The 55400-nt window shown below is 61.4% G+C and carries 55 protein-coding genes, 1 tRNA gene and 3 pseudogenes; 21 read left to right on the top strand and 38 right to left on the bottom strand.

Going from position 1 to position 55400, the window contains the following annotated elements:
• Nucleotides 1-121: 121 nt before the first annotated feature.
• Nucleotides 122-1042 (top strand): LysR substrate-binding domain-containing protein, encoded by a 921-nt coding sequence (locus RAD10_RS07045; RefSeq protein ID WP_461616852.1) that lies wholly within the window; start codon nt 122-124, stop codon nt 1040-1042.
• A 232-nt stretch (nt 1043-1274) separates the two neighbouring features.
• Here RAD10_RS07045 and RAD10_RS07040 read toward each other — a convergent pair whose 3' ends face one another.
• The 9 genes from RAD10_RS07040 to RAD10_RS07000 all read right to left on the bottom strand — a co-directional run bounded on the left by RAD10_RS07040 (nt 1275) and on the right by RAD10_RS07000 (nt 10257).
• On the bottom strand, nt 1275-2648 hold the full coding sequence (locus RAD10_RS07040; RefSeq protein WP_461616851.1) for an amidohydrolase family protein: 1374 nt from the start codon (nt 2646-2648) through the stop codon (nt 1275-1277).
• Nucleotides 2645-4228: an ABC transporter substrate-binding protein gene (locus RAD10_RS07035; protein WP_461616850.1), complete on the bottom strand. Its 1584-nt coding sequence runs from the start codon at nt 4226-4228 to the stop codon at nt 2645-2647. Before RAD10_RS07035 ends, RAD10_RS07040 begins: the two co-directional genes overlap by 4 nt.
• Before the next feature lie 229 nt (nt 4229-4457).
• A complete protein-coding gene (locus RAD10_RS07030) occupies nt 4458-5108 on the bottom strand; it encodes an aspartate/glutamate racemase family protein (protein ID WP_461616849.1) in 651 nt (216 codons plus the stop codon).
• Nucleotides 5109-5116: 8 nt separating this feature from the next.
• Nucleotides 5117-6001: a polysaccharide deacetylase family protein gene (locus tag RAD10_RS07025; protein ID WP_461616848.1), complete on the bottom strand. Its 885-nt coding sequence runs from the start codon at nt 5999-6001 to the stop codon at nt 5117-5119.
• Nucleotides 5988-6803 (bottom strand): ABC transporter substrate-binding protein, encoded by an 816-nt coding sequence (locus RAD10_RS07020; protein WP_461616847.1) that lies wholly within the window; start codon nt 6801-6803, stop codon nt 5988-5990. Before RAD10_RS07020 ends, RAD10_RS07025 begins: the two co-directional genes overlap by 14 nt.
• A 14-nt stretch (nt 6804-6817) precedes the next feature.
• Nucleotides 6818-7582, bottom strand: a complete 765-nt coding sequence (locus tag RAD10_RS07015; RefSeq protein ID WP_461616846.1) for an amino acid ABC transporter ATP-binding protein — start codon at nt 7580-7582, stop codon at nt 6818-6820.
• Entirely contained in the window at nt 7579-8436 is an 858-nt protein-coding gene (locus RAD10_RS07010; RefSeq protein ID WP_461616845.1) for an amino acid ABC transporter permease, read from the bottom strand. The genes RAD10_RS07015 and RAD10_RS07010 overlap by 4 nt, the downstream gene beginning before the upstream one ends.
• Nucleotides 8433-9260 (bottom strand): ABC transporter substrate-binding protein, encoded by an 828-nt coding sequence (locus tag RAD10_RS07005; RefSeq protein ID WP_461616844.1) that lies wholly within the window; start codon nt 9258-9260, stop codon nt 8433-8435. Before RAD10_RS07005 ends, RAD10_RS07010 begins: the two co-directional genes overlap by 4 nt.
• 40 nt (nt 9261-9300) lie before the next feature.
• A complete protein-coding gene (locus tag RAD10_RS07000; protein ID WP_080670082.1) occupies nt 9301-10257 on the bottom strand; it encodes an N-carbamoyl-D-amino-acid hydrolase in 957 nt (318 codons plus the stop codon).
• Between the two features lie 151 nt (nt 10258-10408).
• On the opposite strand from RAD10_RS07000, the gene RAD10_RS06995 reads away from it, so the two are divergent.
• Nucleotides 10409-11335, top strand: coding sequence for a LysR family transcriptional regulator (locus RAD10_RS06995; protein WP_461616843.1), 927 nt, complete (start codon nt 10409-10411; stop codon nt 11333-11335).
• A 24-nt stretch (nt 11336-11359) separates the two neighbouring features.
• Nucleotides 11360-12067 (top strand): type 1 glutamine amidotransferase, encoded by a 708-nt coding sequence (locus RAD10_RS06990; RefSeq protein ID WP_461616842.1) that lies wholly within the window; start codon nt 11360-11362, stop codon nt 12065-12067.
• A gap of 339 nt (nt 12068-12406) precedes the next feature.
• Here the strand turns inward: RAD10_RS06990 and RAD10_RS06985 are convergent, their stop codons facing one another.
• The 3 genes from RAD10_RS06985 to RAD10_RS06975 form a co-directional block, all read right to left on the bottom strand.
• Nucleotides 12407-12874, bottom strand: a complete 468-nt coding sequence (locus RAD10_RS06985) for a nuclear transport factor 2 family protein (RefSeq protein WP_461616841.1) — start codon at nt 12872-12874, stop codon at nt 12407-12409.
• A gap of 93 nt (nt 12875-12967) precedes the next feature.
• Nucleotides 12968-13384 carry a YbgC/FadM family acyl-CoA thioesterase gene (locus RAD10_RS06980; RefSeq protein WP_461617065.1) on the bottom strand — a complete coding sequence of 139 codons (417 nt, stop codon included), beginning with the start codon at nt 13382-13384 and terminating at the stop codon, nt 12968-12970.
• Nucleotides 13385-13615: 231 nt separating this feature from the next.
• A complete protein-coding gene (locus RAD10_RS06975) occupies nt 13616-13777 on the bottom strand; it encodes a hypothetical protein (RefSeq protein ID WP_270162870.1) in 162 nt (53 codons plus the stop codon).
• Between the two features lie 105 nt (nt 13778-13882).
• Here RAD10_RS06975 and RAD10_RS06970 point away from each other — a divergent pair, with 105 nt between their 5' ends.
• The 3 genes and pseudogenes from RAD10_RS06970 to RAD10_RS06960 all read left to right on the top strand — a co-directional run bounded on the left by RAD10_RS06970 (nt 13883) and on the right by RAD10_RS06960 (nt 15542).
• A complete protein-coding gene (locus RAD10_RS06970; RefSeq protein ID WP_270162872.1) occupies nt 13883-14104 on the top strand; it encodes a hypothetical protein in 222 nt (73 codons plus the stop codon).
• A gap of 19 nt (nt 14105-14123) precedes the next feature.
• Nucleotides 14124-14549: pseudogene (locus RAD10_RS06965) on the top strand (hypothetical protein).
• Nucleotides 14550-15293: 744 nt separating this feature from the next.
• Nucleotides 15294-15542 (top strand): hypothetical protein, encoded by a 249-nt coding sequence (locus tag RAD10_RS06960; protein ID WP_270162873.1) that lies wholly within the window; start codon nt 15294-15296, stop codon nt 15540-15542.
• A gap of 18 nt (nt 15543-15560) precedes the next feature.
• Here the strand turns inward: RAD10_RS06960 and RAD10_RS06955 are convergent, their stop codons facing one another.
• On the bottom strand, nt 15561-15785 hold the full coding sequence (locus RAD10_RS06955; protein WP_270162874.1) for a hypothetical protein: 225 nt from the start codon (nt 15783-15785) through the stop codon (nt 15561-15563).
• A 1114-nt stretch (nt 15786-16899) separates the two neighbouring features.
• The gene (locus RAD10_RS06950; protein WP_270162876.1) at nt 16900-17262 is read right to left on the bottom strand and encodes a hypothetical protein; all 363 of its coding nucleotides are present in this window, start codon (nt 17260-17262) and stop codon (nt 16900-16902) included.
• A gap of 115 nt (nt 17263-17377) precedes the next feature.
• Here RAD10_RS06950 and RAD10_RS06945 point away from each other — a divergent pair, with 115 nt between their 5' ends.
• Complete coding sequence (locus RAD10_RS06945) at nt 17378-17551, top strand: hypothetical protein (protein WP_270162878.1); 174 nt, start codon at nt 17378-17380, stop codon at nt 17549-17551.
• A 116-nt stretch (nt 17552-17667) separates the two neighbouring features.
• On the opposite strand, the gene RAD10_RS06940 is transcribed toward RAD10_RS06945, so the two are convergent.
• Together RAD10_RS06940 and RAD10_RS06935 are read right to left on the bottom strand one after the other, a co-directional pair.
• Complete coding sequence (locus RAD10_RS06940; protein WP_270162879.1) at nt 17668-17913, bottom strand: PilZ domain-containing protein; 246 nt, start codon at nt 17911-17913, stop codon at nt 17668-17670.
• A gap of 160 nt (nt 17914-18073) precedes the next feature.
• A complete protein-coding gene (locus tag RAD10_RS06935; RefSeq protein WP_270162880.1) occupies nt 18074-18349 on the bottom strand; it encodes a PilZ domain-containing protein in 276 nt (91 codons plus the stop codon).
• Nucleotides 18350-19373: 1024 nt separating this feature from the next.
• Here RAD10_RS06935 and RAD10_RS06930 point away from each other — a divergent pair.
• On the top strand, nt 19374-19544 hold the full coding sequence (locus RAD10_RS06930; protein WP_270162882.1) for a hypothetical protein: 171 nt from the start codon (nt 19374-19376) through the stop codon (nt 19542-19544).
• Between the two features lie 281 nt (nt 19545-19825).
• On the opposite strand, the gene RAD10_RS06925 is transcribed toward RAD10_RS06930, so the two are convergent.
• On the bottom strand, nt 19826-20266 hold the full coding sequence (locus RAD10_RS06925; RefSeq protein ID WP_270172928.1) for a YbgC/FadM family acyl-CoA thioesterase: 441 nt from the start codon (nt 20264-20266) through the stop codon (nt 19826-19828).
• A 574-nt stretch (nt 20267-20840) separates the two neighbouring features.
• On the opposite strand from RAD10_RS06925, the gene RAD10_RS06920 reads away from it, so the two are divergent.
• Nucleotides 20841-22097 (top strand): glycosyltransferase, encoded by a 1257-nt coding sequence (locus tag RAD10_RS06920; protein ID WP_270162884.1) that lies wholly within the window; start codon nt 20841-20843, stop codon nt 22095-22097.
• A gap of 200 nt (nt 22098-22297) precedes the next feature.
• On the opposite strand, the gene RAD10_RS06915 is transcribed toward RAD10_RS06920, so the two are convergent.
• Complete coding sequence (locus RAD10_RS06915; RefSeq protein WP_270162885.1) at nt 22298-22618, bottom strand: hypothetical protein; 321 nt, start codon at nt 22616-22618, stop codon at nt 22298-22300.
• A 61-nt stretch (nt 22619-22679) separates the two neighbouring features.
• On the opposite strand from RAD10_RS06915, the gene RAD10_RS06910 reads away from it, so the two are divergent.
• Entirely contained in the window at nt 22680-23540 is an 861-nt protein-coding gene (locus tag RAD10_RS06910; protein ID WP_461616840.1) for an alpha/beta fold hydrolase, read from the top strand.
• Between the two features lie 641 nt (nt 23541-24181).
• On the top strand, nt 24182-25717 hold the full coding sequence (locus RAD10_RS06905; RefSeq protein ID WP_270162889.1) for a Fic family protein: 1536 nt from the start codon (nt 24182-24184) through the stop codon (nt 25715-25717).
• Between the two features lie 317 nt (nt 25718-26034).
• On the opposite strand, the gene RAD10_RS06900 is transcribed toward RAD10_RS06905, so the two are convergent.
• From RAD10_RS06900 to RAD10_RS06890, 3 genes are all read right to left on the bottom strand, one after another.
• Nucleotides 26035-26292: a hypothetical protein gene (locus RAD10_RS06900; protein WP_270162891.1), complete on the bottom strand. Its 258-nt coding sequence runs from the start codon at nt 26290-26292 to the stop codon at nt 26035-26037.
• Nucleotides 26293-26756: 464 nt separating this feature from the next.
• On the bottom strand, nt 26757-27200 hold the full coding sequence (ybgC, locus tag RAD10_RS06895; RefSeq protein ID WP_270162892.1) for a tol-pal system-associated acyl-CoA thioesterase: 444 nt from the start codon (nt 27198-27200) through the stop codon (nt 26757-26759).
• A 156-nt stretch (nt 27201-27356) separates the two neighbouring features.
• Nucleotides 27357-27497: a hypothetical protein gene (locus RAD10_RS06890; RefSeq protein WP_270162893.1), complete on the bottom strand. Its 141-nt coding sequence runs from the start codon at nt 27495-27497 to the stop codon at nt 27357-27359.
• A gap of 153 nt (nt 27498-27650) precedes the next feature.
• Between RAD10_RS06890 and RAD10_RS06885 the strand changes: the two genes are divergently transcribed.
• Nucleotides 27651-27726, top strand: a tRNA-Ile gene (locus tag RAD10_RS06885).
• A 165-nt stretch (nt 27727-27891) separates the two neighbouring features.
• Here the strand turns inward: RAD10_RS06885 and RAD10_RS06880 are convergent.
• The 7 genes from RAD10_RS06880 to RAD10_RS06850 form a co-directional block, all read right to left on the bottom strand.
• Entirely contained in the window at nt 27892-28044 is a 153-nt protein-coding gene (locus RAD10_RS06880; protein ID WP_270162894.1) for a hypothetical protein, read from the bottom strand.
• 60 nt (nt 28045-28104) lie between these two features.
• Nucleotides 28105-28653 (bottom strand): hypothetical protein, encoded by a 549-nt coding sequence (locus RAD10_RS06875; protein WP_270162895.1) that lies wholly within the window; start codon nt 28651-28653, stop codon nt 28105-28107.
• A 243-nt stretch (nt 28654-28896) separates the two neighbouring features.
• The gene (locus RAD10_RS06870; protein WP_270162896.1) at nt 28897-30942 is read right to left on the bottom strand and encodes a GAP1-N1 domain-containing protein; all 2046 of its coding nucleotides are present in this window, start codon (nt 30940-30942) and stop codon (nt 28897-28899) included.
• A complete protein-coding gene (locus tag RAD10_RS06865; protein WP_270162897.1) occupies nt 30927-31817 on the bottom strand; it encodes a TRAFAC clade GTPase domain-containing protein in 891 nt (296 codons plus the stop codon). Before RAD10_RS06865 ends, RAD10_RS06870 begins: the two co-directional genes overlap by 16 nt.
• A complete protein-coding gene (locus tag RAD10_RS06860; RefSeq protein ID WP_461616839.1) occupies nt 31814-32770 on the bottom strand; it encodes a TRAFAC clade GTPase domain-containing protein in 957 nt (318 codons plus the stop codon). Before RAD10_RS06860 ends, RAD10_RS06865 begins: the two co-directional genes overlap by 4 nt.
• A 48-nt stretch (nt 32771-32818) precedes the next feature.
• Complete coding sequence (locus RAD10_RS06855) at nt 32819-33922, bottom strand: GTPase-associated system all-helical protein GASH (RefSeq protein WP_270162899.1); 1104 nt, start codon at nt 33920-33922, stop codon at nt 32819-32821.
• Nucleotides 33922-35208, bottom strand: a complete 1287-nt coding sequence (locus RAD10_RS06850; RefSeq protein ID WP_461616838.1) for a metallophosphoesterase — start codon at nt 35206-35208, stop codon at nt 33922-33924. Before RAD10_RS06850 ends, RAD10_RS06855 begins: the two co-directional genes overlap by 1 nt.
• A gap of 235 nt (nt 35209-35443) precedes the next feature.
• Between RAD10_RS06850 and RAD10_RS06845 the strand changes: the two genes are divergently transcribed.
• The 3 genes and pseudogenes from RAD10_RS06845 (at nt 35444) to RAD10_RS06835 (ending at nt 36510) form a co-directional block, all read left to right on the top strand.
• On the top strand, nt 35444-35821 hold the full coding sequence (locus RAD10_RS06845; protein WP_270162901.1) for a hypothetical protein: 378 nt from the start codon (nt 35444-35446) through the stop codon (nt 35819-35821).
• Between the two features lie 10 nt (nt 35822-35831).
• Nucleotides 35832-36079 (top strand): annotated as a pseudogene (locus tag RAD10_RS06840) (hypothetical protein); the annotation flags it as partial.
• Nucleotides 36080-36180: 101 nt separating this feature from the next.
• Nucleotides 36181-36510, top strand: coding sequence for a hypothetical protein (locus RAD10_RS06835; RefSeq protein WP_270162902.1), 330 nt, complete (start codon nt 36181-36183; stop codon nt 36508-36510).
• Between the two features lie 596 nt (nt 36511-37106).
• On the opposite strand, the gene RAD10_RS06830 is transcribed toward RAD10_RS06835, so the two are convergent.
• The 3 genes from RAD10_RS06830 to RAD10_RS06820 are packed head-to-tail and all read right to left on the bottom strand — an operon-like array spanning nt 37107 to nt 40456.
• A complete protein-coding gene (locus RAD10_RS06830) occupies nt 37107-37832 on the bottom strand; it encodes an E2 domain-containing protein (RefSeq protein ID WP_461616837.1) in 726 nt (241 codons plus the stop codon).
• Nucleotides 37833-37849: 17 nt separating this feature from the next.
• Nucleotides 37850-39331 (bottom strand): adenylate/guanylate cyclase domain-containing protein, encoded by a 1482-nt coding sequence (locus RAD10_RS06825; protein WP_270162904.1) that lies wholly within the window; start codon nt 39329-39331, stop codon nt 37850-37852.
• 12 nt (nt 39332-39343) lie between these two features.
• The gene (locus RAD10_RS06820; RefSeq protein ID WP_270162905.1) at nt 39344-40456 is read right to left on the bottom strand and encodes a cyclic nucleotide-binding domain-containing protein; all 1113 of its coding nucleotides are present in this window, start codon (nt 40454-40456) and stop codon (nt 39344-39346) included.
• 150 nt (nt 40457-40606) lie between these two features.
• On the opposite strand from RAD10_RS06820, the gene RAD10_RS06815 reads away from it, so the two are divergent.
• From RAD10_RS06815 to RAD10_RS06805, 3 genes and pseudogenes are all read left to right on the top strand, one after another.
• Nucleotides 40607-40915: a helix-turn-helix domain-containing protein gene (locus RAD10_RS06815; RefSeq protein WP_259235314.1), complete on the top strand. Its 309-nt coding sequence runs from the start codon at nt 40607-40609 to the stop codon at nt 40913-40915.
• A 7-nt stretch (nt 40916-40922) separates the two neighbouring features.
• Nucleotides 40923-41771, top strand: a complete 849-nt coding sequence (locus RAD10_RS06810) for an ImmA/IrrE family metallo-endopeptidase (RefSeq protein ID WP_270162906.1) — start codon at nt 40923-40925, stop codon at nt 41769-41771.
• A 33-nt stretch (nt 41772-41804) separates the two neighbouring features.
• Nucleotides 41805-41897, top strand: a pseudogene (locus RAD10_RS06805) (TIR domain-containing protein); the annotation flags it as partial.
• A gap of 121 nt (nt 41898-42018) precedes the next feature.
• Here RAD10_RS06805 and RAD10_RS06800 read toward each other — a convergent pair.
• Genes RAD10_RS06800 through RAD10_RS06790 form a run of 3 tightly spaced genes read right to left on the bottom strand, consistent with a single transcriptional unit; the run spans nt 42019 to nt 45834 of the window.
• Nucleotides 42019-42525: a Mov34/MPN/PAD-1 family protein gene (locus RAD10_RS06800; protein WP_270162907.1), complete on the bottom strand. Its 507-nt coding sequence runs from the start codon at nt 42523-42525 to the stop codon at nt 42019-42021.
• On the bottom strand, nt 42494-44227 hold the full coding sequence (locus RAD10_RS06795; protein WP_270162908.1) for a ThiF family adenylyltransferase: 1734 nt from the start codon (nt 44225-44227) through the stop codon (nt 42494-42496). The genes RAD10_RS06800 and RAD10_RS06795 overlap by 32 nt, the downstream gene beginning before the upstream one ends.
• Nucleotides 44224-45834 (bottom strand): nucleotidyl cyclase domain-containing protein, encoded by a 1611-nt coding sequence (locus RAD10_RS06790; protein WP_461616836.1) that lies wholly within the window; start codon nt 45832-45834, stop codon nt 44224-44226. Before RAD10_RS06790 ends, RAD10_RS06795 begins: the two co-directional genes overlap by 4 nt.
• A gap of 252 nt (nt 45835-46086) precedes the next feature.
• Here RAD10_RS06790 and RAD10_RS06785 point away from each other — a divergent pair, with 252 nt between their 5' ends.
• The gene (locus RAD10_RS06785) at nt 46087-46404 is read left to right on the top strand and encodes a hypothetical protein (protein ID WP_270162910.1); all 318 of its coding nucleotides are present in this window, start codon (nt 46087-46089) and stop codon (nt 46402-46404) included.
• Here RAD10_RS06785 and RAD10_RS06780 read toward each other — a convergent pair.
• Nucleotides 46401-47732 carry a tyrosine-type recombinase/integrase gene (locus tag RAD10_RS06780; protein WP_461616835.1) on the bottom strand — a complete coding sequence of 444 codons (1332 nt, stop codon included), beginning with the start codon at nt 47730-47732 and terminating at the stop codon, nt 46401-46403. The two genes, RAD10_RS06785 and RAD10_RS06780, sit on opposite strands and share 4 nt — an antisense overlap.
• Nucleotides 47733-48390: 658 nt before the next feature.
• On the opposite strand from RAD10_RS06780, the gene RAD10_RS06775 reads away from it, so the two are divergent.
• Nucleotides 48391-48699, top strand: a complete 309-nt coding sequence (locus RAD10_RS06775) for a hypothetical protein (protein WP_461616834.1) — start codon at nt 48391-48393, stop codon at nt 48697-48699.
• Nucleotides 48700-49717: 1018 nt separating this feature from the next.
• Here the strand turns inward: RAD10_RS06775 and RAD10_RS06770 are convergent.
• The 3 genes from RAD10_RS06770 to RAD10_RS06760 all read right to left on the bottom strand — a co-directional run bounded on the left by RAD10_RS06770 (nt 49718) and on the right by RAD10_RS06760 (nt 51303).
• Nucleotides 49718-49903, bottom strand: a complete 186-nt coding sequence (locus RAD10_RS06770; protein WP_461616833.1) for a hypothetical protein — start codon at nt 49901-49903, stop codon at nt 49718-49720.
• A 694-nt stretch (nt 49904-50597) separates the two neighbouring features.
• A complete protein-coding gene (locus RAD10_RS06765; protein WP_461616832.1) occupies nt 50598-51026 on the bottom strand; it encodes a hypothetical protein in 429 nt (142 codons plus the stop codon).
• Between the two features lie 145 nt (nt 51027-51171).
• A complete protein-coding gene (locus RAD10_RS06760; RefSeq protein ID WP_461616831.1) occupies nt 51172-51303 on the bottom strand; it encodes a hypothetical protein in 132 nt (43 codons plus the stop codon).
• 211 nt (nt 51304-51514) lie between these two features.
• On the opposite strand from RAD10_RS06760, the gene RAD10_RS06755 reads away from it, so the two are divergent.
• Complete coding sequence (locus tag RAD10_RS06755; protein ID WP_461616830.1) at nt 51515-55027, top strand: chemotaxis protein CheB; 3513 nt, start codon at nt 51515-51517, stop codon at nt 55025-55027.
• Nucleotides 55028-55400 lie beyond the last annotated feature (373 nt).

Here is a 55400-nt window from a genome sequence, read left to right as displayed (position 1 = left end):
TCCAATCTGCCGAAAAAGCGGGCTGTCTCCAGTCCTGATGAAAAAGATCGCAACCTATACTTCCATCGTCCAATGAATAATGGCAACCTCTGTATGCCTAAATGTTATGGATTGGTTTGGAATGGCGCGGATCAATTCGCGGCAGGTGGAGGCCTTCCGCGCGATGATGTTGACCGGCAGCGTCACCGAGGCCGCGAAGCTGATGGTGGTGACGCAGCCTGCTGTGAGCCGGTTGCTGCGCGACTTCCAGGCGCTGTTGAAGATGGAGCTGTTCGAGCGGCGCGGCACCGGCCTCGTGCCGACCGCCGCGGCAATGGCGCTCTACACCGAGGTCGAACGGTCCTTCGTCGGTCTCGAACGCATCACGGCTGCGGCCGAAGAAATCCGTGGCCGCCGCACCGGCTCGCTGCGCATCGCCGCGCTGCCGGCGCTGGCGAACGGCTATCTGCCACGACTTGCCGGGCATTTCCTGAAAGAGCGGCCCAACCTCAACCTGGCCTTCTTCGGCGTGATCTCGCCGATCGTGGTCGACTGGGTCTTGAACAATCAATGCGACATCGGCTTTGCCGAGGTGCCGATTGCCCATTCCGGCCTGCCGAGCCTGCGGCTGCCGGCGCTGGCACGCGTCGCAGTCGTGCCGACCGGACATCGCCTCGCGGAGAAGGAAGTGCTGGAGCCGCGCGATTTCGAGGGCGAGACGTTCATCTCGCTGTCGGCGGGATCGTCGAGCCGGCACCTCGTCGACCAGGTCTTTCACCGCAGCGACGTCCGCCGCGTGCTCAGGGTCGAGACCACGCTGTCGGAGATCATGTGCGGGATGGTGTCATCAGGGCTCGGGGTCTCGATCTGCGACCCCTTCACTGCACAGGAGTTTGCGACGCGCGGCGTCGTCGTGCGGCGCTTCCTGCCGCGCATCGACTTCGAATTCTCCGCCGTCTTCCCGGCGCAGCGCAGTCCGTCGCCGGTGGCGCTGGATCTGGTGGAGACCATGCGCAAGGCGCTGATGGAGTTCGAGGCATCGAGCCGAATGCCTTTGGGTTAGGACGATCTGGCCACGGGCTCGCTGCAGCCTCCCCCGCTTGCGGGGGAGGCGTAGGCCGCCTATGGCGGCCGTCTCTTTGGAGACGCCGAGGCGAAGCCTCGGCTTTGGCGAAGCGCCGGGTGGGGGCTCTCTCCGCATCGGGAGTGTCCCCGTATGGAGAGAGCCCCCACCCCGGCCCTCCCCCGCAAGCGGGAGAGGGAGCGCACCTCTTTCGTGGCTCTGGAAGCGGCCGTCAGCCGTTGAACGCCGCCTGCGCTTCCGGCAGGTCCCAGATCTTGCCGATCGCGACCGAGCCCGCGGCCGTGATCGCTGCTTCGTCGGCGCCGAGATAGCGGCCGGCATCGATCAGCACGCGGCCATCGACGATCACCTGATCGATATTGGCGCGGTTGGCGAGCGCGATCAGCGCGCGGCGGGGATCGAACAGCGGCTGGAGATGCGGATGGGTGAGATCGACCACGGTCAGATCGGCGGTTGCACCCGGCTCGATCCGGCCGAGATCGGGCCGCTTGATGACGTCGGCGGCGACAGTCGTGTTCGCTTCGATCAACTCGGGCGAATTGGCGACATCCGCGCGCTGCGAAGTGGTCTTGGAGATCAGTGACGCCGCATTGAGTTCACCGAGCAGATCCATGTTGTAGCCGTCGGTGCCGACCACGGTGCGCACGCCATGCTCGGCGAACCGGCTGAAGGCCGCGGTGACGCCGGCGCGCGCGAACACGCGCGGGCAGTTCAGCACGGTCATGCCGCGCGCGGCCATCAGCTTGAGATCGTCGTCGGTGCTGAACATGCAATGCGCGGCCATCAAATCGGGCGCGAGCAGGCCGAGCCAGTCCAGATACTCCGCCGGCGTGCGCCCGCCATAACGCTTGCCGATGGTCTCGACCTCGGCGCGGCTCTGCGCCATATGCGTCGTGATGGGCACGCCGAGCTCGCGCGCCCGCACGGCGCAGGCTTTCAGGAGATCGGGGCCGCAGGTGTCGGTGGCGTGCGGGCTCATGGCGAGGCCGATGCGACCGTCGCCGCGATTGTTCCAGCGCTGGTAGAGCGCATCCCACGTCGCCATGTCGGCGGCACCGTCATCGCCGGAATAACGCACCACGCCGTCGGGGCCGGCCTTGGCGTCGGACGTCGAGAACAGATAGGGCGCGCCATAAAAGCGAATGCCCATCTCCTCGGCGGCGTCGAACATTTCAGGGATCGAATTGCGGAACGGCTCCATCACCGTGGTAGCACCGCCCTTGAGGAGCTGGAGGATGCCGAGCCGTGCCACCGCCATGCGTTCTTCCGCCGACAGCAGATCGGCGCCGCGCTTGGTCAGCGGCAGCAGCACCGTGTAGACGATGCTCTGGTTGTTGCGGCGGCCGTTGCCGTCCTCGGTGTGGCTGCGTGCCACCGCCTCGCTGAAGCAGTGATTGTGCAGGTTGAGAAGGCCCGGCAGCACGAAGCGGCCGGGGCGGTCGTAGACCTCGTCCGCGCGCGGCCTGTCGCGCGTGACCGCGGCGATCCTCTTGCCTTCGACCAGTACCCAGTGGTCGCGCAGTACATCCTGCGCGCCGTCCTTCCGTGACAGCACATAGCTGCCGAAGATTGCGATCGTGCTCATGCGGGGCGTACGTTCCAGAAGACGGCGGTGCCGTCGAGAATGCCGGTGATGGCCTTGCGATAGGCGGTCGGCTGCTTGTACAGGCCGATCGGAATATAGGGAATTTCCTCGAACGCCACCGCCTGGACCTGGCGGCAGATGCGCTGCTGCTCGGCGAGCTCGGACGCGGCCAGCCATTGGCTGCGCAAGGCCCCCATCTTCTCGCTCGCGTACCAGCCGGCGACCTTGCCTTCGCCGCGGATGTTGGTGTTGCCGGCCGGGTTGAGCCAGTCGATGCCCTGCCAGTTGCCGACCGCCGCGCTCCAGCCGCCCTGCCCGATCGGATCCTTCTTGAGCTGGCGCTGCAACACGACGGCGAAGTCGAGCCCGGCATATTCGACGTTCATGCCGGCCTTGCGCAAGCTATCGACCGCGATCTCGCCGAGCGGCTTCTGCGCCAGCGAGTTGGTGGGCACGAGCACCACGATCTTCTCGCCATTGTAGCCGGCCGCCTTCAGGTCGGCCTTGACCTTGGCGTAGTCGCGGGGCCCGCGGAACACGTCGAGCCCGACCTCGCTCGCCATCGGCGTGCCGGGCGCGAAGTAACCGATCGGCGAGACCTGGAAGGCGGGATCGACGCCAGCCACAGCCGTCATGAACGCGGACTGGTCGATCGCGCCGAGCAGTGCGCGGCGGATGGCGGGATTGTCGAACGGCGGCTGCAGGTGATTGAGGCGCAGCATGCAGGCGTAACCACGGGGATCGAGGATGCGCGTCTCGATGTCACCGGCGGCCTTGATGATCGGCAACAGATCGTGCGGCGTGGTCTCCTGCCAGTCCTGCTCGCCGGTCTGCAGCGCAGCGACGCCGGTGCCCGCGTCGGGCGTGGTGGTCCAGACCACGCGGTCGTAATGCACGATCTTCGGGCCCGCGGTCCAATCCGGCTTGCCGTCGGTGCGCGGCTGGTAGCGCTCGAATTTGGCATAGGCATTGCGCGCCCCCTGCACGCGCTCGTCGGCGAGGTAGCGGAACGGGCCGCTGCCGATCACCTCGGTCAGCGGCTTGAACGGATCCTGGCTCGCCAGCCGCTCCGGCATTATGAAGCAGGCATTGATCGCGGCCTTGCCGAGCGCCTGCGGCAGCAGCGGGAACGGACGCTTGAGACGAAAGCGGATGGTGCGGTCGTCGGCGGCTGACAGCTCGTCGGTCGCCTCCATCAGCTCGCCGCCAAAGCCGTCGCGCGCGGCCCAGCGGCGGATGCTCGCCACGCAGTCGCGCGCGAGCACGCGCTCGCCATCGTGCCAGAACAGGCCGTCGCGCAAGCTGAGATCCCATTGCAGCCCATCACCGGAGATGACGTGGCCCGACAGCATCTGCGGCGAGACCTGGAGCGAGGCACTCATGCCATAGAGCGTGTCGTAGACCATGAAGCCGTGGTTTCGCGACACTTGCGCGGTCGAGTAGATCGGATCGACGAAAGCGAGATCGATGACGGGGATGAAGCGCAGCGTGCTTTGGGATTCGGCGCGCACGATGCCCGGCAGCGACAGCGACGGGACTGCTGCGGCAGCCTTGAGGAGCGAACGGCGGGAGAGAGACATTACGAGAGGCTCCTAAGTGTAGTCATAGGCTGCCGCAACGGCAGTTTGCTCCCTCTCCCGCTTGCGGGGGAGGGCTGGGGTGGGGGTGTCTCCGCAAGCGAGGACCCCCGAGAGGAAAGAGCCCCCACCGCAGCGCTTCGCGCGTCGACCTCCCCCCGCAAGCGGGAGAGGTCGCAGCGAGCGCGCGGCCAGAGCTGTGTCAGAAAAACGGGGCTTCATCATTTGTGCTTCACGTGTTCAACAAGACCGCACCGATCGCGGCTGCGACTGCCTGCTGCGCCGGCTCGACCACCGGCACGCCTATCGCCTCCGCAATCGCCGCACGATGCGAGGCCATGCCGGCGCAGCCCATCACCACGACGTCGGCGCGGCATTGCGTGACCAGCGCGCGGCCGGCGTCGATCAGTCGGCCGCGGATGTCCGCGCCTGCGGTCTCGGCCGCGCTGGCGCCGACAGACCAGCTTCCGGCATAGCGGCCGTCGACGCCCATCACCCGCACCATCCGTTGCTGGCGCCGGATGCTCGACGGCGACAGCGCGATGATACCGAAACGTTCGCCGAGCATCAGCGCGCGAAAAATGCCGCACTCGGCGATGCCCATCGCAGGACGGCCACCGGCCGCCTCGCGCACCGCATGCAGGCCGGGATCGCTGAAGCAAGCGAGCACGAAGGCATCGGCCTTGTCGCGCGACACACGGTTCACCAGCGGCATCACGACGCTATCGGCATCGCGCTGCGAGCTGATGCCCGGCGGCCCCTCGGCAAGACCGACCACTTCGATGTCAGGCCCGCCGGCAATGCGTAGCGGCGCGACCGCGTCGTCAATCGCCGCCGTTACCGACGCCGAGGAGTTCGGGTTGATGACGAGGATACGGGTCATGGCGCTCCCTAGCGGTTACCGGCCTCGTGGCGCAAAAAGTTCTCCGCGATCTTCTCGCCGGTCGTGATCCAGACATCCGGACAGGACTTTGCGTAGGTCAGGAACTCGCGCAGCAGGCGCAGCCGCATCGGGCGGCCGCTGCACTGCGGATGCAGCACCGTCGTCACCATCGCGCCCCAGTCGCGGACCTCGTCGAGCTCGTCCTTCCAGATCGAGAGCACGTGCTCCTTGGGGAAGATCGAGCGCGGGCTGAAGCGGGCGGAGAGGCCGTGCATCCAGTCGTCATAGCTCGCGGTCACCGGCAGCTCGATCGTGCCGGGCTTGCCGTCGGCCAGACGATGGCGATAAGGCCTGACGTCATCGCGGAATGAGGACGTGTAGACGATGCCGTGACGCACCAGCGCGACGCGCAGCTCCTCGGTAAACTCGCCATAGGGCGCTCGGTAGCCGATCGGCCGGACGCCGAGCCGGCGCTTCAGCGCCTCGAAACCGCGCTCCAGCTCTTCCTCGATCCAGGGATCGCCGGGATCGGGCAGGAGATGATGATAGCCGTGATGTCCGATCTCGTGGCCGGCCTTGAGGATGGACTCGGCCATCGCGGGATGCGCATCGACCGACCATCCCGTGACGAAGAAAGTCGCCTTGAGATCGAGCTGGTCGAGCAGCTCCAGCAGTTTTGGCGTGCCAACGCGCGCTTCATAACCGCCATAGCTCATGGTGATGAGCCGCTGGGCGTGCACTGCGTCCTTGCTGGTCCACGCGCTCTCGGCGTCCACGTCGAACGACAGGAACATCGCCGACTTGTACGGCTTCGGCCAGGGATATTCCGGCGCGGGATCTGCGGTGTTGGCCGGGACGAGCGGGATGCTCTGGAGTGCTTTACTGTCCAGCATTGATGGTCGCCTTCTCGAGTGCGTTGTCAGTCAGTTTCCACTTGGCAAGCAGCGTGCGATAGGTGCCGTCAGCAATCAGCGCGTCGACTGCCTCCAGCATCGCCTGCTGCAGTGCCTTTTCCTTGACCGGCAGCGCAATGCCGGTGAATTGCTGTGCGATCGGCTCGCCCACAGTTGCATAGGTGCCAGGCTCGAGGTCCATGATGTAAGGCAGCGTCTCGTTGCCCTGGGCGGCGGCATCGATGCGGCCTTGCCGGAGCTGGGTGCGGGCGTCGGCTGAGCCGTCGGTGCCGACGAACTGAATCGGACTGCTGCCGCAATTCTTCTCGCTCCAAGCCGCGATCTGCGCCGGGAACATTGTGCGGCGGCTGGCGCCGACCTTCTTGCCGCAGAGTGATGCGGCGTCCTTGAACTCGGCCTTGCGCGACTGCTGCACGAAGAATTGCGGACCGCTGCGCAGATAATCGACGAAGGACGCGATCTCGTGCCGGCTGGCATAGTCGGTGAAGCCGGACAGGATGGCGTCCACGCGCCCGGTCGAGATCGACGGCATGAACTCGGCAAAGCTGGTTTCGGTCCATTCGATCTTGACGCCGAGCTTGCGGCCGATGGCTTCGCCGAGATCGATGTCGAAGCCGGACAGCGCGTTGGTCGCGGGATCGCGGAACTCCATCGGCGGATAGTTCGGCACCAATGCCACCTTGATGCTGCCCCGCTTGGCGATCTCCGCGGGCAGATCGATCGCCATCGCGGGCACACTCATGGCGCCGAGGAACGCTGCCGCAACCAAAAATCTCTTCATCAACACGCTCCCGTTCAGATCACAGCCGAAAGAAATGCCCTGGTGCGCTCTTCGCGCGGGGCGCCCAACACGTCCGATGCGCGCCCCTGCTCGACGATCGCGCCCTGGTCCATGTAGACGACGCGATCGGCGACCTCGCGCGCGAAGCCGAGCTCGTGCGTCACCACCATCATGGTCATGCCGCTCCGCGCCAGCTCCTTCATGACGGCGAGCACCTCGCCGACGAGCTCGGGATCGAGCGCGCTGGTCGGTTCATCAAAGAGCATCAGCATCGGCTTCATCGCCAGCGCCCGGGCAATGGCGACGCGCTGCTGCTGGCCGCCCGAGAGCTGTGCGGGATACGAGTCCGCCTTCGCGGACAATCCGACACGGCGCAGCAGCTCGAGCGCTTCCGTGCGCACCTCGTCGGCCTTGCGTCCCTGCACCTGGACCGGGCCTTCGGTGATGTTCTCCAGCGCCGTCTTGTGCGGAAACAAATTGAAGCGCTGGAACACCATGCCGGTCTTCAGCCGCTGCCGCCCAATCTCGCGTTCGCTGAGCCGATGCAGCCGCCCGCCCTGCTCGCGCACCCCTAACAGCTCACCGTCGAGCCAGATGCCGCCGGCATCGATCGTGGCCAGCTGGTTGATGCAGCGGAGCAGCGTGGTCTTGCCGGAGCCAGAGGCGCCGATCAGGCACATCACCTCGCCGGGCCAGACGTCGAGCGAGACGCTTTTGAGAGCCTGGAACTCGCCAAAGTTCTTGGCGACGGAGCGGATCGCGACGAGGGGCTTTGTCATCGCGCGAGCCGCAATGTGCCGCGCGCAAAACGGCGTTCGAGCAGCATCTGGAGCGGCGTCAGGATCGAGACCACGAGCAGGTACCAGAGCCCGGCGACGATCAAGAGCTCGATGACGCGGGAATTGGCGTAGTAGATGTTTTCGGCATTATGCAGCAATTCCGGGTACTGGATCACGCTCGCCAGCGACGTCGCCTTCACCATGCCAATGAACTCGTTGCCGAGCGGCGGGATCACCACCCGCATCGCCTGCGGCAGCACGATGCGGCGCAGCGCGCGCAGCCGTCCCATGCCGATCGCCTGCGCCGCCTCATACTGCCCGATGTCGACCGACAGCATGCCGGCGCGCATCACCTCGGAGGTGTAGGCGCTCTGGTTGATACCGAGCCCGAGCAGCGCGGCAAGGAACGGCGTCATGACGTCGACGGCGCGCGCGCTCCACAAGCCGGGAATGCCGATGGTCGGGAATACAAGCGCGAGGTTAAACCAGAGCAGCAGCTGCAGGATCAGCGGCGTGCCGCGGAACAGCCAGGTGTAGCCGGCGGCCACCGTCTTCAGCACCGGATTGGGCGACAGCCGCATGATAGCGACGACGATGCCCAGGACAATGCCGAGCGCCATCGCCAGCACCGCCATCACCATGGTATTGACGATGCCTTCGAGAATGACTTTTGCGGTCAGGAAGCGGCTGACATAGGACCATTCGATCTGGCCGTTCGCAAACGCGCGCGCAATGGCCGCGAGTACGAGAATGATCAGCGCGGCACTGAGCCAGCGAAACCAGTGCGGCTCGCGCGCGATGCTCATCCCCGACAGATCAGGGAAACCTTCCGCGAGTGCCGGCGCCGGCTTCATTGCGGCGCCGCGTTGAGCATGGGCTGGGCGACCGCGTTCGCACCTAAGCCCCATTTGTCGAGAACCGCCTTGTAGGAGCCGTCGGCGATCATGGCGGTGAGCTTCTCGGTCACGACCTCGCGCAGGGCGGCATCGTCCTTGCGGAACATGATGCCTTGGTAGCCTTTGGCGAAGGGCTCGCCGACGACGCGGTATTTGCCGGGCTCCTGCGTTTGCGCGTAAGGCAGCGTCTCGCTGCCCTGCACGGCGGCATCGATGCGGCCCTGCTTGAGCTGGTTGCGGACGTCGATCGAGTTCTCGCCCGGAACGTACTGGATGGCAGGCTTGCCGGCCGGCTCGCAATTCTGCTTGCTCCACTTCTCGATCTCGACCGGGAAGCTGGTGCTGCGTGTGGTGCCGACCTTCTTGCCGCAGAGATCGGTCGCATCCTTGGCTCCATTGTCCGCCATGACGAAGAATTGCGGGCCGGTCTGGAGGTAATCGACGAAATCGGCGGTCTCGCGCCGCGAGGCGCGGTCCGAGATGCCGGAAATGATGAAATCTGCGCGCTTGGTCTGAAGCGAGGGGATCAGCTCGGCAAACGGCGTCTCGCTCCAAACGATCTTGAGGCCGCCAAGCCGCTTGGCGAGCTCGTTCGCCAGATCGATATCGAGCCCGACGAGCTCATTGGTCGCGGGATCGCGATATTCCATCGGCGCGTAGGTGGAGTTGACCGTGAGCTTCAGCGTGCCCGCCTGCTTGATCTCCGCCGGAAGCTCAGCCGCCTGGGCCGACGTCGCGGCAGCCAAGGTTGCAAGGGCGAGGAAATGCGAAAGGCGTGTCATGTCAGCTCCTTTGGCTGGCGCCGCGACCGGCCGTTTGAAATCAATCCGCATCGAGAACGGCCGGCTCGATGACGCCGGCACGTTCGGTGATCACCCTGTATTGCTCCGGCCGCCGGTGGGCGGCGAAGTTGAACATCTTGTCCTTGCCCTGGCGGCAGAGATCGAGATCGATGTCGGCGACGATCACTTCATCGGCGAGCGTCTGCGCCTGCGCGACGATGCGTCCATTGGGATCGACGATGCAGGAGCCACCGATCAGCCCGGAGCCGTCCTCCTCGCCCGCCTTCGCCACCGAGATTGCCCAGGTCGCGTTCATGTAGGCGTTGGCCTGCGTTACCAATGTCGAGTGGAAGGTGCGCAGGGCGCCGTCTTCGGTGGTGCCGCCATTGGGATCGTAGGCCGCCGAATTGTAGCCGATGCAGACGAGCTCGACGCCCTGCAGGCCGAGCACGCGCCAGGATTCCGGCCAGCGCCGATCGTTGCAGATCATCATGCCCATGATGGCGTGGGCCCAAGCCGAGCCGGCGCGGAAGGCGGGGAAGCCGAGATCGCCATATTCGAAATAGCGTTTCTCGAGTTGCTGGTAGCGTGCGCCCGGCCGCGGCTCCACCGAACCCGGCAGGTGAACCTTGCGATAGCGGCCCAAAATCTCGCCGTCGCGATCGACCAGGATGGCGCAATTGTAGCGGCGGCCGTCCGCGGTCTGCTCGGCATAACCGACGTAGAAGCCGACGCGCAGTGCCCGCGCACGATCGAACAGTTTTGCCACCGCGGGGTTCGGCATTCCGCGCTCGAAATAACGGTCGAGCGCCTCACCCTCGAGCAGCCAGCGCGGGAAGAATGTGGTGAAGGCAAGCTCGGGGAACACCACGAGGCTCGCGCCGCGGCCGGCCGCCTCCTCCAGCAATGCAAGCATCCGCGACAGCGTATGCTCGCGCGTATCGGCTTTTTGCGTCGGCCCCATTTGAGCTGCGGCGGCGCGAAGGACACGAACCAAGATTGCCTCCAATCTGTGCGCAGTGCTGCCTCAATGGGCGAATGAACCCTTTGATGCGACGTGCAAATCCGCTGCCATTACGGGCGAGCGGGGCTGCAAAATCAATTCGTTCTGCTATGATGTTTTGGCCCTGAGTATAATCGGCAGTGATATGAACCTGCGTCAGCTCGAAATCCTGCGCGCCGTCATCCGCCATCGCACCACGGTCGCGGCGGCGGACGAACTGGCCCTCTCGCAACCCGCGGTCAGCAATGCGCTAAAGACGATGGAGGCGCAGGCGGGCTTCGCGTTGTTCGAGCGTGTCAACAACCGGCTGTTTCCGACCGCGGAAGCGATGGCGCTGTACAAGGAGAGCGAGGCGATCTTCGCGCTGCACGCAAAACTCGAGAACCGCGTGCGCGATCTGCGCGAGAACCGCTCCGGGCATCTTGCCATCGTGGCGACGCCACCGCTGGCCTACAGCATCATTCCCTCCGCGCTGTCAGGCTTCCTGCGACGCCGCCCGGAGACGCGCGTGTTCTTCGACGTGCGCCGCTACGAGGGCATCATCGAGGGCGTGCTCAGCCGCGTCGCCGAGCTCGGCTTCGCGCTCGGGCTGACGCATCATCCCGGCATCGCGCACGAGGTGGTGCATACCGGCGAGATGGTGTGCGTGCTGCCGCCGCGGCACCCGCTCGCCGACAGACCCGTGATCTCGGCTTCGGATCTGTCCGGCCTGCCTTTCATCGGGCTCGAACGCGGCACGCGGCTGGGTGAAGCCGTGCGCGACAGTTTTGCCCGCGCCGGCGCACCGTTCCAGCCGACCGTCGAGGTGCGCTACTGCAACACGGCCTGCGTACTCGCGGCCGCCGGCGTCGGCGCCGCCGTGGTCGATCCCTACTCGCCGCGACAGAACGGCGGCAGCGGCCTCGTCGTCCGCCCGTTCACGCCGACGACGCACGCGGTCGCCTATATGCTATGGTCGGAGGCCGAGCCGCTGTCGCGCCTGGCCAAGGCCTTTCTCAACGAGGTCCGCAAGGAAAGTGCACTGCTGGAGCGCACAGCGTCACACCAGCAATATCGGGCAGAAAGCGACTGAGCTTCGCAACCTTCTTGGGGGCACATGGCACGCATCACCATCATCGAGACCGGACAGGTCCCGCAAAAATATCGGGAGCAGCACGGCTCGTTCCCGGACATGTTCGAACGCATGGTTCGCACCGAGGACCCGATGGCTACGGTGGACGTCGTCAGCATCCCGAATGGCGACGCGCTGCCCGATCCGGGCAAGCTCGAGGCCGTGCTGATCACCGGCGCGGCGGCCGGCGTCTACGACGGGCTCGACTGGATCGCGCCGCTGGAAGATTTTGTCCGCACCGCTTACGCCAACAAGACGCCGATGGTCGGCATCTGCTTCGGCCATCAGCTGATCGCGCAGGCGCTCGGCGGCACCGTGCGTAAGTCCGAAAAGGGCTGGGGCATCGGCCGGCACGTCTATCAGGTGCTGCCGGAGAACGGCGTCATTGCCGGCGAGGAGGTCGCCATCGCCGCCTCACATCAGGATCAGGTGATCGAGCCCCCCAACGACGCGCTGACGATCCTGTCGTCGGAGTTCACCCCGCATGCCGGCCTGCTCTACGCCAATGGCACGACGCTGACCGTGCAGCCGCACCCGGAGTTCGACGTGGCGTTTGCGCAAGTGTGCTGCGATCTGCGCGACGGCAAGGCGCCGGATAACGTGGTGGCGACGGCAAGAGCATCGCTGGCCGAGCCGATGGACAATGCGAAGCTCGGTGGGGCAATTACGAGATTTTTGGCAAGGCGCACCTAGCCACGGCCGCGCTCACCTTCCTTCTCCCCTTGTGGAGAAGGTGGCATAGGCGGCCTTCGGCCGCCGTTCTAAATGGACGCCGAAGCAAAGCTTCGGCTATGGCGCCGGATGAGGGGTACTATCCACAAGTCCAGTATCGGAGGGTGGGCAAAGCGAAGCGTGCCCACGTCCTGCCTATTTGGTGAGACGACGTGGGCACGGCGCAAGTGCGCCTTTGCCCACCCTACGATTCCGGACTCGCGGCGAGAGACCCCTCGCCCGTCTCGCCGCTGCGCAGCGAGCCACCCTCTCCCACGAGGGGAGAGGGTGCAACGCGCTCGCCGCGCTATCTCGCGATCATCAGAACGGATCCGTCCCCAATCCCGCAACGTCCGCCGGCCGCGGCCCGGGCGCGGCCCAGTGAAACCGGCGATCCTTCTCCGCAATCGCGATATCGTTGATCGAGGCCTCGCGCCGTTTCATCAGCCCGTGCTCGTCGAACTCCCACTGCTCGTTGCCGTAGGAGCGATACCACTGTCCGCCCGCGTCGTGCCATTCGTACTGGAAGCGCACGGCAATGCGGTTCTCGTCGAAGGCCCAGAGGTCCTTGATCAGGCGATAGTCCTGCTCCTTCTCCCATTTGCGGGTGAGGAACGCGACGATGGCCTCGCGGCCCTGCAAGACCTCGGAGCGATTGCGCCAGCGGCTGTCCTCGGTATAGGCGAGCGAGACACGCACCGGGTCGCGTGAATTCCAGGCGTCCTCGGCCATGCGGGCCTTTTGCGCGGCGGTCTCGCGGTTGAAGGGCGGAAGCGGCGGGCGCGACATGATAGCCTCATCGGTTGGTCAGGGCCGCAATCTATCGCCGCAAATTGTGGAGTCGATAGGCCATCACAAATCGGGCGATCACCTATCGGGCGATCACGAAATCAGATCGGCCTTCATCAATGCGCGGATCGATTTCGGGATCGGCTGCGCGCGGCCGCCGCTGATGAAGGCGACGCGGACCTCGGCCTTCACCAGAACTTCCCCGCCGCGACGCACCTCCTGCGCCAGCATGATCGAGGCACCCTTCACCGCAACCGGCCAGGTAACAACGTCGAGCACGTCGTCCATCCGCGCGGGTTTCAGGAAATCCAGATGCATCGAGCGCACGACGAAGGCGAAGCCCGCGCCTTCCGTCTCCACCTGATCGAACAGCGCCTGCTGCTCGGCGCCCATCAGCCTGAGGTGATTGGTGCGGCCGCGCTCCATGTAGCGCAGATAATTGGCGTGATAGACGATGCCGGAGAACTCTGATTTGACGATATCGCAACAGCAGGAGGCTAACCGCTTGATTTCATTGGGGCGTTGGAAGGCTACAGCGTGACGAGAGCTATATTTGCCTATGCTCTTCCATAGCGATCCGAAATATTTGATCACCGTGCCGGAGGATCTCAGTGCCCCTACCTGAACGCTATCGGCATCAGGTTGCGCTGTGATCGAGACCTTGCCATTCGTTGCGGTCTTGGCGGCGGTGTCGGCGGTGAATGAACCAACCGCCAACTTGGCGGATGCTCCCGCCCGGCCTCACCCGGCCCGGCCTTGCCTAGCGGCAGACGCCCGATCTCCAACCGCCTGCGCGGGGCCGTGGACCGCCTCATAAGCGGCCTTGCGCTTCGCGATCAGCTTCGCGCGCTGGGCCGGCGTCAGATCGCGGCGGATCAGGTTTTCGTCGATTTCGAGCGTCACCAGACCGACGGCTGATCGCTGGGAAGGCACACCGAATTTTAGGAACACTATCCGGCGGCGCGAGGTTTCTACCTCATCAGAGACTAGGAAGCGGAGTTCTCTTCCATGGTTACCCAGATCGTGATGGACCACACAGGCGACAGCAGACATTTTTTTGAGCAAGACGACCCCAAGCAGCTGGCCGAGGCTGAGCAGCGCTTCAAGAAGCTATCCGGCCAAGGATTTACCGCTGCTACTCGGACAGCGGCCGGCGATCTCAAGGTGATACGGTCATTTGATCCAACAGTGGAGGAAACGCTGTTCTATCCGCGCTTGGTCGGTGGCTAGAACCGTCGCAGCACGGAAGATGTTTTTATTCAGACGCAGCGGCGTCGCCAGTGGTGCACGTTTGCGTGCCCTCCGCGCGCTTTATCGGAGCTTCAACGAGCAAAATGGCCCGGAAGCGCGTGCGCGTCATCTTTTGCGAGAATGGCTGTCTCCAGATTAGCGCGCTCAATTTGATGCCGAAGGTCATTTCGAAGTCACTGGTTCTCACACTGGCCGACGGTATCGAATTCACCAAGGCACTATGAGCAATGTTTTGGAGCTCGATGAAGAAGGGCAGCCTAAGGTCGGGTGGTGTTTCGTTCCAAAACGTCCCTCGGCGGCTGGTGACGTTATGCTTGCCCAGAAGATCGCGCTCGAAACTGAGGAAATGTCGGTGCTCGCGATTGCCAACAGGATATCGCCGAAACAGCCTCGGTTACATCACGTGGTGCGCCGGGCCTACTAGGCTTGCTGATGGGCTTCTGGGCACCGCGGCTCCTACGCTCGAAGACGCTGGCTACATGATACATCGGCGCGCTCGCCAACTGTATCAAGCATCGAGCTGGTTGCACGAAGCAGCAACGCAATCTTATTGTTAAAGTTGTCTCGGGAGGTTGCGTCAACGCGCGTGGAAGTGCGGCTCAACCAGGTTTAGTCCGTGCACTGATCTCTTCGACCTTCATCAGGGTTCTTTCTAATTCCGATCGGAGATATTGCTCGTGCGCAAAGTCTGTTGGCTCCGTCAGAAATGCCACCTTCACAAGAAAGCGGTTCAAGAGCGACGCAATTACAAGATTGTCCGAGTGTTGCGAACGTAGGGCCGTGAGTTGGCGACGCATCTCAATGAGGTCGAGAGTTTCGCGGTCTGAATATAATGGCGTGACGGCTTCGCCACTGGGGACCCGGACTAAGGGCAATGTCCGGTCATGAGAAGCTAGCGCTCCGCAGTTTTGCTGCAATCAACGTCTGGAATTAAGCTTGATGTCGCGGTGGCGGGTTAATTCTGGAACAAGCGCTAGCGGCCTCGGCAGCACGGCCATCAAGTTCGGCGCCCTTGTCCATGCGGTCTAGATCGGCGCCGAGCGCCTTGGCGAGTGTCTAGCGAGGGAGGTTTATGGTGGCCTGATAAACGCTGCCTTGGCACGTCCGTTGCTCTGATCGAAGGCAAGGGCGGACTTTGGCGAAGGCCTGTTTCAGGATGAGGCAAACGATGCAGGAAGTGTCCCACGCCGGTATCACCGGAGAACTACGGCTTAGCGCGCTCATCGCCGACCTTTTGTGGCGCGTTGAGCTTATGAATTCCGATATCCTCGAAGAAGAGGCGAAGGCCGGTGTGTTCGACACGCGGCAGCCGACATACCCCTTGCTCGCAAAAAACCTGCGAGCGCGACGCGACAACCTCCTTTCGACGATCGCCGCTTTGGAGAGGCGCGCGAGTTCGACAAAAATTGCGGCGTAAAGCCCGGCGGCGATCCGCCTATTCCTGCTCAGGACCGCCGATGTCAAATATCCCGAGGCGATAATCTTCGCCGATTGATTGCTCCGTCGTGGGGATCGCGATCAGAGTGAATGTGGCCTCGGGGTAGCGTTCCCACACTTCGATGTCGTCTGACGTAACGGTCAGATAGCCGAAAAAGCACCTGTAGCGGCCCGGCTCGGTCACCCGGCCGATCTTATCCCACGTGATCTTGTTAACGCGCATCTCTGTCGATCAAAAGAGGAAGCCCGCTCACCAACGGGGAGCGGGCTCCTCATGCCATGCGTATCGCGCTTCGAAGCGCTATGACGAGACTAGTCGCGATCAGTTTCAGACGTGTTACCGTTGGCTCCGCACGTTCCCCGGCATCGTACGGGCCGGCGACGCAAAATCTTGAGGCCAGCCCCGCCGGTAAATGTCGGAAATCATTTCTCAACCGTTCGAGATTATCATCGGAGCATGGATCGCGAGGACACTGCTTGGTCCAGCCGGCCATCCGGCAAAGCTACCCGGCTAGCCGCGTGGATGACGCGCGGTAATCGTTTGCCTGGGCCCAGCCGATTGCCGGCGCCGGCGCGGGTAGAAACGCCTCCGCGCATCCCCGATAAGGCCCGGCGGCCGGCGCCGCATCGCCCTTGATAGGCCTTGTGATGACGAACAGCCGCATTTCTAGACCTTGGCTGCCCGAGGAGGAGGCTCGATTGCTCTCGCTCTTTGGCAGGGGCACCACAGCTGACGAAGTAGGCGAGCAGTTAGGTCGCACGCGCCAAAGCGACAGCTTCAGAGTGCTGCGCGAAATGTTCGGTCCGTCGCGCCAACATCGCGGTCGCTTTGAATGTCACAAGGTCTTTCCGTTGCGGCGCGCGCTACCTTGCAGCCGGGAAGCGTGCGGAAGCGGCAATCGCGGCGAACCCGGAGAAGTCGGACCGAGCTATTGCGGCTGAGATCGGGGTCTGTAGCAACACCGTCCGGCGCACACGGAAGACAACTGCGCCACATGGCGCAGTTGAAAAGCGCACCGGCCGCGACGGCATGCAACTGAAGGCGCCGGCGGCCACGATCCTGGTCTCATACGAAAGGAACGCGGGGCCGCAGCGATAGTTTTGCCTAGGCGCGGTTGGCTCAGAAAGCGACGCGGCCCCGCCCGTCGCCCCGTCACCTAAGCCCATAGAGGTCCTCGGTCTGAGATGCCGGAACCCATGCATCGAGCGAACGCTAATACCGTCTTGATCGCATTGCTGGTCGCCGCGTGCCTCTATCTCATTCTCACTCACTGAGCGGCCTGTCCCCAGCCGCCGCCGTTGATGCATTGATCGGTCAGCGGCGCGACCCTTGCGCCTTAGGCCGCCCCGCGAAGCGGTAACGTAAGTTGTAGGTCGAACCGCTTGGTCGCGTTCGCCTCGATGAAAGCGTGCAGTGCAGACGAAATCTCGGCATCCGTGTCAGTTGCACGTTGAGCGACTGCATCGGCCACGTCCGACGTCGCGTCCCGAGACCATCCTTCGATCGCGTTGAACGCCACGATCCGAACGGGATAGGTGTACTGCCCGGAGAGAAGGTGACGTAGGACCGTTTCAAGGTCAGTATCTTGTTCATCTGTCTCGCGCCATGCGCACCCGGCCCGCGCACCAAGATCTTCGAGCACAAGATAGACGTCACGGTCCAGCCGGTCGAGCGGCACAATCGACGGTGATTGACGCATACGCAACTCCACGGGAACCGGGACAAAAACTACGATCAGGGCTGAGTTGTTCCACGCTGCGTAAAGAACGGAACGCCTGTCGATCGTTGCAAGTTACGAAAGGATAGGAGATGCCGTGTCCCAATCGGAAGCCGACCGGTTCAAGAGCAAAGCCGAAGAATGCCCTCGTCTAGCAGCCCAAGCTGAGAGCGACGCAGACAAGGAAGGTTGGTTGCGTCTCGCCGCGGAGTGGGACAAGCTGGCAGAGAGCGCGGCCGGTCAGAGCGGTATCTACGATCGTTACGAGTGAGGCGAGTTGGCCGTCCCGCCCGGACTGGCCGGCGCTCCGCGGCGACCCCGCAAGGCATCACACGCAGCCGCTGTCCTCAGTCGCCTCCTAACTGCACATCGCTTGCCGATTTCGGATTATTCGTCAGCGAACTTCACGCCCACGCGGTTGCCAGATATCCAAACAAGTTGGCAATCCCTGTAGATCCGATCCCCCTCGATCATAAGGTCGAAAGTCGCCCTGATCAGCGCGGGGTCGCGGATTTCAATCGCGCATCCGTGCGAGGAGACATTGATCATTCGGCATCTGATGCTCGCGCCATCGCCCGTCACGTAGGCTATTTCGTCAACCGCCGTACGCTCGATTTTGCGACGCTCTTCCATGTCTCAAACATTCATTCTCGTCTAGGGGGCGGAGATGCTGTCGGCGGTGTGGAGAGTAGAGCGAGGAACGACTGACGATAGATTAATCCGAGACGACAGTTCGGTTGCGTGGTTAAGTAGGCGTGCAGCGTATGCTCCCATCGACCCGGTTGACGATCTTTCATCCAGTAGCACTGATTTGCTGAGTTTGGACAACTGAGGGGCCGAATACGACGCCCAAACGCTTGTTGTCGCGCCAGACCACAAAACAATTGAAATTGAGCCTGTGAGTTAGCAGGCTGAGCATCAATTCATGCGGCGCGCCTTCCGACGTTGGCAGTTCAATTAGAGCGCCCTCGCTGGACAGGTTGCGAACGATGCAGTCGACAGTGGTGCCGGCGAATGTCAGCCTGCCCGCCTTGAACACCCTCTGACGTCTTGCAATCCGTCGTTCCATGGCTCGCCTTGAATAGCATCTCCACATCAAGACGAGCTTAAGCTAGCCGTCTAGCAAATCCCGCCGGAAGTAACGGTTTCTTAACGGTCTGACGACGTTGACTATCGCCAGAGCCGACCGCGCGGCGGAGCCGAATGTGCCGGTACTCGGCACGGCGCGAAGTGCTTGCTGCGTCCGTGGCGCCGCGCTCGCGCGCTCGATATGCACTGAGGCGCAGACGTTCGACCACCGCGTGAAAGTTCCGCCGCTCTTTCGGCTGGACCGCCCTCGTTGCTTATGGAAGCGCTAAACACGGCCGTATACCGCCTGCCGGGCGCGCCCTAGTATCACGGCCTCATCAGGTCCTTGTCGGCACGTTTGCGGACGCGCTCGACGGCATCCTTATGCAGGCCTAGGGCTGAGCCTCTAGCTTGATTTCGGAGCGGAATGGCCGGCGGCGTCACGGCCGCCGGCCACCACTGGCGCTGCCTTTGGGCTGGGGGTGGATCAGGCGGCGCTTGACGGCAAGCCTGCCGACTACCGATTGACAATTCGCTAACCAATTCAGGCGCGCTCTTGACCATTCGCGGGCAACAAGGCGGCGACCTATGATGCGGCTCGTTGTCGGTTGAGCGCGAACAAGCGCGCGAGCGCCTCTTCCTCGGGAATATCAGCCGCCCAGCCGTACGCGGCGGCGATTGCCGCATCCAGATCAGCATGACCGCATCGGCCATTGATTGCGCTCCCGACTGGTACAGGACGGGAGCAATCAAACGCCTGTACGGGGTCTGCGGCAATAGCCGCCTTAGTTGCAGATAATCGTCCCGCAATAGCCGCCAGCGTTGATGTATTGGCCGGGTCGTCGCGCCTCGCGAGCTGCATCCCATACCGAATTCACTATTGTCATCAATGCCTCGCTCAGTGCCCAGCGGCGATCGGGATGATCCCACTGTGTCGCCCATTGTCGCACGCGGAGGAAAAGCTAAGAGACTACATAATAAGCTCTAAACACACCCCGAAGCGACGAATTCGCCGCATAGACGATATGGCTATCGCGGATGTTCTCTCGATTTATTTGGACGCGCAGTTGGACAAGCTTGGCGGCCGTTTCAATGTCGATAGCGAGCGCGAAGATACCATCCCCGATATCCGCAAGTTCAAGAAGCGGATCGAACGGTTGAACGAGTGGTGGGGGCAAAAATGTTGGGCGAGGTAGATAGGGAGGCATGTCGCTCGTACGCCAAGAAGCGCGGCAAGAGGGGAGGCGCGCGCCGAGACCTTGAAGACCGGCGATACCTAACGTGATACCGCGGCCGACCGACTCGGAGCTGCTCGAGGCGGCTTTGCTTCGCGCGTCGGCGAGCGTACATGATCGTGTTCCCGGGTACGGTGTCGTGTGAAAGCGCGAACTCTGGTTTGACGATATCGCAACAGGATACTACTGCTTGATTCCGTTGGGGCGTTGGAGGGCGACAGCGTGAACAAGCGTAGATTTTTCTACGCCCCTTCCATGGCGAGCCGCAGCGCCTTCGGGATACGTTGCGCCTTTCCGCCTGAGATAAAGGCGACGCGCACGCGGGCCGTGACTAAAAGATCGCCTCCACGCCTGCATTCCTGCAGCAGGATAATCGACGCGCCCCTCACGTCTTCTGGAACCGTGATAACCTCAAGCAGGTCATCCAAGATTGCCGGCTTTAGAAAGTCGATACTCATTGAACGGACAACGAAGGCAAAGCCCGGCACATCTCTCCGCGCTTCTTTCAGGAGCTCCTGCTGATTCATCCCGAGCAAACGCAAGTAATTTGTTCTGCCGCGTTCCATGAAGCGCAAAAAACGGGCGTGATAAACAATCTGGCCGGAGTCAGTGTCTTCGAAATAAACGCGGACGCGCATTTGATGCCGACCGTCGCGAATCTCGCCATCAAGAGAGCCTGTCACAGGAAGATTCCTCCTATCGCACTTCGGGAGCATGCACCTCGCTCGCGGCAGAAATCGAATGAGGTTCTGAGAGTCAACAAAAACAGCTTGAATCTCACGTTGCGTTAGGTTGTAGGCTTGAAAAATGTTGACAAAAGCCACACCCCCGCAGGCGCGTCGATTGCTCATTGGCAACTCACATTTGAGTGCCACGCCATGTGAGCATTGAGAGATACATGTCTTCGAACGCATGAAGCCCGGGCATCCTCGTGACGCTTTCAGTCAGCGTGCTTTTCGAGAGCCGCGCCACTTCGCTTGATGGCAGGCCGAAACAGATCGGAGTCAAGGCAGATCGAAGATCTCACAAAGCTAAGAGGGCTCGTAGTGGTGCGCCGTGGTGGTAAATCAGTCCGTGGAAGCGCTTGGGGCGGCCGGCCGCCCGTAACGCGGGGGCACCTATGTGGGTGAGGCGTGCGCCGCACTGGGTGGTCGCGTGGCACGTTGCGGCCCTCTTAGGTCCGCGCACGCGCGCAGCTGATCTTAGCAAGTGGCGACAGCGCCGCCTTCTTTGAAGCGAAGGAGTTGAACTTCTGTGATGTCTTACCGTTTTCTCCTCGCCTCGTGGGGCACGTTGGGAAACCTCAGTCCGCTGCTCACCGCGGCCCGGCGGTTGCGCGGGCATGGTCACCATGTTCGGATCATTGCGGACCCCGCCATGCGTGCAGAAGTCGACGCCGCCGATTTCGAGTTCGTGTCATGGCGAAGCGCCCCCATCGGGGAGGCTGCGGATCCAACAGATGTCTCGAACCTGCGAGATCGGATGCGCAGGGTCGTCTTTGAGCCTTGCTCTGCTTACGCGACAGATATTTGGGACGAAATTGGCCGCTTACCAGCGGATGCCGTCCTTAGCCTCGATTTTCTGTTCGGAGCGGCACTTGGGGCGGAAGCGTCCGGCGTACCTTTCGCGTTTCTTTCGCCTCACGTCAGCCTTCGGATCCTGCCGGGAATGCCGCCGGCTACGTCCGGATTGGGCCAGCCGAAAACGCCAGAGGAGCACGCCGAGGTGGCAGCAGCCTGTGCCGCTCTCGATGCCGCGATGAATGCGTCTCTTCCTATCCTCAATCGGGCCCGCGTTGATTGCGGACTTCCCGTTCTTCCTGACGTTATGGATCTGTTCGACCGGGCTGACCGAGTTCTGCTCGCGACCAGTCGGGCCTTTGACTTCGAAGCCACCTCTCTTCCGGACAACTTTCGCTATATTGGACCGTTGCTCGATGTGCCGAATTGGTCCAAGTCGTGGCAGGCTCCATGGCCCGGGCAGCCTGATCGTTCTCGCGCGCTGATCGCCTGTAGCACGGGTGCGCAGAACCAGCGCGATCTGTTCCAGCGCGTCATCGACGCCGTCGGAAAGGTTGACATCGACGCTGTGTTTACAACAGGTCCGAGTCTGGACGTGGCCGACTTTCGAGCTCCGCAGAACGTGCATTTGATGCGCGGTGCTCCCCATGACTCCATCATGAGGGACGTTTCCATGGTCATATCACAAGGCGGCCACGGCACCGTCACCCGTTCACTGATCAACGCTTTGCCGCAACTCATTCTGCCAATGGCGCGAGACCAGTTGGCCAACGCTGCGCGGGTCGAGGCGAAGGGGGTGGGACTTCGATTGGGGCCGACGGCTTCTGAACCGGATATTGCGGCAGCCATAAACCGGCTGATCACGGAACCGCAATTCAAAGTCGCGGCCCGGAAGCTTGGCGAGGCTATTAAAGCCGATATCGATACATCTGGCCTTGTCAACGAGATGGAGCTTCTCGCCGCTGTCGGACGTCAGCGACGTAGCCACTCATGAATTTGGGTCCCGTCTGCGTGGGCAACATCCTTTGCAATGCAGCGGCTATTGGATCCATGTTTGCTTATTTCACCGGCTCATCCCTGTTCTTCATCGATGCTCTGTGTCTCAAGCCGTATGAATATGGTGTGATCTTCGGACCAAGTTCGCTGTCGGTCATGGCCGGCGCTCGGGGCAGCAGGAAACTCAGCGGTTGGGGGCTATCGCCCGCGCAAGTGATTAAGGTGGAGCTCGCACTCTCGACTATCCTGGCCACATCTCTGCTCCTGATGGGAGGCAAATCGGCTGTTGTCGTGGTGTTGGTGATGGTCGGTGTCGCATTGTGGCTTGATCTCGCCGTATGCCACGAAGGAGGCACTGCGGCGGATACCGGAAATCGTGGGGTCCATCAGTGCCGCAAGAACTTTCGTGCAAATGATCGGGGCCGCTTCGTCCAGCGCAATCGACGGGCATTCCGTATTTTCGATGGCGGTAGTGATGTTTGCTTTCTGCTTGTTGTCGGTTGCCGCTTGCGTGGGCATCGTTCTTCCGGTCGAAGGCTGAGCCGAAGTCCACGGAAGGCAAGTCCAGTTCAGGAGGAAAGTGACCGTGATCTCGTATCACAAGTTGAGGCCCATTCTGTTGAGCCGCGACGGTGTGCGTTTGGCACATGTTGAGGCCGGACCTGTAGCCGCGCAAGTCCCTCCGCTGATCCTTGTCAATGGCTGGACAGGTGACCACGGCATCTTCACGCCCCAGATCGCCCACTTCTCTCAAAGCCGTCGCGTCGTGGCCATCAATCTTCGCGGTCACGGCTCCAGCGATGCACCCCAGCAAGACTATACCATGGCAGGATTTGCGGACGACATCGCCTGGCAATGCGCTCAACTGGAACTGCACAAGCCGGTTGTGATTGGCCACAGCATGGGAGGCCGGATCGCGCTCGAACTGTGCGGCCGCTATCCGGATCTGGCCTCAGGCATGGTAATGATCGATACGATTATCATGCCGCCCCCGATCTTGCGCGAATCTCCCGGAGTTCGAGCGCTTCTGGAGGGTATCGGCGGGCCCGACTATCTGGTGGTCTTAAAGGCGAACGCATGGGAACTTGGCTGCGATTTCGAAGATCCTGCCCGACGAAAGATGATCTACGAAACCTATGTACTTCCGCCTTGCGAGAGAACGCCACAGCATGTGGCTCATTCAATGATGCGGAACGCTATCCTGAACTATGATCCGGTCCCGGCTGCAGAGGCCTGCTGGATTCCCATGGCTTATATTTCGGCCGATGTTCCCCTGGTGAACATGGCGCGCGATCTCGATCGGCTCCAGGAGATCTGTCCACAGCTGGTCATAGCGAAGACGATGCTCGCCGGACATTACAACACGATCGAGGTTGCAGATCAGGTCAATGCCATGCTCGATCGCTTCCTAACCGTCGGCCTCCACCGGTGCAGAGACTGACGCGGAAGCCTTGAGCAGATCCGGCCATGTGAAGCGGTCTTGCCTGGCAACGGAATGACGATCCGTTCCGGTAGATGCGGTGCCCGAGACGCAAAGTTGGCGTCATACAAGTTCAAGCCGCGCCATCGAAGTTGATGTGAAGTCAAAGCCCCGGAGGTAGAGCCTGGATGTCGATGTCGCAACAGAAGTCCAACGGGTTGCTTTCATTGGGTGTGAATCGGAGCGCAAGATTGACCCCGTCGATACGAAGTTGATCAAGCACTTAGGATGGCCGATCGGCGCTCGGACCCCACGCCGATTTACAGGCCGGCGGCAAAAGCTGGATTGGCGCGCGCAGGAAATGGCGACCGAACAGGCCGCCGAGCGCATGCGTCGGCGGCGCCGGTTTCGTTATTGCCGAACATCGGCTGTGTCGGCATCGTCGGCCGGCGGCGATCCGGCAGCGCTATGGCAAGGTTAACAAGACAGGTGCTCTGTAGGTTAGCCCGGCCGCTTTTTTCAGGCGCTTAGTAGGCGGTGAATATTTTTCACGAAAATATTCTTGAGGGATTGTTTTTCATGAGATAAGATTGAAATTCAATTAGGCGGGGTTTTCGTGAAGGAAATTCGTGCCTGGAGAACGTTTTTCATAGGATTTTCGAGTGAGCATACAGTTTTCAGGCCCGGTGAACGTTTTTCACGACCGAAGGCTCCCCGAAACGGCCGCACCGGCGGGCTACGCTGCCCTCATCGATGCTTATAAGCTGACTGTTCCGGTTCCCCGTACCCTTTCAGCGATTGGCACCAAGCACCGCATCATCGAGCAAGGCGGCTGGCGCATCTTTACCCCGCGCCATGCTCCCGAGGACTCCCTTGAAGGGCACCTGACTTTTGCCCTCAAGAACGAGGGACTGGACCTTGCCGTTCTGAAGCGGCTCTTCCTAGCCGTTAAGGAAGGAGAAATCGCCGAACTCGTCCGCCAGAAGCCCACCGGCCTCTATACCCGCCGCATCTGGTTTTTGTACGAGTGGCTGCTTGGCCATGAGCTCAAGCTGCCTGCCGCAGACAAGGTTTCATATGTGGATGCCGTCGACACCGAACTTCAGTTCGGAGGAACCGGGGAGAATTCGGTTCGGCATCGCGTCCGCAACAACCTTCCCGGCACGCCGGAATTTTGTCCGCTTGTCTTTAAGACTCCTGCGCTGAACGAGTTTATCGCACAGGACTGGAAGGAGCGCGCACGCGCGGTCGTCAGCGAAGTTCCGAAGGACTTGCTCGCGCGCACGGCCGCGTTTCTGCTGCTGAAGGATTCAAAGTCCAGCTACGTGATCGAAGGCGAAAGGCCACCCCAGGATCGTATCCAGCGATGGGGCCGCGCCATCGGCGAGGCAGGCCGAGCGCCGCTCGACGAGCAGGAGTTCCTTCGCCTGCAGGGCATCGTGATCGGCGACGAGCGTTTCGTGAAGCTCGGCTTCCGCAAGGAGGGCGGCTTCGTCGGCGAGCATGACCGCGAAACGCAGCGGCCTATTCCGGACCATATCAGCGCGCGCCACGAGGATATTGCTTCCCTTATGGCGGGGCTAATCGCCTTCGACCATAGCGCAGAGAACGATCTCGACCCTGTTATCGCTGCAGCGGTGCTTGCGTTCGGGTTTGTCTACATCCACCCGTTCGAAGACGGGAATGGACGTATCCATCGTTATCTTATGCATCATGTTCTGGCGCGGCGCGGCTTTAATCCAGCCGGACTGCATTTCCCTGTGTCGTCGGCCATCCTCGACAGGATCACCGAGTACAAGAGCGTATTGGAGAGTTATTCCAGCAGGCTGCTTCCGTGCGTCCAGTGGGAAGCCACGCAGCAAGGCAACGTAAAGGTTCTGAACAATACCGCCGACTTCTATCGGTTCTTCGACGCAACGCCGCACGCAGAGTTTTTGTACGAATGCGTGCGCCAAACGATTGAGCAAGACCTGCCCAACGAAACCGACTTCCTGCGCAATTTCGACGCGTTCCGCGCGGGCATCGAGAACATGATCGATATGCCGGAGCGGACGCTCAACAACCTGTTCGGCTTTCTCAGGCAGAATCAGGGCAGGCTTTCGAAGAGAGCGCGAGAAAACGAGTTCGCTCGGCTGACCCCAGAAGAAGTCGAACAGATCGAGCAGTTGTACAAAGATTCTTTTCCGAAGACGGAGTAGCATGGCTATCCAGAACAAGGTCGGGGCGTTTCTCGCGGACCCTATGCTTAATCGCATCTTGACGGCTCCAGAAAAGAAGCTGCGTGTCCGACAAGCAATGGACGAGGGGAAGGTGCTCGTTGCGAACCTCGCAAAGGGCCGAATTGGTGACGATAGTTCCTCGCTACTGGGAGGTCTATTAGTTACGACGATTGGCCTTAGCGCACGAACTTTGCCTGCGTCCGAGCTTCAATTTTGATAGATCTGCACCTGCTTCGCCACTTCTTGCCCCTCTCGAAGGCTTTCCAGCGGCAACTCGTCGTGATCACAATATAGGTTCACTTCAAACCCTTCACGAAGGCGTTCACGTCGTCGGCTTCCTGCTCGATCCAGCGGATCATCTGTTGCGCGAATGTTTCGGGGTCTTCCATGAAGTCATGGAACCGTCTGAGTGATACCACCATCGGAGATTCGTTCACTTCGATGTACGTCCACGGCTTCCTCACCTCAGTTTTCGACGCACGAATTGCCTGGTTACCTCGCTTGTCGTCTGCCCCGACACTAATGAACACTGAACTGTCTTTGGGGATATCCACGAAGCTTGCTATCAACGATTCAATCAATGACGGCGCGACCTACAATTGGACGGGTCAAATAAAATACAATCAGTTCATGGACGAGCACAACAGACTCAAAAACGAGAACTTCGCAAACCTAAAAACACGCTTCGCTATCCGTAAGGTCTTGTTCGCAGATGGTACGACCAAGACTTACCCCTAAACTCCAACTTCAGTTCAGCGCCCCATCTTGGGCAAACATATATAAAGAATTACCATCTGTCCCTGAGCCGGCGATATCTAACGTGACACCGCGGTCGACCGACTCGGAGCTGCTCGAGGCGGCTTTGCTTCGCGCGTCGGCGAGCGTGCATGATCGTGTCCCCGGGTGCGGTGTCGTATGAAAGAGCGGGAAACACTGGTTTGACGATTTCGCAACAGAATCCTAGTGGATTGCTTTCATTGGGTCGATGGACGATCAAGGCGTGAACGAGGAGCAGATTTTATCTATGCGCTTCCATAGCAAGCCGCAGCGTCTTGGGAATGCGCTGCGCTCTTCCGCCTGCGACAAACGCCACACGCACACGCGCCATAACTAGGAGATCGCTTCCGCGCCTGCACTCCTGTAGCAAGTCAATTGACGCGCCCCTCACCTCTTGTGGGAGCGTGACGACGTCAAGGACGTCGTCCAAGACCGCCGGCTTTAGAAAATCGATTGTCATCGAACGGACGACGAAGGCAAAGCCGGGCGCATCGTTCCGAGCTTCTTCGAGCAGTGCTTGCTGATTGGTTCCGAGCAGGCGCAAGTAATTCGTTCTGCCGCGCTCCATGAACCGCAAAAAATTTGCGTGATAAACAATTTGGCCGGAATCTGTATCTTCAAAATAGACCCGGACCTGCATGTGATGGCGTCCGCCGCGAATTTGGCCGTCAAGAGTGGCTGTCACGGTGCGGTTCCTCTGCTGCGCTTCAGGAAGCATTGTCTTGCACAGAGGCGCTTTTCTGAGCAAGCGGCAAAAATCTCGAGCTTGGCTCCTGCAATCGGAAGCTCAGCGCCGCCACATGAATGCCGGCGTGCACTGCGCGCAGTATCGATGGCGTCGCTAGTCGGGCACGCTGAGGCCAACCTGCTCGTCGACTACTTTTGGCTGCGGCCGGGGCCGCTCGATCTCCACCTTCAGCGAATCGGCGAACGCCATTGTTTCAGCGACGAGCGCATCGAGTTCGCTCTTCCAGTCATGCATTGACGTCCCCCCGCACGGCTCGGCCACGCTAACCGCGGATTGCTTGCAAGACCCTAGTTCGTTCGAAGCGATATGGGGTTGCCGGAATGGCGGCCACCCTGTAAACGATCGCGGCACGCCGTCCGGCCGCCTTTCAGCGATTGCCCGCGGCGGGGGCCTGTAGCTCAATGGTTAGAGCCGGCCGCTCATAACGGTCTGGTTCCTGGTTCGAATCCAGGCGGGCCCACCAGCCTCCAGCCGACGACGACGACATCAAGATGACTACGTTAACTCGTCGGTTGAAACCGCAGCATGAAAGTCGCGTTCGATCGGAGGACGGTCATTGAGTATGGATGACAAGGAAGTTGCGGAAGATTATCGCCGGCAACGCCAGGCGGCGTCGGCAAGGATCGCGCTAGAGATCGGCTAGACGCGTCAGTGCTTGGTCGACCGACCGGTCGTCGGCCTCGCTCTGGGCACACTGCACATCGCAGTCCAACTGGTAGACCAGGTCCGCCAGATCGTGGTCCAGCGACGGGACCAGATCGAACGCTTCGCCTTCGATCACAATAAGCGGGACGCCTTTTTCTCCGTAGACCTTGAAAGCGTCCGTCGTCTGCTTTGGCAGCTACCGTTTGTAGTGCGAAAGCGGGACGCGGTAAGCGCCGTCGTATTTTCGGCTGGACAGACGTTTGGTCAAAAGACCTTGATAGTCCTCGTCCCGCTGGGATCGAATCTTCACTTGGCGAGATCGTTCGTAGATCGCCCGCCTGGCAGCGCGAAGCGCATCCAACTCCGCCGCCGCCGCGTTGCTGGCGAATGCGATTTCCCGGCTTGCGGTGCGCGCCAAAAATCCCCGCTTCTCGGACAGACGTCCCTTATAGCCCCTCTTGATCGTACAAGCCTGCCAGACGTCGACGATCGTTCGGGACGACAAGCCTCGAAGAATTTGAGACGGCACCTTCTTCAGGCTCAACGGATAGTGGTTCAGGATCGAATGCATGCCGGCGGCATGGATAGCGGTCGGCCATGTCCAGTGGACACGCAAAACGTTTCGGTTGAACATCGCGCAAGCGTCCTTGTGATCCGTGACGACTTGCACGATCCACTTCTGCGCTCTCGGCGGCATCACTTGCCTCACCAAGGTCGCGAGCCTTCCATCCGCCAGTGCCGGCATCGGGCGTCCCCTTCGTTAGGGCCGCTCTGCCTTGCTTTACCTTCCAGATCTTTAAGCCGGCCCGCCGACGGCTATCCCGACGGTATACCATTCGACTCTTCCTGAACGAAACCTTTGGAGTTCGATGCAGCCGACTTTCCAAAGGTAGCGGATTTTTTCCGATGACCGAGTCTGCGACCGCCTCGTCAAAACGCACCAGAGCGAACTGAGGCGCATTTTGCTGCCTCGGATCTAGTGGCGGTATCAGAACCAGATCGCGTGCTTGACGACCCGAAGCCGTTCGCCGCCGATACCCACGTCTCCCATGCGATTCCTCATCCACTTCAGGTATCGCTGGCTTCCGTACTTCTCGGACAATGCGCCGATCAGGGCTACGAAGAAGTCATCACGTTCAGTAATCCTCACGAAAGCGAGCGCATCGATCCCGCGGTCGAGGTACATGCTGACGACGGTATGTCGGATCCGGACGCACTTGTCCCAGTCCTCCCACCAGTAAGATCGGTCGAGCCGGCGATCGAGGATTCTCCAGGCATCGTCCGGCAACGTCCGCTTCTCAGCCGCGTCGTAGACGATGTCGAACGTCGCCTGGACCAGGTCGACGCTCTGCAACGTGCGCCGACCGAGGGCGCGGATCAGCAGAAACGACGCCAGATATGCATTCTCCAGAGGCGCGGATCGACGCCTGATGGCGACGAGCCACGGATCGTCTCCGTAGGCGTTCGGGACCGAGTCCGGCGATACCGCGCGAGCGATCGCTTCGAGCGTCTGCGCGTCGTCGAGCCACTCCTCGACGAGAACGCGCGCGACCGCATCCGAATCCGACGCGACCGCCGAAAGCCACTCCGATCGATTTCCGCCATCGGCGGCTAGATCGCCCGAGCGCGCAAGCAGTCTCCGCAAGACCCGATCGCTTCCAAAGACCGTCTGAGCCGCCCGTGCCAGCGATCCGCCAGACACGATCATGGCTTCGATCGTGTCGTCGGCCCGGTCGGAAGAACTTCCGACGAGCCGGAGCACGTCCGATCCAGAGGCGCCTTGGAGCGACCAGAACGCTGGCTCGGTCGCAAGGTCGGGTCTCGCTTCCAGCAATTCGAACAGATGAGTCGGCGTCGAAGACACGCCCTCGATCAGCGACGCCGGCGGCAAGGCCGCGATCGCGCGCTCGGCGATCGCACTCTTCGACGGGTCGGATCGGATGTCGAACAGCGTCTTCGGATCACGGCGCCAAATCGCGCTGCCGACGCGTTCGGCGGCGGCGGGGGCTTCGGTCGCGTCGATGAGGGCGAAGTTGCGCACGACGAACTCTTGGCCTTCGGCTCCGATCCGGTCGGCCGCAGCCGCAGCAGCCCTGACGATCGACGAACGCGCCGCGTGCCCCTGATCGGTCGCCATCGTCCGCTCCAACAGCGCAATCGCGCGTTCGACCGCGGTCGGGTCGGAGTCGAACTGCAGCGAAAGCGCGTGCAGCGCCGCCAGAGGCTCGAACGATTCGCGGCCACCAACGTCGCTGCCCGCCGCGCGCAGGAAGTTGCGCAGGCTCCCGTGGGCCCCTTGCGCAAGGTCGGACACCGCGTCTTCCAGCCAATCGTTCGCGACGAAGTCGCGACGGTCGGCGTCGACGGCTCCCTTGAACTGCGTCGGTCTCACCCGTCCGGAAGCCGGCAGGAACTGCAGATCGAACGTCGCGTTCGCGGAGGACCTGTCGGCGAACGACAGCGTGCAAAACCGGAACGCACGTCTGAGGCGCGGCCATTGCTGTGCCCAGATCGCCAGAACCAAGGCATCCCGCGTCGGGCCGTCGGAGGCCGCGGAAACGATCGGCCTGGCGGGTTCGCCATAGATGCCCGACAGGATCCGCTTCGCGAGATCACCGGGCACGCCGAAACCATCCGACCTATCGGACGACGAGTGATCGATCGGGCTTCGATAGGAATTCTCGTCGCCCCTCGGTCGTCGGAAGAGATCCAACAGGCCGCCTGCGCTCGATAGCGAGGGGATGTCGCTGAAATCGATGAGGATCGTGTGCGTCCATACGCAGCCGGGCCGCGGCAACTCAGGCGCGGGCCACGTGCGGGCCAGCGCGTAGTGTCCGCTCTCGACCAGCGGAAAGCCGGTGAGATAACCCTCCGCACCGATGGTCGCCGCCGGTCCCGACGCGTCGCTCATCATCAGCAACGTCTTCGCATCCCGGGACGGCAGGTCGATGGACGACGCCAGCAGGCGATGGCCTTCCGAATAACCGTGGAGCGTCTGCTGCAGCGGTACGCGGCCGCCTACTCCGTGAGCCATGCGATCGGCTCCGTAAGATCCTTCGATAGCTCGGGCTTCATCAGCCTGATACGATCCGACGCGTCCTCGAGAGCCCGGATCTCGGCGACCTTCTCGTTGCGCTCCTCGTCGTCCTTGATCTCCTCGGATTCGAACGACCCGCCCTGCGCGCTGAGGCCGTAGACACGCACGTCCCAGCGATCGGGACCGTTACGCAGATATTGATCGAGCAGCGGCAACTCGCTCGCCAGATACTGTTCGGGCGTGACGTTCTCGGGCTCGACCGTGTCCCATGCCGAAAGGATCAGGGCGAGACGGGTCGCCGGAGCGTTCAAGGCGCCGCAGCGAAACATCTGCAGCATCTCCACCAGTTTCACGGCCGTCGGAGCATCCTTGGGGTGCCATTCCTTGGGCTTCGCCGGCGTGCCGGCCGCTGCCGCACCACCCTTCAGTCCCGCGGCCTGCTGCGTCGTCTCGGCCACGCCGATCGGGCGTTTGATCTTGTCGGCATTGACGAACATCATGATGCCATCGCAATCGCGCAGAAGCTCTGCCAACCGCTGATCGCACTCCCTGGTCTCCCAGATCTCCTGGAACGACTCTCCGGAGAGATCGGGGAACGTCATCCGGACCTTGCGTGCCGCACCGTCCCTGAGGTTCATCGAGACGATCTTACCCGACGCGACTTCGGTGTGTATCTGCTCCTTGGCCTCGAGCCAGCGGCGCATGATCGCATTCAGATGCGAGTGGTCAAGCCCGGTCAGTGTCTCGAAACTCAAGCGTGCGTTAGGATCACGCCTGTCGAACACGACGTACCACAACGCAGCCAGGAACGTCGTCTTTCCGGACGCCGGCAGGCCGCAGATGACGACCGATCCTCGAGGGGTTTCGATCATTCGGGCGCCCCCTGCAATCGATTCATGAACCTCGTCGACGACGACACGTGAGAAGCAGCCTTCGGAACTACCAGCGCAACCGGCGCTTCCCAATAGGCCAACAGATCGGCGACGCCGTGCCCAAGCGGCAACGAAACGTCCGAAGGACATGCCGCGACCTCGAATGACCGGATCTCTCCGAAGAGGCTCGCGTGCAGCGCATGGAATTTCTCGACGATCTTCTCGAAATCGCGGCGCGAACGCCCCTTGTCGGCGGACCGCGCGATATCGTCGAACTTGGTGAGAACGATGGCGACACGCGGTCGTCCCATGACTCCGCCGCCGTCGACCAGCGCCTGCGCGATCGCGAGGATGTCGGCCCCGACCCTGCTCCGCGTCACGGGATCCACCAGTTGCCGGCCGTCGACCAGGAATGTGATCGTATCGGCCCGATGAATCTCGACGAATTCCCGCACCACGCCCGTATCGTCGGGGGCGGCGCCGTAATCTTCGCCGTTCCGGTCCGCGACGACGAGATCAAGCGTGGCTCCGCCGGGCCGACACAACGCCGCATGGTAGAACTTGACCGTGGTCAGCAGCGTGCGCTCCGTCTCCGGCCGAGCGTTGCGGGAAACGCTGCGCGAGGGATGGCTCGCCCGCTCGAACGCGTACATCGTGCGCGATCCGGCGAACTCGAACGGACCAATCGGGCCGCGAAGGAATAGCTCGAAGATGGAGGCGATCAGCGTCGTCTTGCCGGCTTCCTTGGGCGCGACGACCGCGATGACGCGAGAATCGCCCCTACGCAGCAGCTGCGACGCCTTTTCCTGGTCCAGAAGATCTCCGGACGGAAGAACGATTCCGTGTCGTTCAGCCGGCGTATCCCCAGCCGTCGCCGTGGCTGCGAGCGGCTTACCGTAGTACGGGCAGGCGTTCTTCTCTAATCCCTCGACGCAACGGCCGTCGGTCTTCACCTTGCACGCGGGATTCGCGCATTGGATTGCTGCGGTCTCTGCCAACGCCTAGCCCCCGAACTTCAGGCCGAGCCGCTCGCGATAGAAGAGATTGCCGAGCTCGACGCCCGGCAGGCTCGCGTCGGCTTCGATACCGGTCACGGCCGACCAATTTGCGACCCAGGACGTATCGTCGCCAGCCTCGAGTTTGCGGAGAACGGCGAAATGGAGTGGGCGGACGACAGGCGCCGGCGCGACCCCGTCGACGAGGCTACGAAGCAGCTCGATATCGACCGCGTTGATCGCTGCGGCAATACCGGACTTCCTGCGTTCCTTCAGACCGGCCCGCGAAAGGATCGGCTTCGCCGACTCCGGCCCCGGAATGAATCGGACCGAGTTGGCGACCTCGGTCGCGAAGACGATCGGTTGCGCGTCCGGCGGCACGTCGGCGAAGGGAATATCGAGCGACTTGCTGCGCGCGCCGTAAAGCCACCAGAGCAACTGCAGTTCCTCATCCTGGATCACGACGTTCCAGTGAAGCGCGTTGATGGTATCGTTGGCCTTCGCCGCGATGTCGCGCGCAACCGCTTGCGCCTGGCCGGCGATGGCGTTCACTGCCGCGACCATGTGGTCCGGCGTCACGCCGTCCCTTTTGATCTTCTCGACAAGGTCCGCTTCCAGACTGAAGTCCCCGACCTTGTTCAACCGCCCAATGTCCGGCCGCTTCCGGCGAGCGTCCGAAATCCTCGCGATGGTCGCCTCGGATGCCCCCGCGAAGTCGTGGGGGAAGTCGGTCCGCCGCGCGCCGGCGAAGAGCGCGGTCAAGGTCGACAGCGCCGCCCAGGCCGCGATGTCTGTCGTGCTGTCGAGAACGGTCGCCAAAGCGGCTCCGCTCAGAACCTCGAGTTCGCGATCGTTTCCGGACATCTCGAACAGGTCGTCGGCGGCCTTGAAGTGACCGCGCAAGGATGCCAAGGCCTGGTCATTCGGTCGCGACTTGGTCTTCAGCAGTACGGCAAGCATGGTCTCGACGGCGGTGCGATCGGCGGCCTTCGCCAGCGACCAAACGCCCTTCCATCTCGCTTCCAGCTTCGTGCGATTCTCGGCGAGGTCGACCGCGCGATACCAGCGCGGGAACTCGTCCCTCATCGGTGGAACGGTCGCCTCGGCCATCAGCGCTTCTCCCTCTTCTGGATCTCCCGATCCAATTCATCGAGCTGGCGGCGCTCGCCAGCCCTCAACAAGGCCCTACCGAACCGTTCGGCGAGCGGCAGATTCGCCTCGGCGGGCTCGATCAGCTTCAGTTTACGCGAGATGTCGCGCCTGTCGCTCATATCGAGATTCCAGAAGCGAAGTACGATGCTCCGGGCGCGATCTTCGGACATGACGGCCTCCATGCCATCCGACGGCCGGTTCGCGACGGGGGGTGCCGCCGCCACCGCCGCAGCAGGCGGAACAGGATGGATATTCCGGAGCCGAACATCCCACAAATGGACGTCCTTTCCGTAATCGAGAATCGGCCGGAATCCTTCCGGGCTCATCTGCCACTCCAGCAAGTACGCCTCGACCGCCAGCTTCGGCTCTCCGGCGGTCTCCGCCTTCACGGCGAGCCTGATCAAGTTGTAGCCCGGACTCCAGCCCTTCTCCTGCCGATCCGGATTCACCGCGCCGGCCGAGAACGTCACGTAGTTCGGGTCGCGGTCGATCCGCTGGCGGTGCTTGTGGCCGAACAGGTGCACGGACGCCCGGTTCTTGACGTCGTCGGTGAAACGGTCTGCGTCGGTCAGCCAGTCCGGGGGATGATGGCACATCACGAGATTCACGACATTGTCGACCGGATCGAGCGCCGTCTGGCGCGGCTCGACGTAGAGGTCTCGCTCAACGTCGTTCCGCCCCTCGGGCATATGCGACCCCGACAGGATGGTCGAGTTCAGGCCGTGGATGCGTAGCGTCACCCCCTCCGCAAGCGGCAGGTCAGCCTTCCAGAAGACGCGCTCGGGCGCGAAGATTGCGGCCGAGAAGCGGCCCGCGAAATCGTTGTAGGCTCTGATCGGCCTCAGGAGCGCCGGTCCAGTTTCCGCGTGCTGCAGCTGCCGCAGCAGCTCTCGCTCCTTGTTGGCGGCAATCATGATCGCGCGCTGCGCGTTCTGCACTGAGACATCCTTCTTAATGATGTCCTGGTCCACATCGTGGTTGCCGGGGATGACGTAGATCCGCGAATGATCGCAGCCGCAAGCGTCCGCCAGTTCGAACAGCCACTTCAGAGCCGCCTGGTACTCCTCGGGCTTGCCAGCGAAGGCGATGTCGCCGCCGACCAGGATCGCTTCAACGGGGCCCAGCGTCTTTACCCGCTCCCGGGCATCCTGGATCAGCCTCGTCCGAAACGGTCGGTCTGGATCGCTTTCGGAATTGCAGACGGGGTGGCGGAAGTGAATGTCCGACAAATGAAGTAAAAGCATTCCGAAGACGCTCCCTGTCACCGATTACCGAGCAAGTTCTACAACTTATTCGGGAATCGACAACATTTTCGGCAAATGGACTTTCTGAAATTCGCTTGGCTCTACAGCATCATAGATGGGCGATAGCGCTGTTCCCGTCAACAACAGTCTCGGGAAAAACATCCGCCCATACTCGACTCTCATGTTCTTGATATGTTCTAATCAGGAAATGACCGATCGCCCTGCGAGCTGGCGCATGCCGAGCCAGGCCCAAATGGAGAAGATGGCCCATGCCGTCGCCAGGAGCGCGCCGCCGGCGCGTTCCCTGGCTCCGGACGGCGACCTGCCGCCCGAATACTGGCAGGCGCTCCTGGACGACGCGGGGGCCGACGGCGGCCATCCGCCTCCCAAGACGTCCGGACGTCTGCAGCGGCTAAGCCAAATTCCTCAGCACTTACTGAGGTTGTCATGCCGGCGCTGCAGCAGGACCGTCGAGATGCAGAAGATGGATGCAGTCCGGCTGTACGGTCCGGAGGCGGTCTGGCGGGACGTCGGCCAGCGTCTGCTGGACGACACGTGCACGAACCGGACTGGGCGCCATGAGGAAGACGGCTGCTGGCCGTCGTTCGATTGACGGCGACCGGATGGCGCCGAAGCACCATCCCACCCCGCTTTCTGAGGCGACCGCAAGGCGCTGCAGAAGGAACTCGGCCGGGCCCGGGCGACGACGACCATCCTGGCGGCGCAGTCGGCGGAGGCCCGGGCCAAGGGCGAAGCTCTGATCCGGACGGCGGACCGGCTCCTGTGCGAATCCTGGAATGAGCGCATGTGGGCCGACGGAGAGCCCATCGACCCATCTCCCACGATCGACCAGGCCGTCAACGGCGGTTATTCGAGTTTGATCCTGAGATTCCCATTGAGGAAATACTTGCCGCAACTGATCGACCGGTCATGCGTAACCGAGGCCGGGCGCTGTTTAGCCGGCTTGCGGACATGACCGAAGAACAACGGGCCGACGAAATCCGCAACTTGAATGCGGCCCTTCGCCGTCATGGCCGTCCCGCCGGTCTCATATCCCTGGACAATCTGGATACGGGAATCTCGCTGGCGTCTCTTGCCTATGGTTTTATTTACCCGCTGGTTGCTGGATTGCGCACCTTGGGCGGACAGTTGATCGAGCTGGGCCGAAAACATCCGGTGATCGACAAGCTCTTTGAAGCGATTCAGGCTGATTTATTCCCCGCTGGCGTCAGCAAACGCGAACTCGACTTCCTTTCTAGCATCAGCCGCGTCGCTTTTATCAAAACGGTGAAGGTCTCGTAGCCCCGTCGTCCGGACAGGAGGTCATCGTGCGATGGCGCAGGCGCGATGCCTCGCGGTCACGCCAGCAATAACTGGCGTCAGACAGTGCGAGAAGGCGCGGGAGAGAATGCAACTGAAGACAACGTCGGGAGAACGGATCGTAAAAAATCGTAGAACGTTCGTGCACAAAAACCGCACGCGACCAACTCGGAGAGGTGGCGATTGCTTGCATCAAGACGACGAGCAGGTTTTGGACTCCCGCGACCGCAGCAGTAACGATTGGATAAGGACAACAAACGCCAACGAAAAAGAACGAAAACGCAGCAAAATTAACGAACCGTCGATATCCCGTCGCGCCGGGCCCACCAGCGACGCCGCCGCCGGTAATAATTATAAGAAGAACAAGAGGTAAAAGTTGATGATAAGTGGTTTAGAAGTCACCTACCGTTATTTCGCGCTACGCAGTAAGCGCCTCGCTTAAGCGCGAGCCGCATATGGATCGACTGCCAATACAGGTTCTGGAGAGAGGGCCAGACCATTGGCGGCGTTGCCCACGGCTAAGGCGCCCTCCTACAGTTATCGGAAGGTCACGCAGATCACTGCCGAGCTAAGCGCGCTTAGCTCGACCGGGCAATTGCTTTTAGCGGGCATTCGAGCATGGTGCCGCAACATTGCAAACTGGACATCGAGCGCCAGAAGCGGTCGACCGCTGCGCGTCGTTCGAACTCGAGTTCTATCGGGCATCCGAGGCACTGGCACTCCCGTCGGAGGAGCGGTTTGCCGGTCCGGTGCTTGCGGCCGCAAAGGCAGGGACTCCGACCGTTCCGCAAGCGTCCGGTCGCCTTGTTGATCCTGGAAAGTCCCGCCGCGATCGGGCCGATACCGAACTCAACGGCGTCGCGATAGGCGGCACTGGCGCCGGTTTCGGCCGCCGCTTGCTCGGCGAGGAGCTCGATATCGCCCGCATCGCCATGGGAGAGCTGGGCGCCGGAAGGCCAAAGTCCGGCCTCCGCAGCGGTCTCTTGGCAAAGCAGGAACGCGTGAAGCTTCGTCCACCAGGTCGCCGCGGTCGCCGAGTTGATCCCCTGGCCGGCCCGAAGACCTAGGCAGAACGAACCGTCAGCGTTGATGTGGCGCTCAGGACAAAACGTTGGCAGAGTTTTGCCTCTGACCCGTTCGTACACCGTCACCTCAGCAGCGAGATGCAGGACTTCCAGCTCGAACAACCGGGTGAAAGCCCCGCTGCTTCGCACGAGGACGGCGTCCACTTCGGCTGCGCGAGTGCCGATCCGGCGGAATTCGGCCCAAGGCGGAACAGTGTCGGCGATCGCGTCGAGGGCCACCGGCGCCAACCGATCGATCAGCGCTTCGAACGCGCAGCGTGCGACCGAGCGGCCGGCTCGCTGCGCATGATCTGGACGGCCGGAGACTGAGAAGCGCCGAGAAGATCCGAAGCGGTGTCGAACGACATTAATCGTCCCGTCGCGATGATCCGTCGGACCGCGGCGTCGGCAACCTGCTGGGCGATGACGCCCAGCCGGATTCCGCTGCCCTCGATGCTCTGTTGCGTCCGCTCGGCATTGATCGTGGCCCGGCTGGCTGCGCACCGGACGCTGTCGTCGCCGCGATATCCCAGCCGGGTCATCGGCGTCGGACCATATTCCACGCCGATAGCCAGGCCGATCGCCGCATCGGAATCCACCGCGTCGAGGCAAAGGTCGAACGACGATCGCATGCCGTTGGCGCAAATCACGGCCTGTCGCACGGAGCCGGGACCGTCGTCGGTCCGCTCGCCTTGCGCCACGCAGCCCTGGATGCAGTCACCCACGAATCTCACGCGCTTACCGCCGAAGTCGTCGTTCAGGACCGAGTTGAGCTCCTCGCGGATGACATGGACCGTCCTCACTGCCTTTGTGATTTCGACCGCGCCGCCCTCGATGGCCCGATCAACGAAGTCGGTGAAGCCGTCGATGTCGGCGAAGATCGACGCCATGCCCATGCGCACGGAGTTCGCCGGCGAGAGATCCGCGAATTTGACGCTGGCGAGCGGCAGCTCCGGTCGCTTGAAGCGAAAGATCGGCTCGACGGCGTCCTGAGCGACCTCATCGACCCTGCGCTCGAGGCTGTCGAACGCGAAGCTCCCCACCGCGTCGCGGATGTAGGTCTCGTCGAGCACCATCCGGCCGGCGGACTTGCGGACGGCGCCTGGCCGCGCCCGCTGCTGCGCGGTCTCGGTCAGGAAGATGCCCGCTTCGTCTTCGGCGGCGGCGAGCTTTGCCGCATGATTGGCAGGACGTCCGAGGAATAGTGTATCCTTCTCGTGCGAGCGGCCGGTCGTCATGGCCAGGCACCTGCCATGATCGATTCCAAAGCGGATGCGGGACGGAAAGCCATGCGCTTGGCCGAGCCGTTCGGCGGCTTCCGAGAGCTTGCCCGCGAGAGCGACAGCTCGGGTGATCTGCGCCGCAGCGTCTCCGGCCGGCGACGTGATAACGGCGTGGAGCCGGGCGCCGTGATAGTCGACCCGGTCGCCGTCATCGTTATCCACGACGGCGTCCCAGACACGATAGTGCATATTGAGGAATCGCAAGAGCCTGCGATGCGAGCCCTCCGTTTCGGAGCCGCCCTCAGCGACAAGACCGTCGAAGTCCAGCAACTGGCCGTAGAGGTGAACGCCCTCGACGAGGAAGGCCTGGCGGATCGGAAGACGACCGATCAGGCCGCTCTTGCGGACCGTGGTCTGGTCTCGCGCGGAATCGAGCGCGATGTTGCTGTCGACGGCCGGCACGGTCTTCAGATGCTCCCGGATCCTCGTCTTAGCCCGGTCCGCATTCCACGACATGAGATAGCCTCCTCAGCACGAATAGACGTCGAGCTCGACGCCATGCTTCACGTTCGCTTTCACAGGACCCCGGAACGTTTCAGGGGCGATGCCCGCTTCGACGGCAAGTTCCCGAAGAACCGGGCTAACGCGGACCTGACCCAGATCAGGTGACTTCGCCTGTTCGTATCTGGCCGCCGTGTTGACGGTCGCGCCGAGCACGGTCACGGCGATCCTCTGCTCGGCCCCAAAGTCGCCGAACGCGACATCTCCGGCGTGCAAGCCGATGCGGATTCCGATATCGAGGCCATTGTCCGTGACGTAGCGCCCGACCTCTTCGGCGATCGTCGTCGCGCATCGGATGACGGCGGCGGGCTCGACGCGCTCGCGTTCAGCGGTGTCGATGAACCAATAGGCCATCACGCCGTCGCCCATGAGCTTGTCGATCTGCCCGCCAGCCTTTCGGATCAGATCGATCTGGAGGGAACAGAGTCGATGAAGGTGAGATGCGACTTCACCGGAGTCCTTGCCGGTTGACCAGACGCTGAAGTTGGCGATGTCGCTGAAGAACACGATCGCCTTTCGGGGCTGGATCCGCGGAGTCTGTCCAGCCGCAGCGACCTTAACGAGGCCAAGCGCGTCATCGTCGGAGAACCGACGCAGAAGATGTTCCTGTTCGGCGACCGAGATGCGCAGCTCCGAACGTCCCTGAGTCGCCTGCGCCAACTTCATGTTGACGACGTCGGCAAGCGTCAGAACCCAGATGGTTTTCTCGGGATCGGTCAATCGCTCCTGAAAGGCGGCATCGATGAAGAACAGCCGGACCGGGCCGATGGCCTTGACGTCGGCAGTCCGGGCGCCGTTCTTTCCGGCAAGGACATGCAACAGACCCTGCTCGCCGAACATCTCGCCTTCGCCACGGAAGGTGACGCTCTGATCGTGGGCCCGGACTTCGACCTGACCACTGAGAACCAGCCAGCAGCCACTCACCCGATCCCCGCGGCGGCAGATCATGTGGTCGGGGTTATAGTCGTCCACCCGGCAGATTGGCTCGCGCAAGATCGCTGCCCGAATTAGGTCCGGCCTCGGACAATGCTGCTTGAGAAACCGCTCGAGCACTCGATCGACATTAGCGGCAAAGACCATGCTTGATTTACCATTCCCGGCGGGCAGACGAGCCCGTCGGCTGATTCGCTTCCGCACCATCTGAAATACTGCTACTCCGAACATAGGAACCTGTTGCCGCGAGTCAAGGACGGGATATGCTGCTATACCGAACAAGTAAGGGCGAATTGCGTGGCTGACACCATCCGCGATCGCATTAAGGCGCTGAGAAAAAAGGCGAAATTGACCTTGGACCAGCTCGCCGACCGAGCCGGCTTGAGCAAATCCTATTTATGGGAGCTCGAGAACCGGGAGTTGCCCCGCCCGTCCGGGGAGAAATTGGCCGGGTTAGCAAGGGCCCTTGACGTGACCGTCGACTACTTGCTGGGCAGCGAAAATCTCGAATCGGCGGAGGACAAGGCCTTCTTCCGCGAGTACCAGGCGATGTCGCCGGAAGCGCGCGCCCGGCTCCGCAAGCTGGCCAAGGCCCTGGACGAATAGGCCGCTCATGGACTTCGAGGGTTGGGGACCTCGGCGTTGGGCGAGCCATTTCAACCAGATGCTGAATCTGGCGAACCCGCCTGATCGATACCGTTTCGACATCAGTGCGCTCGCCATGGAGACGTCGTGCTCCCTTTTCCCGGAAGATCCCATCACCAAGGTCGGTAAAGAAGAGCTCGATGGATTCGCAGGCGCATTAGTGCCGTCCGCGTCGAGGACCAGGTGGGGGATCGTGTACGGCGCCGGCCAGTCAAGGGGCCGTCGCAGGTTCACCATCGCTCACGAATTCGGCCACTACCTCCTGCACCGGAAGAAGTACCCTGACGGGATCCACTCCAGCGAAGCCGGCATCGACGGACGGACCAGGCTGCAAATCGAAAGAGAAGCCAACGAGTTTGCCTCCTGGCTTCTGATGCCTCTCGACGATTTCAGGCGGCAGGTGCCTCCGACCGGCAAGCCGGACTTTGACGTGTTGGGGGATTGCGCCGAGCGGTATGATGTGTCGCTGGTCGCTGCCATCCTTCAGTGGCTCCGCTATACGGAACGAAGAGCTCTGCTCGTCGTCTCCGTAGACGGTTTCGTCAAGTGGTCGTGGTCGAGCGAGCGGGCGTTGACGACCGGGGCCTTCATCCGCACCAGCCGTGGCCCGGTGGAGCTACCGCCGGCATCGGCGGCCGGTCGGGAACTGTTCACGCCGGAGGCCCGGTCCGGTGTCGATCACCCGACCGGCGTCTGGTTTGACGAGCCGGCGCGCGAACTCTCATTCAAAAGCGAGCGCTACGACGCGGCGTATACACTTCTCCACTTGGGAGACGATCCCGGCTGGAACCGCGTTGCGCGTCGGCACTCACTCTGAACAGAAGCTCGACATGCACGGCGGTCGAAGCGGTGGATCCAGGACAATGTCATGTTCGAGCTCGGGCTGTTGATGGGAAAGCTGACCAGACATCGGTCGATCCTGGTCCATCCCAAGGTAAGGTAGATCCCGTCTTCAGGCATTCACCGTCATCCATTTCAGGAGACGATTCCAATCTTTGTCGATGGGCTAAAGCCGGCGTGCGATCAGCTCCGCCGGATCGTCAAGATGCGGAGCGCAAGGACGTTCACTTTTTGAATAGACTTCGCAGGCGGGAAAGCAATCCCGGTGTTTTCCGTTCGAGCAAGACCACGACACGCTCCGGAGGTAGACCGGCCCGGAACAACGTCGCCGACATCTTCAATGATCTGCGAAAAAACAACCGCACAATGATGAGGACGGCAAAGTTCGCGCCTACTTCTGGATCTTCGACGATCTGGTACATCGCCTGGATATCGTTTCGGCTGGGCACGGGCTCGAACGTCGGATGCGAATGCCACTCTCCGATATAGTTGAAGCGACGATAGTTGCCGCCCGTTCTAGCAAAGAAATCCGATAAGAAAGCTTTGCTCTGCTTCGGATCCCGGATGAAATGCATCGTCGTACCGCCCGACCTCTGCACCGAAAGTTCGACTATCCGGAAAGTCTCGCCGCCCACGTGCTCGGCGACGATCACGCCGCCGATCTCGTTGCGTCGCCCCCGCAGCTCGCGGCGCAGAAGGTCAGTTATCTTGCGCGGTAGGATCAGTTCCACCGATCTTGTCCTTCAGCAACTCAAGCAACGTGGCGATCTCCGTGACCTTTTCCTGGTCCGACAGCTCGACGACTTCAGGCTCCGGCGGCGGCGGACCGACATCGATCGGATAGGTGTCGAACGGCTGAGAAAACACCGAATCCGCGCCAAGGCCGATCGCATAGACCGAGTTGGGAAATAGAGACGGGCCACGATCCACCAACAGATCGATGGCGAACCGGGCAGCGTGGGCCGCGATCACGGAAACGTCCGCGTCGTCGGCGGTCATGGGTACGTCAATGCCGGTGCCAATCGCTTCGTATGGCCGATGCGATCTTCTCGGCAACGATCCCCTTTCGCCGAACCAGTTCTCGATGGCGCGCCGCATGAATGACGGTGGTGGCTCGATCCCCGGTCGATACCTGGCGATCAGGCCGCCGAACCCGCCGCCGAATACTTCCGCCCAGATTACGGGCTTCTTCGCGGACGCGGCCACTGCCGAGAGCAGATTCAGCACATTGGGATCCGCCGTCCCATCCAGCATGAGGTCGCATTCAGATATTCGTTTCAACATGGCATCGGCACTCTCGTTGGCCTCCTGCCCGCCAAGAGGCACGCGCCATTGCAAGACGTCAATCGACGGGTTCACGAACTGCAGACGTCGAGCGAGCGCTGGCACCTTGTGCACTCCGGCGTCCCGCCAATCGAGGTCGTTCCGGACCAGGTTATCGGGAAGCAGAATATCGTCATCGACGAGCACGAAACCGCCGACACCGGATCTCGCGAGCATGGTCGCCGCCTTGCTGCCGAGCGACCCGCACCCGATGATCGCGACCTTCTTTGCCGCGAGCACCGAATGAGCGGCGTCGAGACGCGTCGCTTCGGGCGGAGGCGATATGACGGCGACATCCACGACCGAGCGCTTTTTTCTGTCGAGGAAAAAGACCGACAGCTCGGAGCCGTGCACGATGAAACCATACCTTGCTTCGAGCGTGTTTCCGACGGCAGCAAACCCGCTGTCGAACTCGTCCAGGCTTTCCGTCGTAGGCGGCGTATCGGTCTCATCCCATCGGCATATCGGCACGCGGCGTTCGGTGTATTCGGGCCCCAACTGCGACGGGACGGTGGGATCCGTCCATTGCGTGCCGTCGGCCAGCGTCACCTTGTCGACCACATGGACGACGGATTCCTTGTGATAGAGGGACACAAGGTTGGCTTCGAGCGAAGCGCGCAAGGGAAGCTCGCTAAGCAGGGCGCGAAAGGTGCGCGTCAGAAGATATCGGCTATATCGGATGCGGAGGCCTTGTCCGAGGCTTACGACGTGACGCGAGGGCGCGTCGCCTAACTCGTCACCTCCCGGATTCTCGGTCACGAGGAGCTTATGACAACTCTCTATCAGATCTCTGCCGGTGTTGTTGGCGGTCCATGTGTCCGGACCGTATTCAAGGCAGAGCTCGCCTCCGGCACCGAATTGATGCTCCGACCATCTGGCGGTATCCCCGCGCGGAAACACCGACGGCGGGGTATGCGGAAACATGTCCGGATATTGGAGGTAGATCGGGTAAACCCGGCCTCCGGCTCCGATCTCGGCGTCGAGTACTAGACGAAGGCGAGCGTCCAGCCGCCAGGCCGTTACGGCGAACCAGTCGACCTCCTGAGCGAGAATTTCGATTCCTTGCCGCTCCGCGCGGAACCGAGCGACGTCCGTTAGATACCAGCTCACGCAAAGCCGCCCGGCTTCGTCGGACCTGCCGGCCGGTCGGGGAAGCTTAGCGGCGCGGCGGGCGACGATGCCGGCTTCAGAAGGCTTGCTCCCGCAGCGGTCTTGACGGCGCGCGCGACCGTGTCGTTCTTTCCGGCCATCCCGTTGAGCGCCGTTTCGTAGTCCAGGTCGCCGCGAATGCGCATGTCGCCGAAGAGCGCATGCACACCGTGACTCGATTTCGAGTAGGCGTTCGCCCCTATGGCGGTTTGATTGCCCTTGCAGCGGCCCTGCTCCTGCTCGGAGTTCAGGATTCCGCGACTGACAGCACAACGGACGAGCCCGCCCTTCATGCCGAGGCGCGTCACCGTGATCGGCCCGTACTCGAAGCCAATCTGAAGCCCGAGGCTGGAAGCGTCGGTTCCCATGTCCTTGAGACGCTTCAGCGCGATCTTGAAGCTGCTCCGCATCGCGGCCGCGCATAAGGTCATGCTGCTGATGGTCTCAACCGCGTCGGTCGTCTGCGCGGTCCCTTCGGCCAACACGCCGTGAATGCAATCCCCGATGAATCTAATCTTTCGGCCCTCGAAGTCCTCGTGCAGCACTGCATCCAGTTCCGATCGCAGGACGTGCAGCGCGCGCACGACATGTTTCGCGCCCGCGTCGGTTCCCATGTTGGCTCCGACATAGACAGTGAAGCCATCCAGGTCGCCGTAGATCGAGGCGGCATCCTGCCGCCGCGAATTCTTCACCGACAGAGTCTCGATATCCAGGGTGGAGAATGGAGGCGTATGGCCTGAAAATACGAAATCACCGATGGGATTGTTCTTCAGATCCTCAGCCCAGTCCTTGACGATACCGTCGACCGTCACGTCGAGGCGGGCGGCCTGCTCGCTCTTCGCGATTTCTTCGGCGTTCAGCGGCGTCTTGTCGACATCCTGCGCTTCGGCAAGGCCGATCGCCTTCCGCGCTTCGTTGGTCAAGAAGATGCCCTGCGCGGAACCGCCGCCCGCGCGCTTGGCGGCATGGTTGGCCGGCCGTCCGAGAAAGAGCGGCTCGCGGTGACCTCTCCTTCCGTTGTTGACTGCGAGCGCCTTGCCCGTGTCGATACCGACCCGGACCTTGGCCGCAGGATGATCGGCGTCCTCGCCGGTGCGCGCCAGGACGTTGATGATCAACTGTGCGGTCGCCACGGCACGATGAACGCGCTTCGCCTCGTCGTCGTATGGCTTAGTGAAAACGGTGTGAAGCCGCTGATTGTGGAAGTCGACGAATATCGATTCGACGGCGCCGATGATACGGTGCGCCGCGCGATAGTGCATGTTCAGGAAGCGGAGCGTGCGCTTATGGCAGGTCTCTCCCTCGACCGTTGTGACGTTCAAAATGTCCTTCAGGTTCAGGATATCGGCATACAGGTGGACGCCATCGACGCGGTACGCCGTGTTGCCTGACAACCCCGACAGGTCGGTTTCGCGGACGTATTCCTTGATCTCGATATCCTTGAGAGGCAACGAATCGATCTTCGCGTCGATCCGTTTGGTCGCGCGGCCACTATTCCAAGTACCCATGGCTATTCGGTATCCCCCTGAAAATATCACCCGCACCCGAAGCCGGTGCGAAACGGTCAATTGCGATCATGTAGGTATCGCTCGGCGAATTGCCAAGCGCTGTTGCGCGTTCTCGGCCGGCGGCCTCATGTGCAAGCTTGATGCCGCCCATTCGCTTGATCTGCGCGGGTCGGTGTGCGACGAGACCACCCGCCGTTCGTCCGATTCGTACGCCACGGTATCCAGCAGCCACACCTGCGCTCTAGATTTCTTTTTTGCTGGAGAGACTTGCGATCGTATTGCCCAAAACCGATCGAGGTTCGGTGCGGAGGCATGGGCAAGGACGAAAGGACTCGGATCGAGGCGTTGGGGTCGCCAGATCGCACGGAAACGCCGCGGGCCACGAAGCGCCGTCGCAAGAACCGTGGCATGCCGCCGCCCGCGCCGTTCGATATCGATACGCTTCCGGGCAGCTCTAATTTGACGGCATTGGAGGCGGCTGCCGTTATCCGGCGCACGCCCGGTGCGCTGGAGCAGTGGCGGCGGGATCCGAACCATTCGCTGAAATGGCGCTACGTCGATGGCCGGCCGCTCTATCGTGTCGACGCGGTGCGCGACTATCTGGCCAAGTGCGACAAGACCACTACCTAAGACGCCTCAGCCGCATAATGCTCACGGAGGCGGCCGAGGAGCTCGGCCTTGATTGGGTCAAGCGGATTCGTCCGCTGAAGGCGCACGATTTTGCCGACCCGTTTCGCGCCAATCAACTCCGCAATGTAGTCGTGAGCCGCTTCGAACGCCATCTTGCGGATGATCCACTGTTCGTCGTGATTGTAGACCTGATCGATTCCGCTAGGCTTTTGCCCAACACACAGCCGCTGGATTTCGTTGTCGTAGCCACAGCGTGACATGATGGTGCGCAAGCTGCGCCTTAAGTCATGCATGGTGAACTTGGCGACGCTCGCTTCCTTGACCAGACGGTTGACCATCTTGGTGAAGCCGGACATCTGACCGCCGGTCTTTGGTGATGGGAAGACATAGTCGGAGGTTGCTCGCTGGAAATGTTTCGCGGCCGTGAGGACCTCGTCAACCAGGTGAGTGCGCGGCACATCGTGGTGCAGCCCCATCTTGGTCCACGCCGCATCGAAGGTGATCCGATCGTCCATGATGTGCTTTCGCCACTCGATCATGGTAGGCTCGCTGCGGCGCGGGCCGCCGAGCAGGCACATGCGTGCCAGGAGACCGAAAGCCCCGAGCTTGCCTGATGCATCCCAGACCTTGATGATTTCCTCATCGGTCAGAGCGCGCCCCTTCGTTCGGCGTCCGACCCTTTGCGCCCGGGTTTCCTTGGGCGCGCGATAGCCGGCGAGCACGTTGTGCTCGACATAGCCCTCGCCGATACACCATTCGAGAAAGGTATGCACGTGCTTGCGCAAGTCCTTGGCTGCACCGTGCTTGCCGGTCTTGGCAATCTTGTCCACCGCAGCCATGATCTGCCGTCGCGTTAGGTCCCCCACGCCGGTCTCGGCGTGATCCTTGAGCCCGCGCCGCAGCGCCGACATTGCTGGCTTCCAGTTGACAACTTGACGTTCGGTCAAGGACATCTGGTAGGGACCATCTTCAACAATGAGGGCTGCGAGCGTGGTGCGCTGCTTCTCGGCTGCTTGTTGCCGCCTCGCCTCGCGCTTCGGGTCGTTCGGGTCCAAGCCCTTGACGACCTCGCCTGCGGCGATGGTGGCGGCCTTGCGCGCGGCCTTCTCACTATATTTGGGCCACGCGCCGAGGGTCTTGCGCTGGGTCCCTCTCACCCCTGGCTTGGTGAAGAGGTAGACCCAGGTCCGGCCGCCGGTGGCGCGCATGCGCAAGGCCAAGCCGGGCAGCTTGTCGTCGTGAAGATAATGCTGCGACTTACCGGGCGGCAACGTTGCGTTGCGGATCACCGTATCAGTGAGTGTCAGCTGGTTGGCCGGCTCCGTCATGATTCATTCCCTCTCTCTGTGCCCGGTGTGCCCCGCAAGAAGGCGGTCAGCCCTCGAACAGAACCGGCCCTCAGACCTTCTCCGGGTTGTGTGCCCGCGCAGGAGGGATCCACAGACCCAAACAGAACCGGGTCTTAGACCTCCCCGTTTTTTGTGCCCCAAGGGAAAATCGACGGCGGGCACAACGGGGGCATACAAAATGTAGTAAGGTCACCTGTGGGCTCTTATGGCCACATATGGCCATAACCGTCGTCAACTAAAGGAGTTTTTACATTCAAACTATGGCTGGATTTGGTTGGCTAGGATCTACGGATTGTGGTTCACACGGGAGAGGTCCAAGGTTCGATCCCTTGTGCGCCCACCATTTCAATGACTTAGTGAAACTAATTCCCTCCGATGTGCCCAAAAAATGAGGGAATCAATATCTAGTACCTCGGTGCTGATGGCGCGCCTGGTTAGACCAGCGTACAAAATCGTAGCGAGGGAAATCACCGACACAACGGAGCACTATTTGTCTCTAGTATGAGAGCAAGAACGTGCAGCGGATCATCGCTCGCAGAGTAGTCGCACACCGTGGGCGCCAACTTTACCTCGCTCATTGGTGGTGCCCGGCGTTTGGGTTCAAACCCTTCGAGCGGAAGGCGGCGCGCTATTCCGCATGAAAGGCATTCTCGGGCACACGACCAATCTGATCATTTCCGATGCGGGCGCCGCCAAAGGCCTGCCAATAGAAGTCGGCTTCTATCGAGGGATACAGGACTGGAAGATACCGGACGTGCCGAAAGAGTCGCCGGGCTTCATCAGCTACAGCCCGCAGGATCAGCACAGCGACCGCGCGTTCCTTACCGCCCGATGTTCGATGACTGAAGTAACGTATGACGATGCTTGGCACTGCGTCCGCCAGCGCGGCTACGACACCTGCGAAATCTCCGCGGAAGTCACTCCAGTTACTTTGGGCGAATGGTAGTTTGGCATGCAGATGGTGGGCGGACCTCCAGATAATGGGCCGGACTCTGCATAGGGTTCTTCCGATCGTTGTGATTGCGTTGGCGATGCAGATCCTCGCACCTATCGCCGCGTGCTGGTCACCGCGACCAGTATTGCGGATCCGCTGCAGTACGCTCCGATTTGTCACGACGCCCGCCCAAGCGCACCGAGCGACCAAGGCGGTCCCTCTGCATACGATGGCGCCTGCTCGATCTGCTGCCTGATCCATGCCGCCGCGTCCGTCGACAGCCCGAGACCTACTATCGCCTCCGCGGACCGGTTTCAGGACGTTTCCTGGCCGGAGGCCGCGTTTGATCTTTCATCGTCCCGCATCGGATCAAACGCGCAAGCGCGCGCGTCAGTCTTCATAAGGCTAACTCTCAACACAACACCGCGGCTCCCTCGGCAAAGTCGGTCTCAAATGGATTCGGACAATGAGCATTTAGCTCATTACCCAAGCAATCAACGCCGCCTTACTCCGGGCTCATTCGCCCACGAGGCTCGTTGACCTCCTCCGGATCGGGCGGCAACGTGATTAGGACTGTCGCACTTGGAGTAGTTTGCCTGGTGGGGCTCGCCGGTATTGCGGCGTTCGCAAAGAGGCCGAGTCCGCCGCCTCTGCCAGAGCTTGTTTTTCCTACAGTAGCGACAAATAAGTCCGATCGGCTTCAGATAGGCCGACCCGAAGAAACGCTAGCCAACGCCGATAGGGTAGAGGTCGTTGACACGCGTCCAGCCGAGCCCCAACTCGAGGTTCAGGCACCAGCACGCGAAGCAACTAGGCCAGCGCAGCCAGAATTCATTCCTCGGCACTGGCATGATCCCCATGATCTGAAGGCCAAGGCGGTAAAACCTAGCCCCACAAAGCAGGCGAATAAGCGCTCGCCGGCCGCCAAACCGGATCACGTTGTTGCCGAGGTGAGAAGCTGCCGCTCTGAGGGGCTAGACCCACTTTTGCGCAAGCTCAACATGTCACCACCGTGTAACCCTTGATGTCGCTATCGCTGATGTCCGAGACCGATCCCGAGCGACAATGCCTTCTGGCGCAAGGAGCCTACCGTACGCTTCATTGCTTTCGACACCTTTGATACCGGCGTGCGTGATTTCGAATGCGCCTTCAGCACCTTGATGTCTGATGCGGTATATGGCTTACGAGCTGGCCGGTTCTTCGTCTTCTTTGCCACTTGCGCTCTCCTGTGATTCGAAGAGCGCTTGATATCATGAGCACCGCCGCCTTCAAGGGAACGGATGCGAACGATCGTTATCCTGTGATCAATCGCTACATCAGCGCAGGTTGAAAAGGCTTCTTACAAGCTGGCCGGACACTACGTCCGTGAAAGACAATTTGGTCAGTGGCGCAACTGGCGCTGTATTACTTGCGACCGGCGGGGTTAGCACCAATGGTGGCTGGTTAGCCGCTATCTTTGCTCCATGGCGCTTAGCGATCTTCCGCTTACCTTGATCAACTCCACTTGGAATACTTGGAGCCGGTACCGCATGGGATTGCGGGGATGCCGGCTCGCTTGGGCGTGCTTCCTCTACTAAGATTGGAGTCGGTGAGAGACTTGGCGGTGGCACTATCGTTGGCAGATTCGTGTCGATGACGGTTCGTTCGGGCGGCTGTTGCAATGAGGCTATCCGAATAACGGGGCGGTTGATCTCATCACCGGTTGGCTCTGCCAAAGATTGCGGAAGGAACCAGTTTGCCACGAACAGCAACACAAGAAGCGATGTCCCGATCCAGGCTAAGTACCGTCCGATAGGCATAATCCTCTCCGCCACAGTAACCTGAAGAGCAAACGCCGTAATTCCTCACGGTCCGTAACTGAACGTGGTTACTGCTCGAAATTGCTGCTCGCACACAATCCGCGGGCGATGTTACTGCGTCAGAAATCTATATGCGACGATCAGTGCCACCATGCTCGCGAAAATCAGCAGTGCCGAAAGCGATTTTCCGATCATTGACCTCGTCGAATGGCGCGAAGCCGATAGACCGGGCTGAGGTTTAGGCCCTCTCTGGGACCGCACGCCTTTGTTCCCTGTCGTTGGTGTGCGAGCCTTTAGTTCCGGCGCCGGGCCCACGCCTCCCATCTCGCTGTAGTAAGCGCTGTAGACCTCGCGAACGGCCAGGGCCGTAGACTCGGCCTCGCTCATCGTCTCAAGTCGGATTCGATAGTTTGTCAGAAAGCTCTGTGCGTTTGACGGAAGGTCATCGAAACCACCGAGCTTGGCCATCATGAGCCAAGTGGCAAAATCCGCCTCGGCCTTCGTGCGAGCTCTCTTGGCGATACTGGTGTTGGAGGACATGGTGGTCCGATTGGCGAAACCTGATAATCTGCACCTATCTCTTCAAGCTGAGATGAGGATTGAGTGAAACGACGGGAATTTATTCCAGTTACTGTGGCGTTGTTGGTTTGTCCACGGCATTCGTGAGCGCAGGGGACGTCTCGCTTCACGAGCGCCCCGCCGATTTGCCTACTGCCATCTTGCGATCGACCCAGCTCTTGATATCGCCGACCGTCATCACCTTGAGGAACGGATTGGCGTTGATGTTGATCGACAAACTGCTGCTACGAGAATTCATGCGCGAATTCATCGGTGAGGTAGCAGCGCCTCGGACCGCCGGCGGAAATGCCCAATGGCCAGGATATCGCGATGGCCATAGAACGTATAAACGTGGAACCCACGCTTGGGGCTTTGCTTAAATCCCTGCCAAATCAAACTTTTCTGACCGAACCCGTGATAAGGTTAGCCCAATACTGGTCTCGACCGGACGGAGTGCTGGGGACCGCGGGATGGCTGACATTAGTGACCAGGATGGGAACGAAGTACCGGCACAGAGTGCCACCACGCCGGTCATAGTCGGCATTGGCGCCTCCGCCGGCGGCGTCAACGCGTTACAGCTTCTGTTCGGTGCGCTGCCCGCGAAAACCGGTGCTGCCTTTGTCGTGGTGGTGCATCTCGATCCGGATTTTCGCAGCGAGATGCCAAACATCCTGGCTGCGCGTACACATATGCCAGTCTCCCAGGTCGGAGATCGCGTCCCGCTGCAAGCCGACCACGTTTACGTCATTCCACCCGACCGCCGACTGCACATCACCGACCACGAAATAGCGACTGCCGAGTTCGAGGAGCCCCGCGGCAAACGAGCGCCGATCGACTTGTTCTTTCGATCTCTGGCGGAACAGCACGGGGACGGTTGCGCTGTTATCTTGACCGGCGCCGGGTCCGATGGCGCAGTCGGCGTGAGGGCCGTCAAGGAGTCCGGTGGCATCATCCTCGTGCAGGACCCTAACGAGGCCGAATTCCCGTCGATGCCGCGCAGCGCGATTGCGACCGGCATTGCGGATTTTGTACTGCCGGTGCGCGAATTAGCTCAACGCCTGACTGAGCTGGTGCGCGAGAAGCGTGATGGCGGGCCGCAGCTGCATAATTTCAACGACGAACTGCTGCGGCGCGTCCTCGCACATGTGCGGAATCGAACGGGGCATGATTTTTCCAAATACAAGCGAGCGACTATTCTGCGCAGGATCGCGCGCAGGATGCAGGTCACGAGAGCTGAAAATCTGAACGACTATTACGGCGTGTTGCGTAACAACACCGACGAAGCGCAGGCCCTGTTGGGCGACCTGCTCATTTCGGTAACTTCTTTTTTCCGCGACAAGGAAGCGTTCCAGACACTTGAACTTCAGGTCATTCCACAAGTGTTTCACGGGAAGCTGCCCGATCGTCCGATTCGTGTCTGGATCCCTGGCTGTGCCACCGGCGAGGAAGCCTATTCGGTCTCGATGCTGCTGCTGGAGCAGGCCACGCGAGAGGACATCAGGCCGACAATTCAGGTCTTTGGCTCGGACATAGACCCCCAGGCGCTCGCCATCGCGCGAGAAGGCCGGTATCCCCTGACCATCGAAGCTGACGTCAGCGAGGATCGTTTGCAGCGCTTTTTCGTGCGAGAAGCGGATCGTTATCGTGTTCGGCAGGAACTGCGCGACGTGGTGCTGTTCGCCAGTCACAGCGTTCTCAAGGATCCGCCGTTTTCGCGCATCGATCTGATCGCGTGCCGCAACCTCCTGATTTATCTGGATCGCGAACTGCAAGAGCTGGCGTGTAACACTTTCCATTATGCGCTCAACCCAGACGGATTTCTGATGCTGGGCACGTCCGAGACTGCCGACAATCCGGCTGGACTGTTCCGTACTTTCGACCGGAAGGCTCGCATTTATCAGTCGTCGGCCGCCCCTGGCGAACTGCGTCTGATGCCGCGCTTGCTCGGGAACATGGGGATGCTGCACGAGCATCCTGCACATCTGATAAGGCCGCCGAGCCGGACCGCACTGCTCAGCGAGGTTGCCTTGCACCGCCAAGCACTCGAAAAGCTGGCTCCGCCCAGCATTCTGGTCGATCAATCGCATCGGGTCTTGCACATGTCCGATCACGCCGGCCGCTTTTTGCAGCCGGCCGGCGGCCCCTTGACCGGCGACGTGGTCGATTTGGTGCGGCCGGAACTCCGGTTCGAGTTGCGCACAGCTCTGCACCGGGTTTTTGAAACCTCGCAATCCTGGCTAAGTCTGCCTATCCCTGTTCAGTTCAACGGCTCGCCGCACCGTGTCCTAATGCACGTGAAACCGGCGGACGATCACAATGATAGCGGGGTCCGCAACGCGTTGGTGCTGTTCGTTGAAGGTGGGGTGGTCGAGCTGGGCGCCGAAGGAGTCTTCTCGCAGAGTGCGGCCACCGCCGAACTCGTCACCCGGCTGCGGGAAGAGCTTTTGCAGACGCAGGCACGGCTGCAAACGACGCGGGAGGAGTCGGACAGCGCCAACGAGGAATTGCGCGCGGCCAATGAAGAGCTGCAATCCATCAACGAGGAATATCGTTCCACTTCCGAAGAGCTGGAAACCAGCAAGGAAGAGCTGCAATCCATCAACGAAGAGTTGCAGACCGTAAACAGCGAGCTCAAGCTGAAGCTGGAGGCTGTGTCGCGCGCACACAGCGACCTCCAAAACCTGATGGCAGCGACCGATTTCGGGACCTTGTTTCTCGATTCGAGCTTACGCATCAAACGTTTTACGCAGCAGGTGACCGAGCTTTTCAGCATCACGCCGAGTGACGAAGGCCGGCCGATCTCGGATTTCGCACACAAGCTAGAATACGAGGGCCTGGTCAAGGACGCGCAAGCGGTGCTCGCCAACCTCGCCCCCATCCGGCACGAAATTCGCAGCCGCGAGGATCGCTGGTACGACGTTCGTCTGCGCCCATACCGCACCGTCGAAAACAGGATCGACGGCGTCGTTCTCACCTTCGTCGATATGACAGACCGGCGTCATGCGGAAGATGCGCTCAGGTTAAGCGAGCGCAGGCTTCGCCAGCAGATCCAACTCGTCGAGCTCTCGCGCGATCCCATATTCATCTGGGATATTGACGGCACAATCGTTGAATGGAATCGCGGCAGCGAAGAACTGTATGGCTACAGCCGCGATGAGGCGGTTGGAAAGAGGAAAGACAAGTTGTTGGACACGATCGTACCCGGAGGATCGTTCGCCAGGTTACGGATGAAATTGTTGGACGAAGGTAGCTGGAACGGCGAGTTGAAGCACAAGACCAAGGATGGCCGGCAATTGACCATCGAAAGCCGCATCATCTTGGAAACCATCGAAGGTCGGCAGCTCGCCCTTGAAAGCACCCGGGACGTGACTGAACGCAAGGCGTGGGAGGAGCAACAAAAATTATTGCTTGGCGAACTGACACATCGCGTCAAGAATACGCTGGCGGTTGTGCAGTCGATCGCGCATCAGACCCGGCGCTTCAGCAAATCGTACGACGATTTCACCGACCGCCTGGATGGCCGCCTCTCCGCGCTGGCCGAGGCTCATTCGCTGCTGGTCGACTCCGACTGGAAGGGGGCCGATCTCGGGACGTTGGCGCGCAGGCAGCTCGACCCCTATGTTTCCGGCAATCCTGGCCGGGCCAAGATCGCAGCCGAACCGGTCATCCTGCCTGCCGATCTGGCAACGCCGTTCGGGCTCGTCTTCCATGAACTGGCCACCAATGCTGCCAAGTACGGCTCGTTCTCACAGCAAACCGGGACCGTGGATCTGAGTTGGACCGTGCGCACCCAGAGTGCTCAACGGTTTCTGACGGTGGTCTGGCGCGAAAAGGGCGGTCCGCCTGTCACGCCACCGACGTCCACCGGCTTTGGAAGCACGCTCATTGAAAAGGCGATACCGAACGCTACGGTCCGACGTGAATTCGGCCCTGCGGGAATCGTCTGCATGATCGAATTGCCGCTCCCAAGGATTCTCTATTAGGTTGACCGGCGCCGCCTCGGATACGTGGCCAAGATTGCAACCCGGCCGGCGTCATTTGTTACAACATTTTTCTGCATCCTCGTCGCCCCCATCAGGCGTCTGGACCGGCGATGCCGGCCGCCGCGCGCACCGAGGCGACTCGTTCATAAATTCAGGACGAGCACAGAGGCGAGAACCGTCGAGAAGATGAACAGTCCGGCAATGGCGATCTTGAAAACGAGGTCGGCTGTCAAGCTACACCTCACTTTGTTTGCAAATCACCCGAATCTTAAGCCTTATTCTGGCGGCATCAAACCGGGCGAGTTAAGCCATTTATCAATTTGAGCGGTGGACTACTGTGCCCGGAACAAGGTGCCTTGTGGGCACTCCGGCC

Source organism: Bradyrhizobium sp. 23AC (genome assembly GCF_054863025.1).
Note: the sequence above shows the minus strand (reverse complement) of the source record. Positions and strands in the feature narration are given on the sequence as shown.

What these genes read in the sequence shown, in the direction of transcription:
- RAD10_RS07045 (WP_461616852.1), top strand. Translation starts at nt 122, where the DNA reads ATGGCGCGGATCAATTCGCGGCAGGTGGAGGCCTTCCGCGCGATGATG.
- RAD10_RS07040 (WP_461616851.1), bottom strand. Translation starts at nt 2,648, where the DNA reads ATGAGCACGATCGCAATCTTCGGCAGCTATGTGCTGTCACGGAAGGAC.
- RAD10_RS07035 (WP_461616850.1), bottom strand. Translation starts at nt 4,228, where the DNA reads ATGTCTCTCTCCCGCCGTTCGCTCCTCAAGGCTGCCGCAGCAGTCCCG.
- RAD10_RS07030 (WP_461616849.1), bottom strand. Translation starts at nt 5,108, where the DNA reads ATGACCCGTATCCTCGTCATCAACCCGAACTCCTCGGCGTCGGTAACG.
- RAD10_RS07025 (WP_461616848.1), bottom strand. Translation starts at nt 6,001, where the DNA reads ATGCTGGACAGTAAAGCACTCCAGAGCATCCCGCTCGTCCCGGCCAAC.
- RAD10_RS07020 (WP_461616847.1), bottom strand. Translation starts at nt 6,803, where the DNA reads ATGAAGAGATTTTTGGTTGCGGCAGCGTTCCTCGGCGCCATGAGTGTG.
- RAD10_RS07015 (WP_461616846.1), bottom strand. Translation starts at nt 7,582, where the DNA reads ATGACAAAGCCCCTCGTCGCGATCCGCTCCGTCGCCAAGAACTTTGGC.
- RAD10_RS07010 (WP_461616845.1), bottom strand. Translation starts at nt 8,436, where the DNA reads ATGAAGCCGGCGCCGGCACTCGCGGAAGGTTTCCCTGATCTGTCGGGG.
- RAD10_RS07005 (WP_461616844.1), bottom strand. Translation starts at nt 9,260, where the DNA reads ATGACACGCCTTTCGCATTTCCTCGCCCTTGCAACCTTGGCTGCCGCG.
- RAD10_RS06995 (WP_461616843.1), top strand. Translation starts at nt 10,409, where the DNA reads ATGAACCTGCGTCAGCTCGAAATCCTGCGCGCCGTCATCCGCCATCGC.
- RAD10_RS06990 (WP_461616842.1), top strand. Translation starts at nt 11,360, where the DNA reads ATGGCACGCATCACCATCATCGAGACCGGACAGGTCCCGCAAAAATAT.
- RAD10_RS06985 (WP_461616841.1), bottom strand. Translation starts at nt 12,874, where the DNA reads ATGTCGCGCCCGCCGCTTCCGCCCTTCAACCGCGAGACCGCCGCGCAA.
- RAD10_RS06970 (WP_270162872.1), top strand. Translation starts at nt 13,883, where the DNA reads ATGGTTACCCAGATCGTGATGGACCACACAGGCGACAGCAGACATTTT.
- RAD10_RS06960 (WP_270162873.1), top strand. Translation starts at nt 15,294, where the DNA reads ATGCAGGAAGTGTCCCACGCCGGTATCACCGGAGAACTACGGCTTAGC.
- RAD10_RS06955 (WP_270162874.1), bottom strand. Translation starts at nt 15,785, where the DNA reads ATGCGCGTTAACAAGATCACGTGGGATAAGATCGGCCGGGTGACCGAG.
- RAD10_RS06950 (WP_270162876.1), bottom strand. Translation starts at nt 17,262, where the DNA reads ATGCGTCAATCACCGTCGATTGTGCCGCTCGACCGGCTGGACCGTGAC.
- RAD10_RS06940 (WP_270162879.1), bottom strand. Translation starts at nt 17,913, where the DNA reads ATGGAAGAGCGTCGCAAAATCGAGCGTACGGCGGTTGACGAAATAGCC.
- RAD10_RS06935 (WP_270162880.1), bottom strand. Translation starts at nt 18,349, where the DNA reads ATGGAACGACGGATTGCAAGACGTCAGAGGGTGTTCAAGGCGGGCAGG.
- RAD10_RS06930 (WP_270162882.1), top strand. Translation starts at nt 19,374, where the DNA reads ATGGCTATCGCGGATGTTCTCTCGATTTATTTGGACGCGCAGTTGGAC.
- RAD10_RS06920 (WP_270162884.1), top strand. Translation starts at nt 20,841, where the DNA reads ATGTCTTACCGTTTTCTCCTCGCCTCGTGGGGCACGTTGGGAAACCTC.
- RAD10_RS06915 (WP_270162885.1), bottom strand. Translation starts at nt 22,618, where the DNA reads ATGCCCACGCAAGCGGCAACCGACAACAAGCAGAAAGCAAACATCACT.
- RAD10_RS06890 (WP_270162893.1), bottom strand. Translation starts at nt 27,497, where the DNA reads ATGCATGACTGGAAGAGCGAACTCGATGCGCTCGTCGCTGAAACAATG.
- RAD10_RS06875 (WP_270162895.1), bottom strand. Translation starts at nt 28,653, where the DNA reads ATGCCGGCACTGGCGGATGGAAGGCTCGCGACCTTGGTGAGGCAAGTG.
- RAD10_RS06870 (WP_270162896.1), bottom strand. Translation starts at nt 30,942, where the DNA reads ATGGCTCACGGAGTAGGCGGCCGCGTACCGCTGCAGCAGACGCTCCAC.
- RAD10_RS06865 (WP_270162897.1), bottom strand. Translation starts at nt 31,817, where the DNA reads ATGATCGAAACCCCTCGAGGATCGGTCGTCATCTGCGGCCTGCCGGCG.
- RAD10_RS06855 (WP_270162899.1), bottom strand. Translation starts at nt 33,922, where the DNA reads ATGGCCGAGGCGACCGTTCCACCGATGAGGGACGAGTTCCCGCGCTGG.
- RAD10_RS06850 (WP_461616838.1), bottom strand. Translation starts at nt 35,208, where the DNA reads ATGCTTTTACTTCATTTGTCGGACATTCACTTCCGCCACCCCGTCTGC.
- RAD10_RS06845 (WP_270162901.1), top strand. Translation starts at nt 35,444, where the DNA reads ATGCCGAGCCAGGCCCAAATGGAGAAGATGGCCCATGCCGTCGCCAGG.
- RAD10_RS06835 (WP_270162902.1), top strand. Translation starts at nt 36,181, where the DNA reads ATGACCGAAGAACAACGGGCCGACGAAATCCGCAACTTGAATGCGGCC.
- RAD10_RS06825 (WP_270162904.1), bottom strand. Translation starts at nt 39,331, where the DNA reads ATGTCGTGGAATGCGGACCGGGCTAAGACGAGGATCCGGGAGCATCTG.
- RAD10_RS06820 (WP_270162905.1), bottom strand. Translation starts at nt 40,456, where the DNA reads ATGGTCTTTGCCGCTAATGTCGATCGAGTGCTCGAGCGGTTTCTCAAG.
- RAD10_RS06810 (WP_270162906.1), top strand. Translation starts at nt 40,923, where the DNA reads ATGGACTTCGAGGGTTGGGGACCTCGGCGTTGGGCGAGCCATTTCAAC.
- RAD10_RS06785 (WP_270162910.1), top strand. Translation starts at nt 46,087, where the DNA reads ATGGGCAAGGACGAAAGGACTCGGATCGAGGCGTTGGGGTCGCCAGAT.
- RAD10_RS06780 (WP_461616835.1), bottom strand. Translation starts at nt 47,732, where the DNA reads ATGACGGAGCCGGCCAACCAGCTGACACTCACTGATACGGTGATCCGC.
- RAD10_RS06775 (WP_461616834.1), top strand. Translation starts at nt 48,391, where the DNA reads ATGAAAGGCATTCTCGGGCACACGACCAATCTGATCATTTCCGATGCG.
- RAD10_RS06765 (WP_461616832.1), bottom strand. Translation starts at nt 51,026, where the DNA reads ATGTCCTCCAACACCAGTATCGCCAAGAGAGCTCGCACGAAGGCCGAG.
- RAD10_RS06760 (WP_461616831.1), bottom strand. Translation starts at nt 51,303, where the DNA reads ATGAATTCTCGTAGCAGCAGTTTGTCGATCAACATCAACGCCAATCCG.
- RAD10_RS06755 (WP_461616830.1), top strand. Translation starts at nt 51,515, where the DNA reads ATGGCTGACATTAGTGACCAGGATGGGAACGAAGTACCGGCACAGAGT.